At 62.6% G+C, this 57160-nt stretch carries 55 protein-coding genes and 1 tRNA gene (2 of these 56 running past the window's edge); 29 read left to right on the plus strand and 27 right to left on the minus strand.

What is annotated here, in order from left to right:
• Positions 1-340, minus strand: the 5' portion of a protein-coding gene (locus CJ178_RS27655) for a dolichyl-phosphate-mannose--protein mannosyltransferase (RefSeq protein ID WP_033234252.1). 1220 nt of this gene lie to the left of the window's left edge; the window shows 340 of its 1560 coding nt (coding positions 1-340); its start codon is at positions 338-340; the stop codon falls past the left edge of the window.
• 23 nt (positions 341-363) lie between these two features.
• On the opposite strand from CJ178_RS27655, the gene rsmI reads away from it, so the two are divergent.
• Positions 364-1194, plus strand: coding sequence for a 16S rRNA (cytidine(1402)-2'-O)-methyltransferase (gene rsmI, locus CJ178_RS27660; protein ID WP_033234253.1), 831 nt, complete (start codon positions 364-366; stop codon positions 1192-1194).
• Positions 1195-1201: 7 nt separating this feature from the next.
• Here rsmI and CJ178_RS27665 read toward each other — a convergent pair whose 3' ends face one another.
• Positions 1202-2440: a DUF2786 domain-containing protein gene (locus tag CJ178_RS27665; protein ID WP_095888447.1), complete on the minus strand. Its 1239-nt coding sequence runs from the start codon at positions 2438-2440 to the stop codon at positions 1202-1204.
• An 82-nt stretch (positions 2441-2522) separates the two neighbouring features.
• Complete coding sequence (gene metG / locus CJ178_RS27670; protein WP_095888448.1) at positions 2523-4121, minus strand: methionine--tRNA ligase; 1599 nt, start codon at positions 4119-4121, stop codon at positions 2523-2525.
• 21 nt (positions 4122-4142) lie between these two features.
• Between metG and CJ178_RS27675 the strand changes: the two genes are divergently transcribed.
• From CJ178_RS27675 to CJ178_RS27685, 3 genes are all read left to right on the plus strand, one after another.
• Entirely contained in the window at positions 4143-4970 is an 828-nt protein-coding gene (locus CJ178_RS27675; RefSeq protein WP_033234256.1) for a TatD family hydrolase, read from the plus strand.
• A gap of 77 nt (positions 4971-5047) precedes the next feature.
• Positions 5048-5347: a hypothetical protein gene (locus CJ178_RS27680; protein WP_257013475.1), complete on the plus strand. Its 300-nt coding sequence runs from the start codon at positions 5048-5050 to the stop codon at positions 5345-5347.
• Positions 5344-5769, plus strand: a complete 426-nt coding sequence (locus CJ178_RS27685; protein WP_095888449.1) for a DUF6578 domain-containing protein — start codon at positions 5344-5346, stop codon at positions 5767-5769. The genes CJ178_RS27680 and CJ178_RS27685 overlap by 4 nt, the downstream gene beginning before the upstream one ends.
• A gap of 36 nt (positions 5770-5805) precedes the next feature.
• Here CJ178_RS27685 and CJ178_RS27690 read toward each other — a convergent pair whose 3' ends face one another.
• On the minus strand, positions 5806-6573 hold the full coding sequence (locus tag CJ178_RS27690) for an amino acid ABC transporter ATP-binding protein (RefSeq protein WP_080711718.1): 768 nt from the start codon (positions 6571-6573) through the stop codon (positions 5806-5808).
• Positions 6570-8018, minus strand: a complete 1449-nt coding sequence (locus CJ178_RS27695; RefSeq protein WP_051730475.1) for an amino acid ABC transporter substrate-binding protein/permease — start codon at positions 8016-8018, stop codon at positions 6570-6572. The genes CJ178_RS27690 and CJ178_RS27695 overlap by 4 nt, the downstream gene beginning before the upstream one ends.
• Positions 8019-8254: 236 nt before the next feature.
• On the opposite strand from CJ178_RS27695, the gene CJ178_RS27700 reads away from it, so the two are divergent.
• From CJ178_RS27700 to rsmA, 3 genes are read left to right on the plus strand one after another with little or no spacing between them, the layout of a single operon-like run.
• A complete protein-coding gene (locus CJ178_RS27700) occupies positions 8255-9379 on the plus strand; it encodes a resuscitation-promoting factor (protein WP_095888450.1) in 1125 nt (374 codons plus the stop codon).
• Between the two features lie 35 nt (positions 9380-9414).
• Entirely contained in the window at positions 9415-10542 is a 1128-nt protein-coding gene (locus CJ178_RS27705) for a resuscitation-promoting factor (protein WP_033234260.1), read from the plus strand.
• A 10-nt stretch (positions 10543-10552) separates the two neighbouring features.
• Positions 10553-11449 (plus strand): 16S rRNA (adenine(1518)-N(6)/adenine(1519)-N(6))-dimethyltransferase RsmA, encoded by an 897-nt coding sequence (rsmA, locus tag CJ178_RS27710; protein WP_033234261.1) that lies wholly within the window; start codon positions 10553-10555, stop codon positions 11447-11449.
• Positions 11450-11509: 60 nt separating this feature from the next.
• Here the strand turns inward: rsmA and CJ178_RS27715 are convergent, their stop codons facing one another.
• Genes CJ178_RS27715 through CJ178_RS27725 form a run of 3 tightly spaced genes read right to left on the minus strand, consistent with a single transcriptional unit; the run spans position 11510 to position 14126 of the window.
• Positions 11510-13747, minus strand: a complete 2238-nt coding sequence (locus CJ178_RS27715) for a heavy metal translocating P-type ATPase (protein ID WP_095888451.1) — start codon at positions 13745-13747, stop codon at positions 11510-11512.
• Positions 13744-13911: a hypothetical protein gene (locus tag CJ178_RS32925; RefSeq protein WP_155276682.1), complete on the minus strand. Its 168-nt coding sequence runs from the start codon at positions 13909-13911 to the stop codon at positions 13744-13746. The genes CJ178_RS27715 and CJ178_RS32925 overlap by 4 nt, the downstream gene beginning before the upstream one ends.
• A gap of 5 nt (positions 13912-13916) precedes the next feature.
• Positions 13917-14126 (minus strand): heavy-metal-associated domain-containing protein, encoded by a 210-nt coding sequence (locus CJ178_RS27725; protein ID WP_033234263.1) that lies wholly within the window; start codon positions 14124-14126, stop codon positions 13917-13919.
• A gap of 313 nt (positions 14127-14439) precedes the next feature.
• Here CJ178_RS27725 and CJ178_RS27730 point away from each other — a divergent pair, with 313 nt between their 5' ends.
• The gene (locus CJ178_RS27730; RefSeq protein WP_033234264.1) at positions 14440-14643 is read left to right on the plus strand and encodes a cold-shock protein; all 204 of its coding nucleotides are present in this window, start codon (positions 14440-14442) and stop codon (positions 14641-14643) included.
• 98 nt (positions 14644-14741) lie between these two features.
• On the opposite strand, the gene CJ178_RS27735 is transcribed toward CJ178_RS27730, so the two are convergent.
• Complete coding sequence (locus CJ178_RS27735; RefSeq protein WP_095888452.1) at positions 14742-15710, minus strand: helix-turn-helix transcriptional regulator; 969 nt, start codon at positions 15708-15710, stop codon at positions 14742-14744.
• Between the two features lie 98 nt (positions 15711-15808).
• On the opposite strand from CJ178_RS27735, the gene CJ178_RS27740 reads away from it, so the two are divergent.
• The 4 genes from CJ178_RS27740 to CJ178_RS27755 are packed head-to-tail and all read left to right on the plus strand — an operon-like array spanning position 15809 to position 20400.
• Positions 15809-16795, plus strand: coding sequence for an ABC transporter ATP-binding protein (locus CJ178_RS27740; protein ID WP_233363407.1), 987 nt, complete (start codon positions 15809-15811; stop codon positions 16793-16795).
• Between the two features lie 26 nt (positions 16796-16821).
• Entirely contained in the window at positions 16822-17598 is a 777-nt protein-coding gene (locus tag CJ178_RS27745; protein WP_033234266.1) for an ABC transporter permease, read from the plus strand.
• Positions 17599-17656: 58 nt separating this feature from the next.
• Positions 17657-18592 (plus strand): 4-(cytidine 5'-diphospho)-2-C-methyl-D-erythritol kinase, encoded by a 936-nt coding sequence (locus tag CJ178_RS27750; protein ID WP_095888453.1) that lies wholly within the window; start codon positions 17657-17659, stop codon positions 18590-18592.
• A complete protein-coding gene (locus CJ178_RS27755; protein WP_033234268.1) occupies positions 18592-20400 on the plus strand; it encodes an ABC-F family ATP-binding cassette domain-containing protein in 1809 nt (602 codons plus the stop codon). The genes CJ178_RS27750 and CJ178_RS27755 overlap by 1 nt, the downstream gene beginning before the upstream one ends.
• Before the next feature lie 194 nt (positions 20401-20594).
• On the opposite strand, the gene CJ178_RS27760 is transcribed toward CJ178_RS27755, so the two are convergent.
• Entirely contained in the window at positions 20595-21965 is a 1371-nt protein-coding gene (locus tag CJ178_RS27760) for an HNH endonuclease signature motif containing protein (RefSeq protein ID WP_095888454.1), read from the minus strand.
• A gap of 196 nt (positions 21966-22161) precedes the next feature.
• Between CJ178_RS27760 and CJ178_RS27765 the strand changes: the two genes are divergently transcribed.
• Entirely contained in the window at positions 22162-22365 is a 204-nt protein-coding gene (locus CJ178_RS27765; protein WP_095888455.1) for a hypothetical protein, read from the plus strand.
• A gap of 47 nt (positions 22366-22412) precedes the next feature.
• On the opposite strand, the gene CJ178_RS27770 is transcribed toward CJ178_RS27765, so the two are convergent.
• Positions 22413-23900, minus strand: coding sequence for an acetyl-CoA acetyltransferase (locus tag CJ178_RS27770; protein WP_095888456.1), 1488 nt, complete (start codon positions 23898-23900; stop codon positions 22413-22415).
• 153 nt (positions 23901-24053) lie between these two features.
• On the opposite strand from CJ178_RS27770, the gene CJ178_RS27775 reads away from it, so the two are divergent.
• On the plus strand, positions 24054-24878 hold the full coding sequence (locus CJ178_RS27775; RefSeq protein ID WP_033234271.1) for an AraC family transcriptional regulator: 825 nt from the start codon (positions 24054-24056) through the stop codon (positions 24876-24878).
• 23 nt (positions 24879-24901) lie between these two features.
• On the opposite strand, the gene CJ178_RS27780 is transcribed toward CJ178_RS27775, so the two are convergent.
• Genes CJ178_RS27780 through CJ178_RS27790 form a run of 3 tightly spaced genes read right to left on the minus strand, consistent with a single transcriptional unit; the run spans position 24902 to position 28810 of the window.
• Positions 24902-25369, minus strand: a complete 468-nt coding sequence (locus CJ178_RS27780) for an SRPBCC family protein (RefSeq protein ID WP_033234272.1) — start codon at positions 25367-25369, stop codon at positions 24902-24904.
• Between the two features lie 25 nt (positions 25370-25394).
• Positions 25395-27152: an ABC transporter ATP-binding protein gene (locus CJ178_RS27785; RefSeq protein ID WP_095888457.1), complete on the minus strand. Its 1758-nt coding sequence runs from the start codon at positions 27150-27152 to the stop codon at positions 25395-25397.
• Entirely contained in the window at positions 27149-28810 is a 1662-nt protein-coding gene (locus CJ178_RS27790) for an ABC transporter transmembrane domain-containing protein (RefSeq protein ID WP_257013477.1), read from the minus strand. The genes CJ178_RS27785 and CJ178_RS27790 overlap by 4 nt, the downstream gene beginning before the upstream one ends.
• Before the next feature lie 224 nt (positions 28811-29034).
• Here CJ178_RS27790 and CJ178_RS27795 point away from each other — a divergent pair, with 224 nt between their 5' ends.
• Genes CJ178_RS27795 through CJ178_RS27815 form a run of 5 tightly spaced genes read left to right on the plus strand, consistent with a single transcriptional unit; the run spans position 29035 to position 33969 of the window.
• A complete protein-coding gene (locus CJ178_RS27795; RefSeq protein ID WP_257013478.1) occupies positions 29035-29922 on the plus strand; it encodes a siderophore-interacting protein in 888 nt (295 codons plus the stop codon).
• 2 nt (positions 29923-29924) lie between these two features.
• Positions 29925-31007, plus strand: a complete 1083-nt coding sequence (locus tag CJ178_RS27800) for a Fe(3+)-siderophore ABC transporter permease (protein WP_045069828.1) — start codon at positions 29925-29927, stop codon at positions 31005-31007.
• Complete coding sequence (gene fepG / locus CJ178_RS27805) at positions 31004-32053, plus strand: iron-enterobactin ABC transporter permease (protein ID WP_095888460.1); 1050 nt, start codon at positions 31004-31006, stop codon at positions 32051-32053. The genes CJ178_RS27800 and fepG overlap by 4 nt, the downstream gene beginning before the upstream one ends.
• Positions 32054-32095: 42 nt before the next feature.
• Positions 32096-32944, plus strand: coding sequence for an ABC transporter ATP-binding protein (locus CJ178_RS27810; RefSeq protein WP_179300852.1), 849 nt, complete (start codon positions 32096-32098; stop codon positions 32942-32944).
• Positions 32941-33969: an ABC transporter substrate-binding protein gene (locus CJ178_RS27815; RefSeq protein ID WP_095888461.1), complete on the plus strand. Its 1029-nt coding sequence runs from the start codon at positions 32941-32943 to the stop codon at positions 33967-33969. The genes CJ178_RS27810 and CJ178_RS27815 overlap by 4 nt, the downstream gene beginning before the upstream one ends.
• A 76-nt stretch (positions 33970-34045) precedes the next feature.
• On the opposite strand, the gene CJ178_RS32930 is transcribed toward CJ178_RS27815, so the two are convergent.
• On the minus strand, positions 34046-34213 hold the full coding sequence (locus CJ178_RS32930) for a hypothetical protein (RefSeq protein ID WP_179300853.1): 168 nt from the start codon (positions 34211-34213) through the stop codon (positions 34046-34048).
• A 313-nt stretch (positions 34214-34526) separates the two neighbouring features.
• On the opposite strand from CJ178_RS32930, the gene CJ178_RS27820 reads away from it, so the two are divergent.
• Both CJ178_RS27820 and CJ178_RS27825 read left to right on the plus strand, forming a co-directional pair.
• A complete protein-coding gene (locus CJ178_RS27820) occupies positions 34527-35030 on the plus strand; it encodes a nuclear transport factor 2 family protein (RefSeq protein ID WP_033234278.1) in 504 nt (167 codons plus the stop codon).
• Positions 35027-35686, plus strand: coding sequence for a pyridoxine/pyridoxamine 5'-phosphate oxidase (locus CJ178_RS27825; RefSeq protein WP_095888462.1), 660 nt, complete (start codon positions 35027-35029; stop codon positions 35684-35686). The genes CJ178_RS27820 and CJ178_RS27825 overlap by 4 nt, the downstream gene beginning before the upstream one ends.
• A 9-nt stretch (positions 35687-35695) precedes the next feature.
• On the opposite strand, the gene CJ178_RS27830 is transcribed toward CJ178_RS27825, so the two are convergent.
• The 3 genes from CJ178_RS27830 to CJ178_RS27840 all read right to left on the minus strand — a co-directional run bounded on the left by CJ178_RS27830 (position 35696) and on the right by CJ178_RS27840 (position 38784).
• On the minus strand, positions 35696-36286 hold the full coding sequence (locus CJ178_RS27830; RefSeq protein ID WP_045069288.1) for a hypothetical protein: 591 nt from the start codon (positions 36284-36286) through the stop codon (positions 35696-35698).
• A gap of 153 nt (positions 36287-36439) precedes the next feature.
• On the minus strand, positions 36440-37090 hold the full coding sequence (gene pnuC, locus CJ178_RS27835; RefSeq protein WP_095888463.1) for a nicotinamide riboside transporter PnuC: 651 nt from the start codon (positions 37088-37090) through the stop codon (positions 36440-36442).
• Complete coding sequence (locus tag CJ178_RS27840; RefSeq protein ID WP_033234282.1) at positions 37090-38784, minus strand: peptide chain release factor 3; 1695 nt, start codon at positions 38782-38784, stop codon at positions 37090-37092. The genes pnuC and CJ178_RS27840 overlap by 1 nt, the downstream gene beginning before the upstream one ends.
• A 191-nt stretch (positions 38785-38975) precedes the next feature.
• Here CJ178_RS27840 and CJ178_RS27845 point away from each other — a divergent pair, with 191 nt between their 5' ends.
• Entirely contained in the window at positions 38976-40610 is a 1635-nt protein-coding gene (locus tag CJ178_RS27845) for a fatty acyl-AMP ligase (protein ID WP_033234283.1), read from the plus strand.
• Between the two features lie 3 nt (positions 40611-40613).
• Here the strand turns inward: CJ178_RS27845 and pth are convergent, their stop codons facing one another.
• The 4 genes from pth to CJ178_RS27865 form a co-directional block, all read right to left on the minus strand.
• On the minus strand, positions 40614-41186 hold the full coding sequence (gene pth / locus CJ178_RS27850) for an aminoacyl-tRNA hydrolase (protein ID WP_033234284.1): 573 nt from the start codon (positions 41184-41186) through the stop codon (positions 40614-40616).
• Between the two features lie 108 nt (positions 41187-41294).
• A complete protein-coding gene (locus CJ178_RS27855; protein ID WP_033234285.1) occupies positions 41295-41891 on the minus strand; it encodes a 50S ribosomal protein L25/general stress protein Ctc in 597 nt (198 codons plus the stop codon).
• 286 nt (positions 41892-42177) lie between these two features.
• Positions 42178-43641, minus strand: a complete 1464-nt coding sequence (locus tag CJ178_RS27860) for an FAD-dependent oxidoreductase (protein ID WP_033234286.1) — start codon at positions 43639-43641, stop codon at positions 42178-42180.
• Between the two features lie 87 nt (positions 43642-43728).
• Complete coding sequence (locus CJ178_RS27865; RefSeq protein ID WP_095888464.1) at positions 43729-44910, minus strand: aminotransferase class V-fold PLP-dependent enzyme; 1182 nt, start codon at positions 44908-44910, stop codon at positions 43729-43731.
• 56 nt (positions 44911-44966) lie between these two features.
• Here CJ178_RS27865 and CJ178_RS27870 point away from each other — a divergent pair, with 56 nt between their 5' ends.
• The 6 genes from CJ178_RS27870 to CJ178_RS27895 all read left to right on the plus strand — a co-directional run bounded on the left by CJ178_RS27870 (position 44967) and on the right by CJ178_RS27895 (position 51726).
• Positions 44967-46199, plus strand: coding sequence for an APC family permease (locus CJ178_RS27870; protein ID WP_095888716.1), 1233 nt, complete (start codon positions 44967-44969; stop codon positions 46197-46199).
• A 94-nt stretch (positions 46200-46293) separates the two neighbouring features.
• Positions 46294-47499: an ergothioneine biosynthesis glutamate--cysteine ligase EgtA gene (gene egtA, locus CJ178_RS27875; RefSeq protein WP_033234288.1), complete on the plus strand. Its 1206-nt coding sequence runs from the start codon at positions 46294-46296 to the stop codon at positions 47497-47499.
• Positions 47499-48806, plus strand: a complete 1308-nt coding sequence (gene egtB, locus CJ178_RS27880; RefSeq protein ID WP_095888465.1) for an ergothioneine biosynthesis protein EgtB — start codon at positions 47499-47501, stop codon at positions 48804-48806. The genes egtA and egtB overlap by 1 nt, the downstream gene beginning before the upstream one ends.
• A 1-nt stretch (position 48807) precedes the next feature.
• Positions 48808-49572, plus strand: a complete 765-nt coding sequence (egtC, locus tag CJ178_RS27885; protein WP_095888466.1) for an ergothioneine biosynthesis protein EgtC — start codon at positions 48808-48810, stop codon at positions 49570-49572.
• Positions 49569-50534 (plus strand): L-histidine N(alpha)-methyltransferase, encoded by a 966-nt coding sequence (gene egtD / locus CJ178_RS27890; protein WP_033234291.1) that lies wholly within the window; start codon positions 49569-49571, stop codon positions 50532-50534. The genes egtC and egtD overlap by 4 nt, the downstream gene beginning before the upstream one ends.
• Positions 50535-50586: 52 nt before the next feature.
• Positions 50587-51726, plus strand: a complete 1140-nt coding sequence (locus CJ178_RS27895; RefSeq protein WP_095888717.1) for a PQQ-dependent sugar dehydrogenase — start codon at positions 50587-50589, stop codon at positions 51724-51726.
• Positions 51727-51750: 24 nt separating this feature from the next.
• Here the strand turns inward: CJ178_RS27895 and CJ178_RS27900 are convergent, their stop codons facing one another.
• The 5 genes from CJ178_RS27900 to CJ178_RS27920 all read right to left on the minus strand — a co-directional run bounded on the left by CJ178_RS27900 (position 51751) and on the right by CJ178_RS27920 (position 56908).
• Entirely contained in the window at positions 51751-53331 is a 1581-nt protein-coding gene (locus CJ178_RS27900; RefSeq protein ID WP_095888467.1) for an SLC13 family permease, read from the minus strand.
• Positions 53332-53432: 101 nt separating this feature from the next.
• Complete coding sequence (locus tag CJ178_RS27905) at positions 53433-54101, minus strand: hypothetical protein (RefSeq protein WP_072782650.1); 669 nt, start codon at positions 54099-54101, stop codon at positions 53433-53435.
• A 249-nt stretch (positions 54102-54350) separates the two neighbouring features.
• Positions 54351-55331: a ribose-phosphate diphosphokinase gene (locus tag CJ178_RS27910; RefSeq protein WP_033234295.1), complete on the minus strand. Its 981-nt coding sequence runs from the start codon at positions 55329-55331 to the stop codon at positions 54351-54353.
• Positions 55328-56827, minus strand: coding sequence for a bifunctional UDP-N-acetylglucosamine diphosphorylase/glucosamine-1-phosphate N-acetyltransferase GlmU (gene glmU / locus CJ178_RS27915; RefSeq protein WP_045069304.1), 1500 nt, complete (start codon positions 56825-56827; stop codon positions 55328-55330). The genes CJ178_RS27910 and glmU overlap by 4 nt, the downstream gene beginning before the upstream one ends.
• Before the next feature lie 10 nt (positions 56828-56837).
• A tRNA-Gln gene (locus CJ178_RS27920) sits at positions 56838-56908 on the minus strand.
• Between the two features lie 184 nt (positions 56909-57092).
• On the opposite strand from CJ178_RS27920, the gene CJ178_RS27925 reads away from it, so the two are divergent.
• A protein-coding gene (locus CJ178_RS27925) for a TetR/AcrR family transcriptional regulator (RefSeq protein ID WP_033234408.1) crosses the window boundary here: on the plus strand, positions 57093-57160 show its beginning. Its footprint extends 565 nt past the window's final position; 68 of the gene's 633 nt are visible here — the first part of the coding sequence; its start codon is at positions 57093-57095; its stop codon lies beyond the right edge, outside the window.

Below are 57160 nucleotides of genomic sequence, written 5' to 3' on the forward strand. Positions count from 1 at the left end.
AACCGAAGATCGCTTCACCGATTGCGATCATCTGCTTGCCGATCGGCGGGTGCACCACCAATCCGTAACCGGGGTTGTCTTCGATCCCGCCGCCTGTCAGCACCTGCCAGCCTTGCGGCGCATAGTGCTTCTCGTCGAATACGGGAGTGCCGGCGTCCGTGGGATAGGCGAGCATCGTGAACCGGGTGATTGCGGCGATCGTGGTGATCACGGCGGTGACGATCCAGCCACGCAACCGGTCCGTGGGGCCGAAGTCCGGGGCGGGTACGAGCGGCGCTGGACTACGCACTACCCGATCGCCACTGGCGGGCGTTGGCCGCTCGTCCGTCTGCACAGTCACTCGGCAATCGTAGGCTGTCAGGTATGACTGGTCGCTTGGTACTCGCCGCAACACCCATGGGAGACGTCGGTGACGCGTCTCCGCGTCTGCGCGACGCTCTCGCAACCGCCGACGTCGTGGCGGCCGAGGACACCCGACGCACCAAGTCGCTGGCCTCGGCACTTGATGTCACGATCACCGGAAAGGTGGTCAGTTTCTACGATCAGGTGGAGATTGCGCGACTTCCCGCGCTGGTCGCCGACGTTGCCGGCGGCAAAACCGTCCTCCTGGTGACCGACGCCGGTATGCCGTCGGTCAGTGATCCCGGATACCGCCTTGTTGCTGCATGTGTGGCTGAGAACTTGAAGGTCACCTGCCTGCCTGGCCCGTCCGCAGTGACTACTGCCCTCGCGCTGTCAGGGCTGCCCGTCGAGCGCTTCTGCTTCGACGGTTTCCCGCCGCGCAAGGGTGGACAACGCAAGACCTGGTTCGCGGGACTGCTCACCGAGCAGCGCGCGTGTGTGTTCTTCGAGGCGCCGCATCGCCTGGCCGATTGCCTGGCCGACGCCGTCGAGGTGCTCGGCCCGGACCGGCGCGCTGCCGTTTGCCGCGAGTTGACCAAGACCTACGAAGAGGTGAAGCGCGGAACTCTCGGCGAACTCGCCGCGTGGGCTGCCGAAGGTGTGCGCGGCGAAATCACAGTAGTGCTCGAAGGTGCTGTTCTGGTGGCCTCCGATCCGGCCGATCTGGTCGAGGAAGTGGAACGCCTGGTCGAGGGCGGAGCACGTCTGAAAGACGCGTGCGCCCTCGTCGCCACCCCCGGTGTGTCGAAGCGCGAACTGTACGAAACGGTGCTGGCTGCTCGTAAGGACTAGCGCTGGGCTAACGGCGCACTGCCGGTGCTCCCGGCCGGAGGTTGGCGTCGTCGGCAGCCGCTTGGCCGGCGTGCCACCCTTCGGCGTCGACGGACCTTCCCCGAGCCTTGCGGGTTCGGGGAAACAACCGATCGAATTCGGTGTCGACGGCAGCCGACGTGGTAGCGAGAATCGGCAGGAGATCGGCCACATCCATCGACGCGGCGTCGGCGGCTTCTGCGGTGGCTTTGGTGCCGGCGTCGCGGAGACGTTGACCGATTCGGTTGGCAAACCCGGTGAGGAAGCCCTTGCGGAACGACGTGGTTCTGGAGCCGCCGCGATTGCTGGTGTCGGCGAATTGCATTGCGCGGGTTGCCTGCACGAGTAGCGACGTGAAGAGCATGTCGACCTGCTGGAGATCGACGGGCGTGCCGATGACCGTGGCGATGGACACCTCGCTGAACCACACGGCGCGCACGCGGTTGGAATCACCGATTGCAGTGAGGAGATGGACTTTCTCTTTCACGTACGGGTTGTCGAGGTGGATGCGACGCCCGTTGACGGCGGTATCGGTGATGCCGGTGCGATTGTGCAGAAGTGCCGCATCGATGGCGTACCGCGTCATCAACTCCTGCGCCTTCTCGGTGAAGGATTCGGCCTCTTCGGCGAAGTTGGTGGCCTCGGCTTTGGCGAGTAATCCACGAATTCGCTTGAGTACCTTGGCGTCAACTTCAGCGCCAGTGCCCACGTAACTGGTGTCGGTGCGCTGCGGCGGCCAGGTGGACGGCGGCGCGAGCAACAGATTCCACGGCGCGAGTCGCGTCCAGTGCAACGACACCTCGGCAATTTGGGAGACGAGGAAATAGGGATCTTCGAACAGGAGTCCGGCCGCGAGGGATCGAAAAACGTCCTCGTCCAGAGTGATTCGTGACGCGATGCGATCGGCATTGGGGAACTGCTCACGAATGGACGCAAGTTGCCCGACCCATTCGAGGGGTGCGCGGTCGGCGGCCCTGGTTCGGGCGGCGTCGAGTAGGACGGCGGTGGCAACAAGATCGGCGTTCGAGGGATCTTTGCTGCGACGGGCAAGGTGAACAAGATCGGCAGGTTGCCACCCTCGTTCGTAGACGCCGGCAAGTTCGGTGATCAAGGCCTCGGCAGCTGCGACAGATTGAGGACTGACTTCGTGAGAGGACACGCGGGTTCCGTTCCATGGCAGCGTCTGCGAGGAGGCAGCGGCTCGAAAGTATGTTCTATCGGGTGTCATGGACGCAGTGTGCACGTGGGGTCCGACACAACTGGCTCAGGCCAGATGCGGCGGACCCCACGAAAGGCGTCACACGGCTACGTCACTCGTCGACGAAACGAGGGAAAACAGGTGCCGGAGCAGGCAGTTTACGGTTCGCGTCGATGCGTACCGCGATGTCGGTGAATTGACGGCTCTCTTCGCTCTGGCCAAGCAGATCGAGGATCCGCGACGCCGCGTCGGGCATGACCGGCTGAACGAGAATGCCGACGATACGGACCACTTCGATCGTCACGTAGAGGACGGTTGCCATACGCGCCGGATCGGTCTTGCGCAGGACCCACGGTTCCTGCTTGGAGAAGTACCGGTTGGTCTCGCCGAGCACGCCCCAGATGGCTTCCAGCGCGAGGTGCAGAGCCTGCACGTCGAACTCGCTGCGGCACTTGGCGAGCAAGGCGTCCGCCGACGCCAGCATCGCCAGGTCGTCCTCGGTGAACTCACCGGGGGTGGGTACCTGGGCGTCGCAGTTCTTCGCGACCATCGTCAGCGAACGTTGCGCGAGATTGCCGAGTTCGTTCGAGAGATCAGCATTCATGCGAGTCACGATCGCTTCGTGGCTGTAGCTGCCGTCCTGGCCGTACGAGATCTCACGGAGCAGGAAGAAGCGGACTGCGTCGAGGCCGTACTGATCGACCATGGCGATGGGGTCGACGACGTTGCCGACCGACTTCGACATCTTCTCGCCCTTGTTGTACAAGAAGCCGTGAACGAAGACCCGCTCCGGCAGCTCGATGCCCGCGGACATGAGGAACGCCGGCCAGTAGACGGTGTGGAACCGCGTGATGTCCTTGCCGATGATGTGCAGGCTTGCGGGCCAGAACTTCTTGAACTCCTCCGAGTCGGCGTTCGGGTATCCGACGCCCGTCAGGTAGTTGGTGAGGGCGTCTACCCAGACGTACATGACGTGGTCCGGATCGCCCGGAACCTTGACGCCCCAGTCGAACGTGGTGCGCGAGATCGAGATGTCCTTGAGGCCGCTCTTGACGAAGCTGACGATCTCGTTTCGGCGTGTCGTGGGGGCGATGAACTCGGGGTGCTCTTCGTACAGCGCGAGTAACCGCTCCTCGTACGCCGAGAGACGGAACGTGTAGTTGGACTCCTCGGTCCACTCCACCGGGGTGCCGGTCTCGGTGGACTGGCGGGTGCCGTCCTCCAGAAGCGTGGTCTCGGCTTCGGTGTAGAAGGCCTCGTCCCGAACCGAGTACCAACCCGAGTACGTGTCGAGGTAGATGTCGCCGGATGCGGCCATCTTCTCCCAGATCGCCTTGCTGGCGACCTGGTGATCAGCGTCCGTGGTGCGGATGAACCGGTCGTACGAGATGTTCAGGACCTTGTCGAGGTTCTGGAACACGTCGGAGTTCCGAGCCGCGAGTTCCCGAACGTCGATACCCTCTTTGATCGCTGTCTGCTGCATCTTCAGACCATGCTCGTCGGTACCGGTCATGAAGAACACTTCATGTCCGTCCAAACGCTTGAAGCGGGCGAGCGCGTCCGAGGAGATGTACTCGTACGCGTGGCCGATGTGCGGAGCGCCATTGGGATACGCGATCGCTGTCGTGATGTAGAACGGCGATCGTTCCGCGCCTTCCGGGGCAGCGGAGTCCGGGCGCGGGGTCTGGGAGGGTGAGGCAGGCACAGTCATGGTGGGCTTACTCTATCGGGCGTGAGCAAAGACCGTCCCGCCCCCGATGCCCCTGAGCCCTTGTCGCCTCTGATCGACGCCCATACGCACCTCGACGCGTGTGGCGCGCATGACGCTGCGAGCGTGGCCGAAATAGTCGACCGAGCCGAGGCCGTCGGCGTCGGGCGGGTCGTGACGGTGGCCGACGACCTCGACGCCGCCCGCTTTGCCGTCGACGCTGCGAACTGGGATTCGAGGGTTTACGCCGCCGTCGCAATCCACCCGACCAGGGCGAACGTTCTCGACGCCGATACTCGCGCCGAGATCGAGCGGTTGGCGTCGGATCCGCGGGTCGTCGCCGTGGGGGAGACGGGCCTCGACCTTTACTGGCCCGGCAAGCTCGATGGGTGCGCCACCATCGAGGAACAGGTCGACGGTTTCCGGTGGCACATCGATCTGGCGAAGCGGTTGGGCAAGACGCTGATGATTCACAACCGCGAAGCCGACCAGGACTTGCTGCGGGTGCTGAACGAGGAAGGCGCGCCGGAGACAGTGGTGTTCCACTGCTTCTCCTCGGATTCGGAGATGGCGCGGGCATGCATCGACGCCGGGTACGTGCTCAGTTTTTCGGGAACCGTGAGTTTCAAGAATGCGAAGGCTCTCCGCGAGGCTGCGCTATTGGTGCCGTCGGATCAGCTGATCGTCGAAACGGATGCGCCGTTCCTGACGCCCCATCCGTTCCGTGGCGCCCCCAACGAGTCGTACTGCCTCCCGTACACCGTGCGCGCATTGGCCGATATCCGCGGCGAGGATCCGGAGGCTCTGGCAGCGGCGTCGACGGCGACAGCGGAGCGGGTCTACAAACTCTGAGCGCTATTCTGAGCTGACAGGTAACTCCGCGCCCGGGACCGTCGTGTCCCGGCCCGTCTACTGCGCGGAGTATTCAGATGAATGACTACATCTATCCCGACGACATCTATCCCTACGACGTCGTCACAGTCCGCATCGAAACGTGGGAATTCGAGTGCTGGGCGCCGCTGCCGGTTGTCGGCGAAGGATCTTCGTGGGCTTTGCGCCCGATGCGTGACTCGTTGTGGTTCGACGGGGTGATGCCGGGGAGCCTCGATCACGTTCGCGTCGAAAAAGTCCCGAGCCACTTTCGGGGAATGCCGTCGCTGGTTAGTGGTAGTCGCGGATGGATGGAGACGGCCGTCGTCGTCGAGTTGGCTGTTCCTGCGAGGGCGTGAGGACGCACAGCTACACCGAGCCGACTCCGGTGGAATCCTCGGTCGAGATCCTCACCGTTCACATCGACATGGGTGAAATCGAATGTTGCGGGCCATATCCGGTTGTCGGAGACGAGTGTTCGTGGACGCTGACTCCGCGCGCCGACACCGGCAGGTTCGACGGTTGGGTTCACGGCGGGATGCCGGCGTCAGGAGTTAGGACCGCAGGCGTAGTCCTCGGGATTCTCGTGGTCACGACGACGTACGAGGAAGTCGGAAGCCCACGCGTGTGGTTGCCCGTCGCAGACAGTGAGACCTATCGACGGGTCGCTGCGAGTCCTCGGTGGTTCCGGAGGTTCGGTGATTTCGACGTCGGTCCGCAGAACCGGATCGAGACTGGCGTGGTCGTCGAGTTGGCCACCCCCTGTGCGCCTTTCCGGTAGTCGGCGCTACCAGAAAGGCGCACAGGGGCGGAGCCCCTAAAGCACCTTCCCCAGGAAATCCTGGGTGCGCTTCTGCTGCGGATTGCCGAACAGGTTTTCCGGCTTCCCTTCCTCGACGATGTAGCCGTCGGCCATGAAGATGACGCGATCGGATACCTCGCGCGCGAATCCCATTTCGTGGGTCACGACGACCATGGTCATGCCCTGCTTCGCGAGGTCGCGCAACACCTGCAGAACCTCGCCCACCATTTCGGGGTCGAGGGCGCTGGTGGCCTCGTCGAAGAGCATGATGTCCGGGCTCATGGCGAGTGCGCGGGCGATGGCAACACGCTGCTTCTGACCGCCGGACAGACTCGCGGGCTTGGCGTCGGCCTTCTCGGCGAGACCGACCTGACCTAGCAGTTTCGCCGCGATCTCACGTGCCTGTTCCTTGGTGGAACGGCCCGTCTGGATCGGAGCGAGCATCACGTTTTCGATGACGGTCATGTGGGGGAAGAGATTGAAGTGCTGGAACACCATGCCGATGTGTTGGCGCACTTTGTCGATATCGACGTTCTTGTCCGTCAGGTCGAACTGGTCGACGCGCACGGTGCCTGCGGTGATGTCCTCGAGGCGGTTGAGGCAGCGTAGGAAGGTGGACTTGCCCGATCCGGACGGCCCGATGACGCACACCACTTCGCCGTTCTTGATGTCGACGTCGAGGCCTTTGAGGACCTCGTTGTCGCCGAACGACTTTTTCAGTCCCTTGACTTCGATCTTGATTTCGGTGTCTGGCTTGCTCATGTTGACGGCTGTTTCGGTCACTTGTTGATCCTCTTTTCGAGGCGGTTCGAGAACTTGGTGAGCGCCATGATGATGATGAAGTACATGGCGCCGATGATCAGCCACATGTTGAAGGACTGGAAGTTGCGCGCGATGATGATGCGCCCGGTCTGAGTGAGCTCGGCCAGTCCGATGACCGACAGGATCGACGTGTCCTTGAGGGTGATGACGAACTGGTTGATGTACGACGGGATCATCGTGCGAATTGCCTGCGGCATGATGACTTTCCGCATTGTCTTCATGTAGCTGATGCCGAGGCTGCGTGATGCCTCCATCTGGCCCTTGTCGACGGCCAGGATTCCGCCGCGCACGATCTCGGCCATGTAGGCGCCGGCGTTGAGCGAGAGCGTGATGACACCGGCGGTGAATGCCGACATCTGGAAGTGCAGAGCGGCCGGGATGCCGAAGTAGATGAAGAACGCTTGCACCAGAAGCGGCGTGCCACGGAAGATATCGACGTAGGCGGTACCGATTCCGCGGACGACGATGTTTGTCGATACGCGGCAGAGTCCGAAGATCGCACCCAGGACAAGAGCGATCGCGATCGAGACGACCGACAGAACGATGGTCAGCCACAGACCTTTGAGCAGTTGTGGGTAGGTGCTCTTGATCAGCCCGATGATGGAGTTGTCGGACGAGGTGGCGTCCTGGCCGAGGAACTGAGAGAGGATCTCGTCGTACTCGCCGCTGTCCTGCAGGTTCGCAAGTCCGGCGTTGAACATCTCGAGCAGTTCGGCGTTCTGGCCCTTGTTGACGGCAAAGCCGTAGCTTGCGCCGGCTTCCTTCTCGGTCACGGTTTTGAGTCCGTTGCCCTGGGTGATGCCGTAGGCCAGCACGGGGTAGTCGTCGAACACGGCGACGGAGTTACCCGTGCGGACCTCGTCGTACATGCTGGCGGAATCGGCGAAGTAGACAGTCGTGAATCCGTATTGATCCTTGATGGATTCGGCGAACGTGGCGCCTTCGGTGCCGTTCTTGACGGCGACGCGTTTGCCCTTCAGGTCCTCGTAGGACTTGACGTCGTTGTTCGATTCGAGCACTGCCATCTGCACGCCCGACTCGAAGTACGGGTCGGAGAAGTCGAAGACCTGCTTGCGGGCGTCGGTGATCGACATGCCGGCGATGACGCCGTCTGCCTGGCCGGCCTGGACTGCTTGCAGAGCTGCGTCGAATCCCAATTGCTTGATCTCGACGTTGAATCCCTGATCCTCGGCGATGGCCCGGATCAGTTCCATGTCGATGCCGGTGAGATTGCCGTTTTCGTCCTCGAATTCGAACGGGGCGAACGTGACGTCGGTGGCGATGATGTACGTCCGGCCCGGCTGCGCCGACGCGATGCCTGGAGCGAACAGCGCTGCGATGAGCGCCAGAAGGATGGCCAGGATCGGCCACCTCGGGTTACGGGGTTTGTCGACTTTTCTTCGCACTCTCGCCCAGCTTTCGTATGTCACGCCCGGGATCGCCGGACTGCTTATGACCAGACGAGAACATACTGCGCGCCGCGCTGAATCGGTACACCGTTAACTGAGGTAAAAAGTTACCGACCTGCGACACGCCGTGTTTATTCCGTGACAAAAGTCGCAATTCGTGACCGTTTGGTTGCCGAAGCGGTGTGTGGCCGTTACCGTATTGTGATCGAACGTCGTCTGCCTTGGGATTTCCTGTGTCGCCTTTTGCCAAGATCAACTCCACGAAGTCACCACTTCTCTATTCGATGGTGGCGGCGCTGCTCCTGACGCTTGTTGTCGGTGGGCTGCTCGTGGTGGTTCAGCACAAGACGATCACGCTCGACGTCGACGGCGAGATGATCTCGCTGTCCACCATGTCGAGCAGCGTCGGTGGCGCTTTGGACAAGGCCGGATACGAGGTGGATCCGAAGGACACACTTGCGCCCAGTTCCGACGCCTCCCTGGCCGACGGAGACACTGTCGTTCTGCGACGCGCACGCGAGCTGGACTTGACCGTCGACGGCAAGCAGCAGACGGTGTGGACCACCGCGCTGACCGTGGACGAAGCGTTGAAGCAGTTCGACGTGGCCGACGACTTTGCCGTATCGGCGTCACGCTCGCATCGTTTGCCGCTCGAACGCACGGAACTCGACGTGATCAGCCCCAAGGTTGTCAACGTTGCGGACGGCGGTGCGCCCGCTACGGAAATCAAGCTTGCCGCCGCTACTGTCGGTGATCTTCTGGCCGCACGCAATGCTCCGCTCGAGCAGGCCGATACCGTTGTTCCGCCCGCCGAGACTCCTGTCACTGACGGGCTCACCGTCGAAATTACCCGGTCGCGCACCGACACCCGTGTCGAGAACCAGCCGATTCCCGCGCCGGAGAACAAGATCGACGATCCGTCGCTCGAGAAGGACTCGACCGTCGTCGAAAACCCGGGAGTTCCCGGTGAGCGCACGGCGACCATCGAGGTCAAGACCGTCAATGGTGTCGAGGCAGCGCGTACTGAGCTTTCTGCGACCGTGGTCAAGGAACCTGTTGCCGCGGTAGTGAAGGTCGGCACCAAAGAGCCTGCGGTACCGGCAATTTCCAATGCGGCGACCTGGGATGCGATTGCGCAGTGTGAGGCCACCGGCAACTGGGCGATCAACACTGGCAATGGTTTCTACGGCGGATTGCAATTCACCCAGAGCACCTGGCAGGCATTCGGCGGTGGCGAGTACGCATCGCGTGCCGACCTCGCAACCCGTGAGCAGCAGATCGCGATCGGCGAGAAGGTTCGCGCCGGTCAGGGCTGGGGCGCATGGCCTTCGTGCACAAGCAAATTGGGTCTGCGCTAACCGCGCACTGACCCCGGACCAGAAGTCAGGAACCTATGTCACCGCTTGCGAAGCTCAACTCGACGCGATCACCGCTGTTGTATTCGATGATCGCCGCGTTGCTTCTCACGCTGGTGGCCGGTGGAATTCTGGCTGTGGTCAACCACAAGACCATCACTCTCGATGTCGACGGTGAGCAGATTCGCCTGAGCACCATGGCGAGCAACGTCGACGGCATTCTCGAAGATGCGGGCTATTCGATCGGTGACAAGGACGCTGTTGCACCGGCATCGGACGCGTCCGTGTCCGACGGTGACACCGTCGTGCTGCGTCGTGCGCGCGAGATCACCTTGACGGTCGACGGTCAGCAGAAGTCCGTGTGGACAACAGCTCTCACAGTCGAAGATGCCTTGAAGCAACTCGATGTTGCTGCAGATGTTCATGTTTCGGCTTCACGTTCGCAGCGTCTTCCGTTGGACGGCGCAGCGCTCGATGTCCTCACGCCTGTTGTCGCAAAGCTGACTGACGGAGCACATGCGACGACGGATGTCCGGCTCGCAGCTCCCACTGTCGGTGAGTTCTTGACCGCCAACGGAACTCCGCTCGCAGCTGCGGACACCGTTGTTCCCGCAGCAGATGCGCCGCTCACCGAAGGCCTCGAGATCACGGTGACGCGCAATATCACCGAAAGCCGAGTGGAGACCTTGCCGCTCGATCCGCCGGATCAGCGCATCGAGGATCCGACCATGAATCAGAGCCGAACGATCGTCGAGAACCCGGGAGTGCCCGGCGTTCGTGACGTCACATTTGCGGTCAATCTGGTCAACGGTGTCGAAACCGGTCGCACGCCTGTTGCCGAGACGATCACCACACCCGCGCAACCCAAGGTTGTCCGCGTCGGTACCAAGCCGGGCACCGAGGTGCCGCCGGTCGAGAACGGCAGCACGTGGGATGCGCTCGCTCAGTGTGAGGCCACCGGCAACTGGGCTATCAACACCGGCAACGGTTTCTACGGCGGCGTGCAGTTCGACCAGAACACCTGGGAACGACAGGGCGGGCTCAAGTACGCTGCCCGCGCCGACCTCGCGACCCGCGAGGAGCAGATCGCCATTGCCACGCAAACCCAGCGTACCCAGGGCTGGGGCGCATGGCCGTCGTGCTCGGGTCGTCTCGGACTGGGTTAAGTTCTTACCTGTGTCAGACGCCGAATCGAACCAACCCATCGCCACCCCTCGCGGGCAGGCAGCGCTGCTCGGCCCGGCCGAGGTGCGCGCTCTTGCCGAGGAATTCGGTGTGCGCCCCACAAAGCAGTTGGGGCAGAACTTCGTTCACGACGCCAACACCGTGCGACGTATCGTCACTACCGCCGGCGTCACACGAGACGACGTGGTTCTCGAGGTCGGACCAGGTCTCGGCTCACTGACCATGGCCTTGATGGACGTCGTGGACCGTGTCATCGCGGTGGAGATCGATCCGAATCTGGCGGCTCGTCTGCCCAAGACGGTGTCCGAGCGCGCTCCTGAACTGGCAGATCGTCTGACGGTTGTGGAGGCCGACGCCATGCGCGTGTTGCCGTCGCAGATCCCGGGGGAGCCGACGGCTCTGGTCGCGAACCTTCCGTACAACGTGGCGGTGCCGGTGCTGCTGCACCTGTTCGCGTCGCTGCCGAGCCTGCGTACCGCGCTGGTGATGGTGCAAGCCGAGGTCGCTGATCGCCTGGCTGCTGATCCGGGAAGCAAGATCTACGGCGTCCCGAGCGTCAAGGCCAATTTCTTCGGTGAGGTCCGCCGTGCCGGCGCCGTGGGTCGCAATGTGTTCTGGCCGGCGCCCAAGGTGGAGTCCGGTCTGGTACGGATCGACCGTTACGCCGAGCCGCCGTGGCCGATGGACGAGCAGCACCGCAAGCGTGTTTTTGCCGCGATCGACGCAGCTTTTGCTCAGCGTCGCAAGACCTTGCGAGCAGCACTCAGTGGTTGGGCGGGTTCGCCGGCTGAAGCGGAGCGCAGGCTCCTTGCTGCCGGAATCGAGCCGCAGACGCGTGGCGAGATGCTCGACGCAGCGGCGTTTGTGCGTTTGGCAGGAGTCGAATAACCCTGTGCGCCTTTCTGATAGCCATCGCTACCAAAAAGGCGCACAGGGGCCGAAGGCCCCTTACTTGAACCGGCGCAGCCTCAGGCTGTTGCTCACCACGAACACGCTGCTGAATGCCATCGCGGCACCGGCCAGCATCGGGTTCAGCAGTCCCGCCGCCGCGAGGGGGATAGCTGCCGTGTTGTAGGCAAAGGCCCAGAACAGGTTGCCCTTGATTGTTTTCAGTGTCTTGCGAGACAACCTGATTGCATCCGCTGCCGAGCGAAGGTCACCGCGAACCAGTGTGATGTCGCTGGCTTCGATTGCGACATCGGTGCCGGTACCCATCGCCAGACCGAGATCGGCCTGAGCCAAAGCCGCCGCGTCGTTGACGCCGTCGCCGACCATGGCCACGACGCGTCCCTCCGCCTGCAGTTTCTTGACGGCGTCGACCTTGTCGGCTGGCATGACCTCGGCAAATACGGTGCTGATGCCCACCTGGTCTGCGACGGTCCGGGCGACGGTCTTGTTGTCGCCTGTCAGTAGGATCGGTTCGAGGCCGAGTGCCTTCAACTGCGCTATCGCCTCGGCGCTGGTGTCCTTGACGGCGTCGGCTATCACGAGGACGCCGCGTGCCGCTCCGTCCCAGCCGACTGCGATGGCGGTGCGGCCCGCCTTTTCTGCTTCGATCTTTGCAGCCCGCAGGTTCTCGGGCAACGTCATAGCCCAGTCTTCGAGCAATGCCTCACGGCCGGCTACTACAGCGTGGCCGTCGACCATTCCCTGAACGCCTCGTCCGGCGACGTTCACGAAGTCGGAGACCGCGGGAAGTTCGCCCACTGTTTCCTTGGCACCCTTGGCAATTGCCGCAGCAATCGGGTGCTCGGAGCGATGTTCGAGAGCGCCCGCCAAACGCAAGACGTCATCGATGCTCGTTCCGTCGGCTGCGATGGTGTCGAGCAGAGTCATCTGGCCGGTGGTGACGGTGCCGGTCTTGTCGAGGACGATGGTGTCCACTGCGCGAGTCGATTCCAGCACTTCGGGGCCCTTGATCAGGATTCCCATCTGGGCGCCTCGACCGGTGCCGACCAACAGTGCGGTGGGTGTTGCCAATCCGAGCGCACAGGGGCAGGCGATGATCAGGACGGCGACGGCCGCGGTGAACGCCATCTCGATTCCGTTGCCGCTACCGAGCCAGTAACCCAGTGTGGCAACGGCAATCGCGATGACAATCGGAACAAAGATGCCCGCAATGCGATCGGCGAGACGCTGAACGTCAGCCTTACCGTTCTGTGCGTCTTCGACAAGTGCTGCCATTTGGGCGAGTTGCGTGTCGCTGCCGACTCGGGTGGCCCGGACGGACAGGGTGCCGCCTACGTTAACGGTGGCTCCGACAACGCTGTCGCCGACGCCTACCTCCTCGGGCACCGATTCGCCGGTCAGCATGCTCAGGTCTACGGCGGAGCGGCCTTCGGTGATGACTCCGTCGGTGGCGATCTTCTCACCTGGGCGGACGATGAAGACGTCGCCGGTGACAAGATCTTCGGCCGGGATTCTGACCTCGGCACCGTCTCGCAGGACTGCAACGTCCTTTGCGCCGAGTTCCATGAGTGCACGCAGCGCCGCACCCGAGGTGCGCTTGGACTTGTGCTCGAAGTAGCGTCCGGCCAACACGAAGGTGATCACACCTGCGGCGACCTCGAGATAAATGTTGGCGGTGCCGTCCATTCGGTCGACGGTGAGCGAAAACGCGTGTTTCATCCCGGCTTCGCCGGCTGTGCCGAAGAACAGCGCGTACAGCGACCACAGGAACGCGGCAATGGTGCCGATGGAGATGAGGGTGTCCATCGTGGCTGCGCCGTGCCGGAGGTTGATCCAGGCGGCGCGATGGAAAGGCAGAGCCGCCCAGACGATGACAGGGGCCGCCAGTGTGAGCGAGAGCCATTGCCAGTTCGTGAACTGAAGTGCGGGGATCATCGCCATCGCGATGACGGGAACCGAGAGTAGGGTCGAGACGATCAGCCGGGTGCGCAGTTCGCGGAGGTCACGATCCTGTGGGGTCTCCACGTCTGCGTCGGCGGTGGTGGCAGGCGGCGTGGGGAGCGCTGCCGAGTAGCCCGCATTTTCTACGGTGGCGAGCAGTTCATCTACCCCGACGGTGTCGGGGTACGAGACCTTGGCCTTCTCCGTGGCGTAGTTGACCGTGGCACTGACGCCGTCGATCTTGTTGAGTTTCTTCTCGATTCGAGCGGCGCACGACGCGCAGGTCATTCCCGTGATGGCGAGTTCGACGCTACCGACGGTGGTGGGTGTACTCATCGGTGACCTTCCTCATGGGGTGCGGGCGTGTTCGATGTGCTGGACGCCGGCGCGTGGCTCGGGCTCTCGACAGGGTTTCCGACGGCCGCCCCCACGCCGAAGGCGGCGCCGAATACGACGACAAGGCCTCCGGCGTAGGCGGCAAGTGTTGCCGATGTGCGCATGGCCGTCAGCTGTCTACGACGGCGTAGCCGGCTTCGTCGACTGCCGCGGCGATGTCGGTTGCGGATACGGGTGCGTCACTCGTGACGCTGACGCGGCCGCTGGCCAGATCGACGTCGACGGCGGTCACTCCGGCGATGTTGCCGATCTCTTCCTTGACGGATCCGACGCAGTGTCCGCAGGTCATTCCGGAAACGGTGTATTCGGCGGTGGTCATGGGAGATCCCTTCGGTTGACTGGCTCTATTGTACGGATACCCCGTGTAGGTATCGCTTCGAGATTCAAGGTACCCCCAGGGGGTATGCCTGTCAATGGGCTGGACTGTGATCTGACACTCGAGCGAGACAAAGTCGAGGATCTATGATCTACTTGTGTTGGTCGTAAGTGTTTGTGTTTGTGTTTCCACGCTCGCAAATGGTTAAGTTGCGAGCGTTTGGACATCCTCCACGGATTTGTCTCAGAACGGTCGTAGTAAGTGACCCGGGCGGTCGCAGTGACAGCCTGTAGACACTGTGTTAGAGGAGATTTACATGGCAGAGGGCATCGTGAAGTGGTTCAACTCCGAGAAGGGGTTCGGCTTCATTGCTCCCGAAGACGGCAGCGCTGACGTCTTCGTTCACTACTCCGAGATCCAGAGCGGCGGCTTCCGCACGCTCGAGGAGAACCAGCGTGTTGCGTTCGAGATCGGTCAGGGCAACAAGGGCCCGCAGGCCACCGGCGTTACCGTCGTCTAAGACGTCCATGTGAGCCGGGCAACCGGCGCATGACGTACTCGACAAAACCTCAACTCTTTTTGGGTTGGGGTTTTGTTGTATCCGAATGAAAAGTGTTGTCAGGCCTTACGATAGCGGGCGGTGATCACAGCCTGCTCCTCGGCGATCATTCGACATTCCGCGCGTAGCTCGGGTGGATTCAGCACTGTGAAGTCCACCTCGAAGGCCCGCAGCCATTGTGCGACGGAGCGCAGTGAATTTCCGGAAAGTGCTATGACGCAGCGATTTTCGCCGTCGGATTCCACTGATCCCCACTGATCGCTGACCATCGGCGCGATCTGTTCGATGGGCGCATGGAGCAGAACTGTTGCGCGCGTGGACGAAAAGGCGCGGGCGACTCCTCGGGACACGAATTCCGCTGCCCCGCCCTGAGGTAGCTCTCGAGGCGAAAAACGTGGTCCGGTAGGAATTTTGGGTTCCATTCGGTCGACGCGAAATGACCGCCAGTCTTCCCGTGAGAGATCCCACGCCACCAGGTACCACCGCACGCCCGACCGCACGAGGCGGTACGGCTCCACTTCGCGGCGGCTCTGCGTGCCGTCATGGGTGGCGTAGTCGAACCGAAGTCGCTCGTGGTTGTGGCACACCGATGCGATGGCGGACAGGATGGACGCGTCCACTGCGCTTGTGGCCGGTTCACGCGGCACCACATCGATCTGCAGCGATTCCAGGCGGTAGCGCAGCCGGGGCGGCATGATCTGGCGGAGCTTGGCAAGAGCACGCATCGAGGCCTCGCCGATGCCGACTACCGAGCCGGTGGCGCCGGACTGTAATGACAACGCCACCGCAAGTACTTCTTCGTCGTCGAGTTGAAGGGGAGGCATCTCGGCCCCGGCGCCGAGACGGTATCCACCACCGACACCCACCGTCGCGTCCACCGGATATCCGAGGTCGCGTAGGCGGTCGACGTCGCGGCGAACGGTGCGCGGTGTGATTGCAAGCTTGTCTGCGAGTTCGGCGCCGGACCAGTCTCGACGGGTCTGGAGTAGCGACAGCAACCGCAGTAGACGAGCTGATGTCTCCTTCATGAAATTCAGTGTCGCAGAGATTGAGGACTGTAACGGTCCTCAATTGATTCTAGGTTTATCCGCATCCGGGAAATCGAGAAGAAATGTGGGGCTCAATCATGAATCACAGCAGTCCGATGATCGAGACGAAGTCGCTCACCAAGCACTTCTCGCAGGGGAAGAACCTTGTCGAAGCGGTCAAAGGCGTGACGCTCGATGTTGCGGAGGGGGAGTTGGTAGCCCTGTTGGGGCCGAACGGCGCCGGCAAGTCGACGACGTTGCGCATGTTGACTACTTTGCTCGAACCGACCTCAGGCAGTGCGCGCATCGCTGGCTTTGATGTGTCCGATGCGCGAAGCGAGGTGCGTTCGCGTCTCGGATACGTCGGACAGGGCAATGGCGCCGGCCACAACCAGCGGGTTCGCGACGAATTGGTGACGCAGGGACTGTGTTACGGAATGTCCAAGCCGGATTCACAGGGTCGGGCTGACGAACTTCTCACCGATCTGGAACTCGCGGATCTCGGAACTCGCAAGGTCAGCACGCTGTCAGGAGGTCAGCGCCGACGGCTCGATATTGCACTCGGCCTGGTACATCGGCCACCGCTACTGTTTCTCGACGAGCCCACGACGGGCATGGACCCGCAGAGTCGGGCCAATTTGTGGGATCACATACTCCGGTTGCGGCGCGAGATGGGCACGACAATCGTGTTGACGACGCACTATCTCGAAGAAGCGGATTCGATGGCGGAGCGAGTCATCGTCATCGACGAGGGGACCGTGATCGCCGACAACACGGCCGCCGCGCTGAAGGCGGACCTTGCGGGCGATCATCTGTCGCTGACGTTCGAGACCGAAGAGGCTGCCGCAGTTGCGGCGTCGGTGGCGCAGCAACTTGTCACGGTGCGGGAGACTGCCGTCGACGGACTCATGGTGAGTATTCGTGCGAGCGAGGGTGATTCGACGCTCCCGGTGCTTCTGCGCGAAGCGGATGCGCGGGGTGCCCGCGCTCTGGCCGCCGACATCACCCGCCCGACGCTCGACGACGTCTTCCTCACCCTGACCGGACGCAGCCTGCGCGAGAGCGCTGCCGCAGTCGCTTCCTAGAGCACTCGAGAAAGTAGGACTTTGCCATGACACTCACACTCGATACCCCACGCGCTGTGCGCGGCAACATCGTTCGCGACAGCGCGATAGTGATGGGGCGTGAACTGCGTCCGATGTTGCGTGACCCGGTCAGTGTTGTCTTCAGTCTCATTCAGCCACTGATTCTGCTCGCATTGTTCGGTCCGCTGCTCAAAGGCGTCCCGGGCACCGGTGACGGCGTGTGGAATTGGTTCATCCCCGGCGTGCTGGTGATGATCGCGATCTTCGGCACGACGATGACAGGCTCGAACCTCCTGATCGAAATGCAGCAGGGATCGCACGAGAGAATGTTGGTGACGCCGCTACGACGCTCGTCGTTGTTGATCGGTCGGGCATGCAAGGAGATGGTTCCACTTGCGGCGCAGGCGATTCTGATCATTCTCGTGGCGTTACCACTCGGATTGGACGTGAATGCTGCCGGCGCGGCAGTCGGGATTGTTCTGCTCGGAGTATTCGGCGTCGGGCTCGGGGCCCTGTCCTATGCTTTGGCTCTGGCTGTGCGGGAGCAGGATTGGATGTTCTGGGTGGTGCAGCAAACGCTGATGTTCCCGCTCCTGATTCTCTCGGGGACCATGCTTCCGCTCGACGATGCACCGGGTTGGATGAAGGTACTCGTGAATATCAACCCGCTGGGATATGTCGTGGATGCGGAGCGTGCACTATTTGCCGGGGACTTCGCGGCGGGCAGCGTTCTGGCCGGAATTGTCGCCGCCGTGAGTGTGGCAGTTGTCGGGCTTGGAGTAGGTGTCCGAGCCGTCAAATGAGGCGTCAGCCGGTTGCAGGTTTTCGCCCAGGTGTTCGCAGCGCCTATTGTTGTACCTTGTGCTCTCCGTCGTTCCACGCCCTGTAGTAGTCCGGGCCCCGTCCAAGGTGAATCTGCATCTGGCTGTAGGGGACCTGCGCGACGACGGCTATCACGATCTGACCACCGTATTCCAGGCATTGTCGCTGGCAGACACGGTGACGGTGTCGGCCGCCGACGGTTTGTCCGTCAGTGTTGTCGGCGATGACGCCGCCGCCGTGCCCACGGACCGGACCAACCTTGTCTGGAAGGCTGCAGAGCTGCTGTCGGCCGAAGCCGGAGTGGAGACGGACGTCGAGATTCTCATCGACAAGGGAATCCCCGTCGCCGGCGGTATGGCCGGTGGCAGCGCGGACGCAGCGGCGACGTTGGTTGCGCTCAATGCGTACTGGAAATTGGATCTCTCGCGGCGTGAACTGGACGGCTTTGCCGCGAAGCTGGGTAGCGATGTCCCGTTCTCGCTGCATGGCGGCACCGCGCTGGGAACCGGGCGCGGCGAGCAGCTTGTGCCCGTGCTGACTCGAAACACTTTTCACTGGGTGCTGGCGCTGGCCAAGGGCGGGCTGAGCACACCGGTCGTTTTCCGCGAACTCGACAAGCTGCGAGCCGAAGGCACCCCGAACCGACTCGGTGACGCGGACGATCTGATCCACGCCCTCACCACCGGCGATCCGCGACAACTGGCGCCACTACTCGGAAACGATCTGCAGGCGGCGGCGTTGTCTCTCAATCCGGCGCTGCGCCGGACACTGCGCGCAGGCGTCGACGCCGGCGCTCTGGCCGGCATCGTCTCCGGGTCAGGACCGACCTGCGCTTTCCTCTGCAGCGACGCACAGTCTGCCGTGGATTTCAGCGCTGAACTTGCGGGAGCGGGGGTGTGCCGCACCGTTCGCGTGGCGAGCGGACCCGTTCCCGGAGCACGAATACTCGACAAAGCGGCAAAGGGACAGCACTGATGGCTAACTTGATCAATCTGGAAAACGTGTCGAAGTCGTTCGGCGTCAAGCCGTTGCTCGACGGGGTGTCGATGGGCGTCGAGGAGGGCGAGCGTATCGGCGTCGTCGGCCTCAACGGTGGCGGCAAGACAACCATGCTCGAAGTCCTCGCGGGCGTCGAGGAACCTGATTCGGGTCGGGTCAGCCGCGTCGGTGGACTGCGGATGGCGGTCGTGACGCAGCGCGGTGTGCTGCCTCCCGGATCCACTGTCGGCGATATCGTTCTGGGTCCGCTGGGTGTCGCTCAGCATGAATGGGCAGGCAATGCCCGGATCCGCTCCGTTCTCTCCGGAATCGGAATCGACAACCTCGGCGCCGGCGGCGAGCGTTCCGCATTGGACGCGCAGGTCGACGGACTTTCCGGTGGTGAGCGTCGACGCGTCGCACTGGCCGCGGCCCTCGTTCAGGATCTGGACCTGCTGGTACTCGACGAGCCCACCAACCACCTCGACGTCGAGGGCGTGCAGTGGCTGGCCGAGCACCTCGTATCGCGTCGTAGCGCCCTGGTGGTCGTGACCCACGATCGTTGGTTCCTCGACACTGTCGCCACGCGAACCTGGGAAGTTGTCGGCGGCGGCGTCGAAAGCTACGAGGGTGGCTACAACGACTGGGTATTCGCCCGCGCCGAGCGCTCACGTCAGGCCGACGCTTCCGAGGAGCGTCGACGCAACCTCGCGCGCAAGGAATTGGCGTGGCTGCGCCGCGGTGCGCCGGCCCGAACGTCCAAGCCGAAGTACCGCATCGAGGCCGCCGAAGCGTTGATCGCCGATGTCCCGGCACCTCGTGACGCCGTCGCATTGGCGTCGTTCGCGCAGCGTCGACTCGGCAAGGTTGTCATCGAACTCGAAGACGCTCGCCTCGAGACTCCGGACGGCCGCGTTCTGGTCGAAGATCTGACGTGGCGTCTTGCTCCCGGAGAGCGCGTCGGCCTCGTCGGAGTCAACGGATCCGGCAAGACGACGTTGCTGCGCACGCTCGCCGGTGAGCTGGAACCTGCTGCGGGACGGCGTATTCAGGGCCAGACCGTGCATATCGGTTGGCTCAAGCAGGAACTCGACGATCTGCCCACCGATATGCGGGTGCTCGACGCGGTCAAGGATGTGGCTGAACGAATCACCTTGGGAGACAAGGAAGTTTCTGCCGGTCAGTTGGCGGAACGTCTGGGCTTCACGCCGGCACGTCAGCGGACACCGGTGGGGGATCTCTCCGGTGGTGAGCGTCGACGCTTGCAGTTGACGCGAGTTCTCATGGCAGAGCCCAACGTGCTGCTCCTCGACGAGCCCACTAACGACCTCGACATCGATACGCTCCAGCAACTCGAGGATCTGCTCGACGGCTGGGCCGGGACGATGGTCGTCATCTCGCACGACCGTTACCTGATCGAACGTATCTGCGACACCACCTGGGCGCTCTTCGGTGACGGCAAGCTCACCAACCTGCCCCTCGGTATCGAGGACTACCTGCGTCGACGGGCGGCGATGGGCGACGGTGACAACCCGTCTGTGGCGTCAACGGCCAGCGGCGCGACCAAGAGTAAGCAGGTTCGTGACGGGGCAGCGGATCGCGCTGCACGTAAGGAACTTTCGAAGCTCGAGCGTTCCATCGCCAAGCTGGACGATCGGGAGAAGAAGCTGCATGCGTCGCTGGCCGATGCGGCCACTGACCCCGACAAGTTGCAGAGCCTCGGCGCTGAACTCAAGACTGTTCTCGCGGACAAGGAAGCTGCTGAAGAGCAGTGGATGGAGTTGTTCGAGGAGCTTGACGGTTAGAGGGCATCTGCCACATCGGCGGTGATTCACCCGCGAACCCGGTGTCGTGAGTTTTCTTGCGATGCCGGGTTTTTGCGTGAATAGGCACTGATCCGGAACGCTGATCTTTGAACCCGCGCATGCGTGTGGGCTTCGCACCGGCTAGCTGGTGATGCGAAGCTCTCACACGGTATTCAGTTCTGGCAGCGCCGGTTTCAGTCTCGGTGCACTGGGCCTTGACGGGTGGTGGAGCGTCGGCGTCGTTGTTTCGGGTCGATCGCAGCTGGTGGGATGAACCACGGTTTGTGATCGGAACCCATCTTGATTTCCCAGATCCCGCGGAACCCGCTGGTGCTGTGGATCAATCGGTGGTGGCTACGGCAGAGGAGGGTGAGGTTGTCCATCACCGTCGGACCGCCCACTGACCAGGGTTTTATATGGTGGGCGTCGCACCAAGCGGGTACGGCATCGCAGTTGGGGAAGGCGCAGCCTTTGTCCCGAGCGATCAGCGCCGTTCGTTGTTCTGCTGTGACGAGACGCTTATGTGGAGTCGCATCCAACGGTGCGCCATTGCCGTCCATCAACACGGTCGAGAGCATGCAATCGCAGGCGAGCATCCGGGTGAGGCTAACGCTGAGTGGTCCCATCCAGGGCATGTATCCGACGTCAAGATCTTCGAAATCAGGCTCGTCGTCATCGAATGCACTGCCGTAGAACTCGCCATCATCCGACGCGGCATTGCTGCGCATGGTCGCGCATTCCCGATGCTCAGCAAGATCTTTCGCGGTGATGTGCACGTTCACATGCGGACGCTGACCGCCGTCCACCCCGGTCATGGCATTGTCGAGGTACCGGCGAATCAGTTCCGTGAACGCGTCGGCGGTGCGTTTGGCTGCCGACCGCTGATCCGGGGTTCCGTCCGCTGCTGGTTTCGGCATCGACAACCCCGAGAGAGCCGACAACAACATTTCACCAGTGAGCGCGTCGAAATCACCCTTGATCGCCACGCGCCCGTTGAGCGTCGGCGAAATCCGCAAGACGTTGAGGTCATCGTCCTCACCGGGTGGCGTGTCGTCGGACTCGAAAATCCGCTCCAGAACCGCAATCGCGTAGCGGAGTTTGATGGTGGTCGCTTCCACACCGGATGCGGCAGCGAGAAGGGTTGCCATGCAGGACGGTAGAGCGTTCTCCGGCATTCCTTTTGGTGGTGATTCGCAGAACGCGGCAACTATTGCCGCATGATCGAGCGAGAGGTCGCCGGCCTCGAATTGGGCAGTTATATCCGGGAATACCCGCAGTGCGGCACCGAGGGCGGCGATCTTGTTTCCGGCCGCGTTCTGCAGCATCGTGTTCGCCGCCAACCACCGACCCACACCGCGGTAGCAGAGCACCTGCTCGTCCGAATTGAGTGCCAACTCGTCGACGGCGGCAACCCGAATCGCCTCCAGCCGAAGGATTTCCGCAGACGCACTCACGGCAACGTCTCGAACCTCGGCCGGTCGTAGCCGCCACAACCTGCCACGCACACCCGCAGCCGAACCGGCTACAACATCCTCCACCGAAACAAAATCGCTCACCGTAGTCATCAAGGCCTCCCCACCCTTGACTCAGTATACTCGAACACATTTTCGATTCAAGGGATATTTCGGACACATTTCGACCAAAGTTGAAGAGGTCGTCGCGATCATGATTCCACCGAATGATGTTACTGGACAGAAAGATTGATAACCCGGTCTCGGAACTGATCGTGGCGATCAGCGAAGCAGTCGAGGTTGCCGTGCGATGGCGGTGGGAGATGAAGTTGTCGAGAGAGCAGGCATCGCCGTGGCAGCGGAAAGCAAACGCATTCCTACAATGTCAGGCGAAAGTGGCGAGATCGCGGGCGAACAAGCTGGGGCTACGTATATGGCGGCGCTCAACAACCCGGACTCACTGTGGAATGTTGGAGGCATGGTGGCGTGGCTGGTTGCCGATCCTCTTCCGTGAGGTTCTTCGACTAGGGTGGCGCGAACGCGAAGGCAACCCGACTGCGGCTAGAACTTCAGGGTGAGTCGACCGTTCTCGTCGCTGATGTGAACGTGACGATCCACCGCTGGGGGATTGGTGCCGCTGAGTTGAGTCAACTCGGCGGCGTTCTCGGGGCCGGTGTGGCCGGCGAGACGTCGGCCGTCCGGCGTCGTAGCGATGACGAACCCGGTTTCCGGTTCGCCCATTCTGTTGTATTCGACTGTGGCGGTGACGATCTTGGCACTTCCGACATAGCCGGTGACCAGGTCGGGTGCATGGGGTGTGAGGGTGCGGGCCTGGGGATCTCCGACATATCCGCGTTCATGTGCGGACGCGGAGAGCAGTACGGCATGTTGGTAAGTGAGAAATCCGCCGTTGCCGTGAACCAAGGCGAGTTGGTCGCCTGATCGGAGTCGGCGCGTCACCTCGGTCAAGGAATGGAGGGTGTAACTGTTGAGCGGTCCGCCGAAGAACGAGTGGCCACCGGTGACGCTGGGGACCGTGTCACCCGGCAGTCCGAGTTCGTGAATCAACAGCTTCGGCACGATCGGAAAACAACTGTAGGCGTCCACGATATCGAGGGCTTCGGCGCTTACTCCGGCGTTGCCGAGTGTGCGGTCCACGGTATCCTGCAAGGCTTCGGATCTGTGAAAGTTATTTCTGTGCAATATGTCCAGCGGATCAACGGCCCCGGCTCCGCCCCACAGATAGACGAGCCTGTCTTGGTCGATGCCGAATTCGAGGGCCCTCGCCAGGGAGCAGATCACCACGGCAGCAGCCTGATTCACGAAGGGCATGGCGTTGAGCATCAAAGGATAGGGTTCGGACACCATCCGGTTTCCCGGCCCGACGGTCCTGATCTCTTCTGCGGTACGTACTTCCGATGTCCACGACGCCGAGTTCTTCGCGGCGATAGTTGAGAACTCGGCATACATCTGCGCTGACCAGTCCAGGGATGCTTGGGCGTCGTGGCCGATCGATGCGCTGAAACTGTTCTCGAACAGTGGGTAGACGCGGGTGGGCACGATGAATCCCGCGCGCTGCATCTCGGCGCCGCCCAGATCGGCGGGATCGAAGCCGGGAGGTCCGCCGGGTTCGGTGGCCCACCCGAGAGAATCGGGAGCGACGCCCGATTTTCGCAGTGCGGTTGTGGTGGCGTGTGATTCACCGCCCACGAGCAGCGCGACGGAGGATGTGCCGTCTGCAATGGCAGCGCCGATTCGATCGAGAAGTGCTGCAGGCCAGTGCCCACCGATCGGTGAGGTGGTGGTGATCGCGGGGGTGGCGCCAAGTCTGGTGGCCAGAAGTTCGGGGAGGTTGTCGTATGCCCAACTGACGGTCTTGATCGCGTAGATCGTGTCGATGTGGCTACTGAACGAGGGCTCTCCACTGTCTGTGAGGGCGGCAATTGTCGCTTTGTAGATCAAGTCGAGCGGTTCGAGGTGCCCGTCATCCGGATTCCATCGCAGATCCCCTACGCCGACGATGACGGGAATCCGTGATGCGTCAACCATCGTGTTCCTCTTTCAGCCAGTTCTCGTGTGTGCCCGACGTCGGGAGTTCCGCCACGATAGCGCTGCGATAAGTACGTGTAACCAGGGGGTCACATTCAGAAACTTTCGGATTACTATTTAGGTATGCCTAACGAAAGTCCTATACTCGTTTGCATGACAGCTGTTGCGGAGAGAATGTTGGTGCCCGTGGGGCCTCGGGTCATCGACGATCCGTATTCGATGACCACCGTGACATTGAAGTTGTCGCATCAGCGCCAGTGGGCGGCGCACCGACACCCGGAACATGAGCTGATCTGGGGTAACTCTGGCGGAATGCTCACCGTTGTTGCCGATGGCATCACGTGGGAGGTGCCGCCGTCGGCGGGCCTGTGGCTGCCGGCCGGAGTGCTGCATTCGGTCAAGGCAGGTCCGGGTACCGAGTTTTTCTGCACCTACTTCCGCCCTGAGGCGCACGCTGCGCCCGCCACAGTGCCCGGGCTCTTCGGGGTGAGTGCCTTGTTGCGGGAGGTTCTGCTGCACATGCATCGTCGCAACATGCCGGACGAGGCTCGCAGTCGTGCCGAGCGTGTGGCGTTCGACATGCTGCAACCGCTCGAGGTTGCCGCTGTCGAGGTTCCGATGCCGACGGATCCGCGAGCGTTGTTCGTCGCCCAAGCACTGGTCGCTAATCCAGCGGATCAGCGGTCACTGTCCGAATGGGCACTGACTGCCGGCGGGAGCGTCCGAACGTTGACCCGCGTCTTCACCCAGGGAACGGGAATGACCTTTGCCCAGTGGAGAATTCAGGTGCGCGTACGAGCGGCACTGACCTATCTCGCAGCCGGGGTTCCGGTTTCAGTGGTCAGTCGACGCGTGGGATACGAAACCCCGAGCGCGTTTGTCGCGGTCTTCCGCAGGGTCACCGGCCGGACCCCGGGCGCCATGATGAAGCACCCGAATCGTGGCTCTCATGCACCGCAGGAGCTTCTGCGCGCCTGATCTGCGGTCGCCGCTGATCTGAATCAGCCGCGCCCTTCGACGTACGATGCCAGGTTAGCCAACGAGGAGGCGATCCCCGTCTCGTGTACCGCTTGATCGATGCCGGGTGGCACATCCGTGGCTGTGACGGTCACCTCGGTCCCGCTAACAGCGGCAGCGAGGTGCCAGGTCATCGTCATGGTTCCGGCATACGACGGGTCGTCGGACTCGAACACCGCCCGCTGCACCACACGCTCCGGCGGCACCAGTTCGGCGAATCCGACATCGACGACATCCGTCGCGGCTGACGTCTTGCCAGGGCTGTCGGTGGAGTCCAGATAGGTGAGAACCATTCGAAACCCGCCACCTGGCCGCGGATCCCACAGCTCGATCCGCCCGCGCATACCGTCCGGTGGCAACCAAGCCTCGAGAGACTCTCGGTCGAGGAGGGCGTCGTAGACGACCGTCGGTGGTGCCTCGATCACCAGGCTGGCGCGGTCGATCCTGTCCATAGTCCGATTCTAGAGCCACAGGCTCTCAACGCCGCGATGTCGACCATGCCTCCCACAGTTGCGCGTACCGGCCGCCGAGGTTGACCAACTCGTCGTGGGAACCCTGTTCCACGACGCGTCCGCCATCCATGACAAGAATGTTGTCGGCGTCGACAGCCTGTGAGAGCCGGTGGGCCACAGTGATCGAGGTGCGCCCACGGGTCAGCGCGAGAGCGGCGTCGTCGAGTATGCGGGCGCCGGCGCTGCCGGCTTCTGCCGTTGCCTCGTCCAGAATCAGCAGGGGTGGATTCAGGAGTTCGATCCGTGCGAGTGCAAGCTGTTGCGCCTGGGTCGCAGTGAGGCGATGCCCGCCGTCACCGACTACTGTCTCGATGCCTTCGGGCAGTGCTCCGGCCCAGTCCGAGGCGCCGACGGTATCGAGGGCGGAGGCGATGTCGGCGTCGGTTGCTGCCGGGGCGGCCAGACGCAGATCCTCGGCCAACGTGCCTGCAAAGACGTGCACTTCCTGGGTAACCAACGCAACGGCGCTCCGAGCGGTGCTCCGCGAGAGTTGATCTCGGGGAACGGTGCCGATTCGCACGGAGCCCTCGGTGGGCCCGTAGGTGCCGGCGAGAAGTTTTGCCACCGTGGACTTTCCGGCGCCGGTGGCTCCCACGAGCGCGGTGACGGTACCGGCCGGAATGGTGATGTCGATATCGCGCAACACGGGGGCGTCGCCCGGGCGGTAGGAGAAGGTCACGTCCTCGAGCGACGCGGAGCTGTCGACGGGTTCACGGGGATCGGCCGGAAGCGGAGGTACCGGTGCCAGGGTGACGCCGACAAGGCGAGCCAGAGCGATTGTGCCCTCTTGTAGTTCGTCGAAGACACTGAGAACGGCTCCGACGGGGTCGAACAACCGATGGAAGAACAGGGCCGCTGCGGTGGCGGCTCCGATGGTGGCATGCCCGTTCTTCACGAGCCAGAATCCCGTGATCAGAACTGCTGAGAGCCCGATGAACTCGGCGATGTTGAGACGACCGAAAAACCTGGTCCGTAGTCGTGTTGTCTTCAGGCTGAGCTGTACCGCGGTCAGTGAACGGGATTCGATCTGCTCCAGATGTGGCTTCGCCAACCGTAGGGATCCGACGGTGTCGGAATTACTCAGTGAGTCGAGGAGCTGTTGTGCGCGGGCGCCTTCCGCCTCACGTTCTTGTCGGTAGACGGGGGCTGACTGTGTGAGGTACCAGCGCAGGGCGCGTACCTGGATCGGTGCGGCAATCACTGCAGCAACCGCAAATCGCCAATCGAGTGCGCCCAACCCGACAAGAGTCAACGCAATGGTGAGCGCAGCGGTGGCAAACACCGGCAACGCCTGTGACACGGCTTGCGTTACCAGGCGGACGTCACCGGTGATGCGGGAGACGAGGTCGCCCCGCCCGGCGCGCTCGACATCGCTCTGGGGGAGGTCGAGCACTCGGACGACTACTTCTTCGCGAAGGTCCGCTACGACGCGTTCCCCGACCCCGGCCAGAAGATATTCGCTGGCACCGACCAGCAGCGAGGACAGAACGGCAACGGCAACCAAGGCCCCGGTCAATGTTCCGATGCGGGAGACGATGTCGGCTCCACCAGACGTGACGGTGTCTACCATCTCGCCCAGAATCAGCGGGGTGAGAAGGCCGATTGCCGTGGCTGCGGTCAAGGTGACCACCGCACCGCTCGCGGCGAGGCGGTGCGGACGCAGCAACCGAAGTGCCTCGGTACGAGCCTGTTTGGGAGTTGCGGTGGGGAGTAGGTCGTTCACAGTTCGATCACCCGATCGCAGATATCGAGCAGCGCGGGGCTGCTGGTGAGAAGAATTGTCGCGTGAGCACTGCGAACCTCGGATATCCCGCGGGCAATGCGCGCTTCAGTGACGGAGTCGACGGCAGTGGTCGGATCGTGCAGTACCAGTACCGGCACTTCGCTCGCCAACGCGCGCGCGAGCGCAACTCGTTGACGTTGGCCGCCGGACAGTGAGTTGCCCTGCTCGGTGACGGCGGTGGCAAGGCCCTTCGGGAGAGCATCGATCACTTGATCTGCGGCGGCGGCGGAGATGGCGAAGTCGGTTCGGTGGCCGACCGGAGCCAGGGCATGGATGTTCTCACCGACAGTGCCGATGAAAAGCGCGGAGTCATGCGGCGCAGCAAGGATGTGTGTGCGAAGTTCGTCGATATCCAGTTCGTGGATAGCGTTGTCACCCAGATGAATTGATCCTTCGATGGGATCTTTCCGGCGCGCCAGCACGTCCATGAAAGCATCGACCCAGGCCGTGTTGTCGCAGGTGATACCGACGATCTCGCCGCGCTTGACATCCAGATCGACCGGCGCCGAACCGGCCAGGACAACGTCACGAAGTGTCAGAGACTCCGAATGATTCAGTGCTACCGGATCGCTTGCGGGGGCGACGGCGCGGCTCGTCCCGATAAGCGCCGCAACACGATTCGCGGACGCTCGGGCACGGGCCAGTCCGGCGCCGAAATAGATGATGTCGATCAGCGGTCCGCGAAGGAACTGCGCCAACCCCACCACCGCAATGAACTCGCCGATCGAAATGCTGCCGGACGCTGCCATTCTGCCGCCGACGTATGCGATGACGGCAAGGTAAGCGCCCGCGATGGCGACGTTGGCTGCCGAGTACATCGCTTGGTAACGCTGGGCGCGCAAGGTGGCATCAAGCGATGTCCGGCTGGCACCTCGATAGCGCTGCGCCGCAGCGTCTCCGGCACCGATGCCGGAAAGAATGCGTAGACCCGCCAGCAAGTCGGCAGCGAGTGCCCCGGCGCGCGCGCCCTGCCACTGATCCGTTTCGGCTCGACGTTCGAGTGGGCGGCTCACGACCTGCATCAGTGCTAGCACCGGGGGAGTGCTGAGGATGACAAGAAGTCCGAGCGGCACTGAGATGACCAGTAACGAGATTGCTGCGGTCAGCACTCCGCAGGCAGCGCCGAGTTTGGTGCTGAGAGTGTGGGTGAATCCGGCCACGGAACCGGCGTCGGAGGTGGCGATCGAATAGACCTCACCGGGCATCCTGCGCGGATTCATGCCGTGTGGATCGAGGCCGCGTCTGGCGATGTCCATCCGAAGTCGGTGAGCGCCGTACTCGGCGACCGAGTCTGCGATACGAGCGGCAATTCTCCAGCTGAGCAGCAGGCCTGTGAACAGGATGCCGAGAACCAGAATCCACTTGCCGAGCGCCGCAGCGTCGCTGGTTGCCACAGCGCGGTCGATGACCGCACCGATCACGACCGGGACCAGAGCTTCGGCCACCTGGTGCCCGGTGAAGCCTACTGACGCGGCGGCCAGCTTCGGCCCGCGCCCTTCGGCTGCGATGGCACGCGTGATCACCTGACGTGGCGTGATCGCCTGAGGCAGCAGCGGACCGTCGGTATCGTTACTCGGATGAAGCGGCGTTGATGACACTCGGTCCACGCTAGGGATCGACAGCGCTTGTTATGAAGTCACGCCGATGCCAAAACTTGTCGTGAACAGGCCATATAGGGCGCACTGGCCGAATTGCGATACTAGTTGACCCCGTTGTGACGGAGAATTTGTCGACGTGGCCTCGGCTCTGCAATAAATTAAGGTCTGCCTTACCTTTGTGCGGTTGTTGTGCGTTTCGTGTTTCACCGATGTTGGAGATTGTCGTGAGTCTTGTGTTCGGCGAGGTGCTCTTCAAGGAGTACGTGACCCCGGGAATGGTCCGGATCGTGTTCGGTGGGGAGGGCTTGACCACGTTCCGATCAACAGGTGTCGGTGACGAGTATCTCCGCCTCCATTTCCCGGTTCCCGCAACGGGTAAGTTCGTTCTGCCGGAAGAAGATCCGCACGCGCCACGCGGATGGCGATACCCGGAAGGGGAGGAAGCTTCGCCGTGCCAGCCTTACACGGTGCGACGGTTCGATTCCGAAACCAGCCGTATGACTGTCGATTTCGTGGTTCACGACGGTGGGATAGCCAGCGATTGGGCGCAGAACGCCGCGATTGGTGACGCGCTGGCGATCGGCGAGTCCCGCGGTCTGTACGAGCCACCGGTCGGTGCGTCCTGGCAGGTGTTTGTTGCCGACGCAACCGGACTCCCGGCATTGGGCGGCCTGATCGAAGAGTTGCCTGCGGGCATGTCGGCCAAGGCGATAGTCGAGGTGGTGGACGAGTCGCACAAGCAGCAGATCGAGTCGGCCGTGGATGTCGAATTCATCTGGTTAGTGGGCAGTGGCAATGGCATTGCGCCGTCGAAACTACCGGACGCGGTGCGTGCACTGAATCTGCCCACCGACCCCGGATACGTCTGGGTGGCAGGGGAAAGCACGATGCTGCGTGACATCCGCAAGTATCTCCGACATGAACTGAAGTTGCCGGCAGAGCAGTACAAGGTGATCGGCTACTGGACGTACAAGGCCGAAGTATGGAATGCGAAATACGAAGCGCTCGACGAGAGGATTCGGGCGCAGTTGGATGCGGCGTGGCAATCCGATCGTGACGAAGAGGAAATTCGTGACGAAGTCGAGAAGACGCTCGAGAGCGCGGGCTTGTGACTATCGCAGTCAACGAGAGCGAGAAGACTGCGGAACTGATCGACGAATCGCTGGCGGAGAAACAGAAGCAACCGGCCGGACTTGTCGAAACGAATTCGCGTCGAACCTTGGGGCTTGTTGTCTGCCTGGCAGTTCTCGGATGTGTTGTGCTCGTGAGTATCGCTGTCGGATCGAAGACCATTCCGTTCGGGACCGTCGTCGACGCGTTGATCAACTATGACGATTCCAACGATCACGTGATCATTCGTGATCTGCGATTGCCTCGCACACTGCTGGGCCTGCTGGTGGGCATGGCGTTAGGCGTAGCCGGTGCACTGATTCAGGCGATGACTCGAAACCCATTGGCGGACCCTGGAATTCTGGGTGTCAATGCCGGTGCGGGATTTGCGATGGTGGTTGCGGTCGCGGTGTTCGGGCTGACCAGCATCTGGTCGTACATCTGGTTCGCGTTCATCGGCGCGGTGATCGCGACCGTCATCGTGTACACATTGGGCTCGATCGGACGAGGCGGCGCCACTCCGATCCGGCTCACCCTTGCCGGCGTGGCAATCGGATCGGTGCTCGGCGGCATCTCGTCCGGAATCACCTTGCTCAACCCGACGGCATTCGACCAGATGCGTCAGTGGAACGCAGGTTCTCTCAGCGGTCGATCCTTGGACATCGTGCTGGCTGTGACACCGTTCATCCTGATCGGGCTCGTACTGGCGCTGGCTCTCGCGCGGCAACTCAACGCCGTCGCTCTCGGTGACGATCTGGCGCGTTCCCTCGGTGCCAACATCACCCGTACCCGTGTGATCGGGGTTGTTGCCGTGACCCTGTTGTGCGGCGCGGCCACTGCAGCTGCTGGTCCCATCGGGTTTGTCGGACTGATGGTTCCACACGTTGCCCGCTGGTTCGTCGGACCGGATCAACGCTGGATTCTTCCGTACACGATGGTATGCGCGCCGATCCTGCTCCTTGCCTCCGATGTGGTCGGACGAATCGTGCTGCGCCCCGGTGAACTTCAAGTTGGCATCGTCACGGCCTTCATCGGTGCTCCGGTACTGATCCTGCTGGTGCGCCGAAGCAAGGTGAGCGGCCTGTGAGTATCGACTTCGGGCGCCCCACAACGGTGGTGCGCTCACCCAAGGATGGCTGGTCGGCTCGGGTCGACGTCCGCAACGTCACCGTGTGCGTCGTACTTGTTGTCATCGGGTTGGGGATCGGCGTTATCGCCCTGGGCAGTGGCGACTATCAGGTGCCGATCACCGATGTCCTTGGCGCATTGTTCGGTGAGGCACCGGCGCGCATCCACATGGTTGTCGTGGAATGGCGTCTGCCACGGGTGTTGTTGGCATTGATGCTCGGTGCGGCGTTGGGTATGAGCGGTGCGATCTTTCAGTCGCTCACGCGAAATCCGTTGGGCAGCCCCGACATCATCGGCTTCAATTCCGGTGCATACACCGGCGCGCTTGTTGTCATTCTGCTGGTAGGCGGAACGTACTACGAGATCGCGGTGGGCGCGCTGGTCGGCGGAATCGCCACCGCGGCAGTTGTATACCTGCTCGCGTACAAACGCGGTGTGCAAGGTTTCCGTTTGATCATCGTGGGAATCGCGATCAGCGCGATGCTGGGATCGGTCAACACCTGGTTGATTCTCAAGGCCGAACTCGACGACGCGATGGCTGCCGCCGTGTGGGGAGCCGGTTCGTTGAACGGACTGGGATGGACCCAGGTGTGGCCGGTTGTCGTAGTCCTGGTTGTGCTGGTTCCGCTGATCTTGGTACTGGGCAGGCGGATGCAGATGCTCGAGATGGGTGACGACGCGGCCAAGGCACTCGGGGTTCGAGCTGAACCCACAAGGCTGTCGTTGGTGGTTCTCGGTGTTGCGCTCACTGCGATGGTGACGGCGGCGGCCGGTCCCATCGGGTTTGTCTCCCTTGCCGCACCACAATTGGTGCGGCGACTGACCGGCAGTGCGGGTGTGACGCTCTTGCCTTCTGCCGCAATGGGTGGGGCGCTGCTGATGATCAGTGACTGGGTCGCACAGCGAGCTTTTGCCCCGACACAGTTGCCTGTCGGAGTTGTGACAGTGTCCATCGGCGGTATCTATTTCGTCTGGCTCCTCGCACGTGAGGCCCGCAAGCAGTGAGCCCCGCCCATGCGATCCCCGCAAGCAGTGACCGGCGTAGGAATGAGGAAGAGCGTGAACGAAACCAGCGGGCAGAAGACAAATCGGCTGCGCGCCGAGGGCGTCACGATCGGGTACGACAAGCGGGTCATCTCGCAGAACCTCAACGTCGACATCCCCGACGGCGGCTTCACCGTCATCGTCGGGCCGAATGCCTGCGGCAAATCGACGCTTCTGCGGGCGCTCTCGCGCTTGCTCAAGCCCAGCACCGGCACTGTCCTGCTCGACGGCAAGGCGATCACGTCGTATCCAGCCAAGGAAGTTGCTCGTCGGCTCGGGCTGCTACCGCAGACGTCGATCGCACCCGACGGCATCAAGGTCGCCGATCTTGTTGCGCGCGGCCGGTATCCGCATCAGAAACTGATTCGGCAGTGGTCGCGCGAGGATGAGGCAGCAGTCATCACTGCTATGGAGGCCACGAAGGTAACGGACTTGTCCGCCCGACTCGTCGACGAACTGTCAGGCGGGCAGCGTCAACGAGTGTGGGTTGCCATGGTTCTCGCGCAGCAGACGCCACTGGTGTTGCTGGACGAGCCGACTACTTTCCTCGATATCGCGCATCAGATCGAATTGTTGGAGCTGTGCCGAGACCTGAACGAGAACGACGGTCACACATTGGTAGCAGTGCTTCACGATCTGAATCACGCGTGTCGCTACGGAACTCACATCATCGCCATGAAAGACGGCGCGGTTGTAGCCGAAGGCCCACCGGCCGAGATCATCACGGAAGAACTGGTGCAGGAGGTGTTCGGCATGGCGTGCCGCATCATCGACGATCCGGTTTCCCATACGCCACTGGTCATCCCGCTGGGACGGGAGCGGCAACGACGCATCGAAGGAGTGAAGGTATGACACTCCTTTTGGACACGCAGGTCACCGATTTCGAGTGGGCGCAGATAGTCGACCGCATCTCGCGACGTCAATTCTTCGGTGGCGCAGCAGGTGTGGCAGCGGGACTCGCACTGAGCGCCTGCGGAACCTCGGATGCGGAATCCGAGGCGGTCGGGGACACTGTTCCGTACACGTGGGCGGAGTTCAGCGGCGACGTTCCGCGCAGCCCCAAGCGTGTAGTGGTTCTCGACGGCCGGGTCGATCTCGAGTTCGCGATGATGATGGACTACCCGATCGTGGGGTCGGGCAATTTCTGGTTCCCCGATGAAAGCGCCGGGTTTCAATTCCCCGGACGCGCTATCGAGGACGCGAGCTTCGTCAACGTTGCCGGCGATTTCTCGACGAACTTCGAGGCGGTACTCGGCCTCGATCCCGATCTGATCGTGATGACTCATATCGGATACTCGAGCGACTGGTACGGCAGCGAACGCTTGGCGTCCATTGCACCGCTCTTGGTGGTCGGAGACGATATCGAACCGATTGCGGGACATCCGGTTGATTGGCGAGGTGCATTGCTGGCGCAAGCGCGTCAACTCGATCGCGTTGCCATCGCCGAGGCATCTATCGCCGAGTACGAGCGCAAGCTCGCCGAGTTGCGTCCGTTGTTGCAGGACAAGCTCGGCGGGAAGAAGCTGGTCTTCGGCGTCCAGACGCCGACGGGTTTTGTTGTACACCAGCGAAATCTGCGGATCAGCGTGGCACTGGACGCCGGACTCGATGTTCTCTTCCGTGACGACAACAATTCCGAGAACTCGTTCGAGGTGTCGTTCGAGCAACTCGATGTTCTGGCGCCGGCCGACGTGATCATCGCCCAGGCCAGAAACCAGGAAGCGCTTGACGTCATCAAGACGCAGCCGACGTGGCAGCGGTTACCCGTCGTGCAAGCGGGCAATGTGATCACGACGGACGCACGATACAACCAGGGATTCGCGCTCACATCGGCGATCTTCCTCGACGTTCTGGCGGATGCTGCCGGACGCTTCTGACCCCGGCGCCCGAGATATGCACAACCACGATCGATCCGTCAGTCGACAACCAGACTCGCTGCCACTAGTTCCGGCCTTATTGCCTCGAGACCGTGAATGACGCCCTGCTCGTGATCGCGCCATGCCGCAGGTGGTGAACGCTGATCAGATCGTTGTATCGACGACCGTTGGATCGGTCGTAGAAGTGGGTATCCAACGTCTCACCCGCGGCCCGGTGGTAAGTGCGCGGATGAATCAACGCCATCGAAACAGGATGGCGGCAGTCGGAATGGTTGTGCGGATCGTATTGTGCGCCTGATGGTGTGGGCGTTTGGCGCTGCAGGCGCGCCAGGACGGTAGGAATGCATCCGATACATCGGCTTGGAGAGAGTTGGCGGCGAATCGACGTGTCGCGGGAAGGCTTGGCTTTACGACAAGATCACGATCATGCTCGACGGCCTCGAAAGGCGTGTGGTCCGGTGACTTATCTACTAACTTAGAAGGTAATGCCCGATTCATTCCGTTGCGGGTTATGGTTCAGATTGATTCGGGTGGTTGCTCCACGAGAGGCGAGGATCATGGATCTCGAAGCGATTGTGCACATCCAACGGCTCAAGTACCGATATGCGCGTTCGTTGGATACTAAATCCTGGGTCGAATTCGCAGACACCTTGACGGTTGACGCCACCGCAATCTACGGTGAGCAACTCAGTTTCGACTCCCGTGATTCTTTTGTGTCTTTCCTCGAGAACACTCTCGGCTCCCATGTCATCACCGAGCATCAGTGTGGCCAACCGGAGATCGACGTCGACGGTGACACAGCGACCGGGGTGTGGTGCCTCGCCGATACCGTCGTGGTGCCGGAGGACGGCATGCTGATGCGCGGTTCGGCTTTTTATCACGACAGGTATGCCCTGTGCAGCGACGGTAAGTGGAGGATCTCGCATACCAGTTACGAGCGGACCTGGGAGTCGGTGATGTCGCTCTCGGACATGCCGAGCTTTCGGCTGACGTCGAACAAGTGGGCCATGTTGCAGCCGAACTCGTACGGTAACTCGATTCCGGCTGTGTCCGCAGGGTGACGGGCGAAGATATCCGGTCCTGGATTCGAGGACTGCCCGCGCTGACCGGGACACCCCCGCAGGCACCGTCGACCTTTCCCGACCGTCCGAACGACCTGTTCGTGGACTGGCTGCGTGAAGCCGTAGCCGCCGGTGTTCGCGAACCACACGTGTGCGCGCTGTCCACCGTCGACGAAAGCGGTGTCCCCGATACCCGCTACTTGATCCTCAAAGATGTGACGGACGCTGGATTTTGGTTTTCCGGCAGCTCGGTTTCCATGAAGGGGATTGAGCTGCAAGCGAATCCGCATGCGTCATTGGCGTTCTACTGGCGCGAGCAAGGGCGTCAGATCCGAATCAGGGGATCAGTGGAAACCGAAACCGGGCCGGTCAGGGACGCTGACTTTGTCGAGCGCTCCGTCACAGCGAGAGCCGTGGCGGCAGCGAGCCGGACAAGTCAGGTACTGACCGACCCGGACGAGTACAACCGAGTTGTCGAAGAAGCCGTGGCGCGCATCGACAAAGATCCAGGCTATGTCTGCGAGAACTGGCGTGCATGGTGCCTGGTTCCCGATACGGTCGAGTTCTGGCAAGCGGACCAAGGCCGTCGGCACCAGCGGTGGCAGTATCGCCGCACCGAAAACGGCGATTATCTCCGTGAGGTCCTGTGGCCCTGACCGGTCGTGCTACGTCGCGCTGATCTCCGGCGACACGAGGTTGACGACGATGGACTGCCCGCCGAGCTTTGCGTGAATCTCGGGATGCTCGAACCCCGACGAGAGCAGGTAGCTGCCGAGCATGGTCAGTAGCTCGTCCAGATCAATCGTCGGATCCGACGAATGCGAACTGGACGGCGATGCCTGGTTGGCAAGAAGTTCGGTGTGGGTGAGGCGTCCGGCAACACGAACTGCGGCTACGCCCATGGCGTCGCGTCGGACAACGGTGCGGCTACGAGTCTCGAGGTTGCGCGACGATTCACGGGAAGGTGTGGGTGTTGCGGCAGGCATGGACGGGTCCTCTCCGCTGCTGTGTGCTGCGGTGCTGTAGGTGGGGAGTGCAGTGTCGTGAGTCGGAAGTGCAGTGCTGTCAGTCGGAAGTGCAAAGCTGAAGGCGTCGGTCGGCTTACTTGGCGCAGGGTTGGCTGTTGCTGTGGAACTGGCGGAGCCGTTGGTGAGCCCACCATGTGATCCATTGGCGGGTCGATGTGCGGAACCGTTGGTGGCCCCGTTTGTCGACCCGGTGGGGTTACTTGCTCCATGCGAAGTCGTGTCTTCCATCGTGCGCTCCTGATGCTGTGTGCTCCTGGTGCCCGTAGTCGGACAGGCCCGTAAACAGACCATAGGTTTGCACAATTTCAGTAAACATACCAGGAGTCGGTTTTGCCTAACGCGCCTTCGGCAGTGATCGCTACGCGGGTACCGCAGTGATCACTACGCGGGTACCGCAGTGCGCCGTTGAATCTTCAGCCACGCCAGGAATCCCCACACGACAAAGAAGGCGTAAACGAGATAGAGGATCGCCGAAGGGTAGTAGCCGGCGCGGAAGAGTAAGGGAACGCCCACCGCGTCGACGCCGATCCAGATGAGCCAGAACTCGGTCCAGCCGCGGGCCATGCCGTAGGTGGCGAGGATCGACCCGGTGAAGATCCAGGCTTCTGCCCACGCGCCGTACGAGCCGAGGACCGTGAAGACCCAGGCGAAAATCACTGTGCCACTTGCCATGACGGTGACCATCGCCAGACGTTCGCGTGCGCTCGCCCAGTGCGGCAAGACGGCGTCGCCGGAACTGCGTGCACCGCGCCGCCACTGCATCCACCCGTAGATGCTGACGGTGATGAACAGCAACTGGCGGCCGGCTTGGCCGTAGAGATTGAGTTCCTGCGGCGTATGGAACAGCGCACCCATGAACACGGTGAACAGCAAGGCATTTCCGGCGATACCGACAGGCCATGCCCATACTGAACGCCGGGCCCCGGCAATTGCCGAGCCGATGCCGAAGGTGTTCCCGATGATCTCCCGCCACAAGATCGTGGCGCTGCCGATGTGAAGTTCGGCGTCGAACAGCGCCTCGATCAGGCTCATCAGTCTGCAGCGGCGACGAGTGGTTCGAGCGTCAGGTCGGGGAGTTCCTTCTGGATGTACTGCAGGCGCCACTTGTCGCTGACCAAGGCGAGCAGGACACCGTCCGAGCGCGTGAAGACCTCTACGCCGCGCTGACGGTTCAGCTCGACCTCGGATGCGGCGTCGGTGCGTCGTGCCAGTGCGTAGCCGAGCGGTTCCATCTTGGCTTCGACGTTGAATTCCGCCTTCATCCGAGCAGCGACGACCTCGAACTGCATGGGGCCGACAGCCGCCATGACGGGCGACGCGTCGCCACGGATGTCGTTGCGGAGAATCTGCACGACGCCCTCGGAATCGAGTTGGTCGACGGCACGGCGGAACTGCTTGTACTTTCCGGCGCTCTCGGCACGCAGGATCGAGAAGTGTTCCGGCGCGAAGGACGGGATCGGCGGGAACTCGGTCTTCTTTTCGGTGTACAGCGTGTGGCCGGGTGCGAGTGCGGTGGCGTTGACCAGGCCGACGACGTCGCCGGGGAACGCGGACTCGACGGTGGAACGTTCACGGCCGAATACCGTCTGCGCGTACTTGGTCGTGAAGGGCTTGCCGGTTTGGGCGTGCGTGACAACCATTCCGCGCTCGAAGACGCCCGAGACGATGCGCATGAACGCCAAGCGGTCACGGTGCGCGGTGTCCATGCCGGCCTGAACCTTGAAGATCACTGCACTGAACGGATCGGTGACCTCGCGCGGCTTGCCGTTGATGTCGTCGCGGGCACGCGGCGGCGGCGCCAACTCGACCAGGGTGTCGAGGATCTGGCGGACACCGAAGTTGAGCATGGCGGACGCGAAGATCACCGGGGACGTCTGCCCGGCAAGGAACATTTCCTGATCGTGGTCCTGGCCGGTAGCCGAGAGCAGTTCACTCTCCTCAGCCGCGGTTTCCCACTCGGAGCCTTCCTTGGCGAGGGCGGCGTCGGCGTCCATGATTTCTTCGGGAGCGATTTTTGCGCCACCGGCGGTGCGGGTGAACCGGACGTATTCGCGAGCTTCGCCGTCCTCGCCGCGTCGCAGCAGGCCGCGGAAGTCTCCGGCGATGCCGACGGGCCAGTACAGGGGAGTAGGTGTGAGGCCGATGCGCTCACTGATCTCGTCCAGCAATTCGAGCGGGGTCTGGCCGGGACGGTCCCATTTGTTGATGACCGTGATGACGGGGATGCCGCGGTGACGACACACCTGGAACAGCTTGAGCGTCTGCGGTTCGAGGCCCTTGGCGGCGTCGATGAGCATGACAGCCGCGTCGACGGCAGTCAGGACGCGGTACGTGTCCTCGGAGAAGTCGGAGTGGCCGGGGGTGTCGACGAGATTGATGACGTTGATCTGATCGTCGGGGGTCTCGGACGAGTGGTAGTTGAACTGCAGCGCGGTGGAACTGACGGAGATGCCGCGGGCTTTCTCCATTTCCATCCAGTCCGAGACCGTCGACTTGCGTCCGGCCTTGCCGTGGACCGCGCCGGCTTCGGAGATCTTTTTTGCGTGCAGGGCCAGCGCTTCGGTGAGCGTCGACTTACCGGCGTCGGGGTGTGAGATGACGGCAAAGGTGCGACGACGTGCAGCTTCGGCCGCGAGGCCCTTCGTGCTGACCGGAGCGGATGTGGCACCGGTGTCGGACTGGACAGTCGAGTCGGTGGGGACAGTCGAGTCGGACGGGGTAGTCAACGAAGAACCTCTCGCAGTGGGAGTAGTGGGCGTAGCGCGATGAAGCACGGGTGCGGACGCACAACAGAGAAAGGATACTCGCCCACGAATTTGCAGTAACACTCGGCGAACTTTGTCTGATTATCCAGATAGGTGTGCGCTGGATCACATGACGGGTTCGGCACTGTATTCAGGCGTTCTGAGGAGCAGCATTGAGCAAATTCACCGACGAGATGTACAAGAGTGCCGCTGTCAGCGATCACGGCATGGTGACGGGCGAACCGGATAGCCCGTTGCGGCAGACCTGGAGCGACATTCATCGGCAAGCGCGCCGGATGGCGGGTGGATTGGCCGACGCCGGGATCGATCACGGGGTCGCGGTCGGAATCCTGGCCGGTCAACCGGTGGACATCGCGCCGGCCTGTCAGGCGAGTTGGATGCGCGGCGCTTCCGTGACCATGCTGCACCAGCCGACACCGCGAACCGATCTGGCGGTGTGGGCGCAGGACACCCAGAAGGTGATCGACATGATCGCCGCGCGGGCGGTCATTGTCGGGAGCCCGTTCGACGCGGCAAAACCACTCCTCGAAGCCAGCGGCATCACGGTGGTCACGATCGACGAACTGCGAACGGGTCGGGCGATCGATCCGGTCGACACCGCGGAATCGGATATCGCTCTGCAGCAGTTGACGTCAGGCTCGACCGGTTCGCCGAAAGCTGTGCAGATCACGCACGAGAACTTTCACGTCAACGCGTACGCGATGGTCAATCGCATCAAGTTCTCGATCGACGAGGACGTCATGGTGAGTTGGCTCCCGCTCTTCCACGACATGGGAATGGTCGGATTCCTCAGTGTTCCCATGCAATTGGGGGCCGAGGTCGTCAGCATCACGCCGTTGGACTTTCTCCGCAGCCCGATCCTGTGGGCGGAGCTGATGGGAAAGTACGGTGGAACGGTCACGGCCGCACCGAATTTCGCGTACTCGCTTCTTGCTCGACGGCTGGCGCAAGCGGAGGACGGCGCTGTGGATCTCTCCACGGTCCGCTACATGTGGAACGGGGCAGAACCCGTCGACCCCGACACCTTGGACGCCCTCACCAAGGCCGGGGCACGGTTCGGATTGAACCCGACGGCGCTCGCACCGGCCTACGGCATGGCCGAGACAACTCTGGCGGTGTCCATCCCAGACCCGGGTCAAGGGGCGATCGTCGACTACGTGGATCCCGATTTTCTCGATGCGATGTCGCGGGCGGTTCCTTCGAACCGGCCCAACGCGCGGGCTCTCGCGACTCTGGGGAGACTTGTTCCGGACTTGGAGGGCCGCGTCGTCGACGGAGATGGGGAGGTGCTGCCGGCCCGAGGCGTCGGAATCATCGAGGTTCGAGGCAAGGCCGTCACACACGGGTACATCACCACCGAAGGTCGCCGATCCGCGCATGGCGCCGACGGCTGGTTCAACACCGGCGACGTCGGCTACCTCACCGAAGAGGGCCTCGTCGTGGTGTGTGGGAGGGTCAAGGACGTCATTATCATGGGCGGCCGCAATGTCTATCCCACCGATATCGAGCGGGCAGCCGCGACGGTGGTCGGGGTGCGACCCGGAAATGCGGTGGCTGTTCGGCTCGACGCCGGACGGAAGCGAGAGAGCTTTGCAGTTGCCGTCGAGACCAACGCGTTCGAGGACCCCGAGGAAGTTTCCCGTATCGAGCACGATGTGATCCGGGCGGTGTTCTCCGAAGTGGGTCTGCGGCCACGCGCCGTCGCGGTTCTGGGGCCCGGCAGTATCCCGAAAACGTCGTCGGGAAAACTGCGACGGTCCAACTCCGCCGCCCTGATCGGAAAGTGAAGGTCAGTGCAGGCGATTCTGCGCTGCTTCGAGTCCAAGTTCGAGGAGTAACTCCACTGCGTCTGCGGCTTCTTCGCAGACCAGATCGAGTTCTTTGCGCTCGGCTGCGGAGAACGGCTTGAGTACGTAGTCGGCCGGGTCCATCCGGCCGGGCGGGCGGCCGATGCCGACGCGCGTACGCAGGTAGTCCTTGGTGGAGAGTGAACTCGAGATGGAGCGCAAGCCGTTGTGGCCGCCCTCGCCGCCGCCCAGCTTGAGGCGGATGGTTCCGAAGTCGAGATCCAGCTCGTCGTGAACGACGATGATGTTCGACGGGTCAACCGAGAAGAACCGGGCCAGGCCGGCCACGGCACCACCGGAGAGGTTCATGTACGAGCGCGGCTTGCCGAGGATCACGCGTCGGCCGGCCAAGCGGCCTTCGACGATCTCGGCCCCACTCTTCTTGTGCGCGTTGAACTTTCCGCCCATCCGGCCCGCCAGGGTGCCGGCAACCATGAACCCGATGTTGTGCCGGGTCTTTTCGTACTGCGGGCCGGGGTTACCGAGTCCGATCACCAGGGCTGTATCTGTGCTCATCGGAGATTTCCTTTACCGACAGGGGAGTGGACGCGCAAACGGCGCGTCACTCCGAAACTCGGAATGACGCGCCGCGCACAAGCTGTGTTCTCGAGGAGAACGCGAGGATCAGGCCTCTTCGGTTGCTGCCGCTGCCGCTGCTGCTTCTTCCGAAGCTTCGGTAGCTGCTGCGGTGACGTTGACGATCAGCACGTCTGCATCTGCCTGCAGGGTCGAGCCCTTGGGGAGTTCGAGCTGGCTTGCCAGGATCTGGGTGCCGGCCTCGAGGCCCTCGACGGAAACCTCGATCTGCTCGGGGATGTGCAGCGCGTCAGCCTCGAGGGAGATGGTGGCGGCATCCTGAGCGACCATGGTGCCTGCAGCTGCGTCACCGGTGACGACGACGGGAACGTCGATCGTGACCTTCTCGCCCTTCTTGATGACGAGGAGGTCAGCGTGCTCGATGTAGTTGCGGATGGGGTGCACGACGACCGACTTGGTCAGTGCAACCTGCTCCGTGCCGTCGATGTCGAGCGTCAGCACAGCGTTGGTGCCGTGTGCGCGGAGGATGGAAGCGAAGTCGCGAGCGACGACGTTGAGGTGCTTGGGGTCTTCACCGTGGCCGTACAGAACCGTGGGGACCAGGCCGTCGCGGCGTGCGCGGCGAGCTGCGCCCTTGCCGAATTCGGTGCGGACGACAGCGACGAGGTTGTTCTCTTCAGACATGATGAAACGGCTCCTACAACTCACGGGGTTCGTGCTCGGTTTACTGACGTGTGGTTCTGTCGGCGACAGATTCTGCCTTCGGAAAGTGGACAGGCGCGCACACGGCCAGGAGCGAAACGCTCGAGCTGAGCCGTAGCCGCGTCGATCACGGAAAACCTGCAGTTAGTGGAGCAGCTGCGATTCACCCTCGCCGAGACAACGTTCCATACAGTACCGGAACTCGCGCGTCGCCGCGAATCGCCGCACGAGTTCCGGTACTTCCCGCTGTGTTCAGTTCACTGCTGCATCAGGAGCGGGCCGCGCTGATTCCGGCGCGACGCCCGAAGAAGCTGCCGTCGCCGAGGCTGGTTCCGCTGGCGTAGCCGCCCGCGCAGACACCGGACGTGCAGCGGCCCGCAGCGAACAGTCCGGGGATCGGCTCGCCGGAGACGTGCAGAACCTCGGAATCGACGGTTGTCTTCAACCCGCCGAGTGTGAAGCCGCCGGTGCGACCGCGCAGGTCGATCGCGGCGAACGGGCCGACGATCGGCTTGACCCACTCGGGCTTCTTGCCAAGCACCGGGTCGGAGTTCGACTCGGCGTGACGGTTGTAGAGATCGACAGTGGATTGCAGCGAGCCGACGGGAAGCCCCATTTCGGCTTCGAGTTCCTCGACCGTTTCCGCTACCCACGTCGGTTGCGCGCGCAACTGCGCACTGGACGATTCGGCGGCGATGCCTTCCTCGTATGCGGCTTCGTCGATGATGAGGAAAGCCTGATTGTCCTGCTGGAACAGCGTTGCCTGGCCGATGCGGCCCGGGTAGGTGTCCTCGGGGATGTATCGCTGACCACGGCCGTTGACGAGAATGCCGCGCACCATCAACTGCGGGTCGCAGAAGAACGCAACCTCGGTGGCGTCCATATGCGCGGTGTCGGCGCCGAGTGCCTGGCCGATCTGGATCGCGCGACCGTCGTGCGCCTCGATGGAAGCGGCCGGATGGCCGAAGATACGCGGCGCGTTGGAGCGCACCATCTCGTTGTTGTAGGCAAAGCTGCCCATCGCCAGCACAACACCCTTGTTGGCGCGGATCGCGACATCCTTGCCGTAACGCTTGGCGACAACGCCGACCACGCGGGGGCCGTCGACCACCAGAGTCTGGACGCGCAAATCGTATTCTGCTCGGACGCCGAGCTTTTCGGCCGTCTCGACGAGCGGCTTCATCAGCATGTAGCCGCCGCCCTGCTCGCCGGTCTTCTTCTCGGACATCTGCGGAACGTGTCCACGGGGCGCGGGATCGACCAGCGTGTTGAACGGCGCGGCGTTCTCACCGCCGGAGTACATGAGGCCGTCGTCGAAGGGCGGTTCCCAGCCGGGCTGACCCCAGAACGACTCCTTGAACGGAACGCCGGCGTCGACGAGCCAGTTGTAGTGATCGACGCTGCCTTCGCAGTAGGCATCGATCTTGGCGTCGTCGGTTCCCGGGCCGAGTGCGGCTTTCATGAATGTCTTCATGTTGTCGACGGTGTCGTCGAATCCGCATGCCTTCTGCAGCGCAGTGCCGCCGCCCAGGTAGATGAAGCCGCCGGCCAGTGACGCGGCACCGCCCCAACCGCCGGTTCGCTCGAGCACGAGCACGTCGGCGCCCGCGCGGGCAGCCTCGATTGCCGCGGTGACTCCGGCGATTCCGTAGCCGGCGACAACCACGTCGGCTTCGAAGTCCCAGCTAGAGATGTCGGAAACGGAAATCGGGGAAATTGTGGCGTCGGCCATGGGCGGCGTCCTCTCGCAAAAAATGAACTGATCAGGTGAGAGTCAAGATTTGCAGCTCCGCTCGTCTCCCGCCCGCTGTGATCCCGGTCATCGGGAGACGCTCAAATCCCGTACCGCGCCGAGAAAACTGTCTAGATCATTCTCGTCGACAAAACAGTGCGGGGACGCTCTGACGACGGCGTCGAGCCCGCGCGCTGTCATGTCGAGGAGTGTCGATCCGCGGCTGCTCACCGTCACAGTGATGCTCTGCATCGCAAGTCGACTGCGGACTTCGGCGGCCGGAACCGCGTCCAAGGTGAACGAGACGATGCCGCTGAGGATGGGTCCACGATCCTGGACTGTGACACCGGACAGCGCGCCCAGGCCCGCCCGAAGATAGTTCGCCCTCGATTCGATCTGCTGCGCAACGGTTTCCGTCCCCAGCAACAAGAGGTAGTCCGCCGCGGCGCCGAGTCCGAGGCGAGCCGCGACACTGGTTTCCCACAGTTCGAATCGTGTGGCATCCGGCGCGGGCACATAGGAATCGGGGTGGGTCCAGTCCGCTCCGTGCAGGTCCATCGCGGCAGGTTCGAGCGCGGTTGCCAGTCCGGGACGCACGTACAGAAACCCCGTTCCCCGTGGGCCCCGAAGCCACTTGCGACCCGTGGCGCTCAACGCGTCGACGCCGAGGGCAGCCACGTCGATGGGCAGTTGGCCGACCGATTGGCACGCGTCGAGAAGCACCAGTGCGCCGTGTCGCGCGGCCAGTTCGACAACCTCACGGACCGGGTTGACCAGGCCGCTGTTCGTGGGGGCGTGGACAACCGAGATGACGCGGACACGGTCGTCGAGCATCGCTTCGAGTGCGTCGAGGTCGATCCGGCCGTCGGAATCGCTCGGAATCACCTCGACCTTCGCGCCGGTCGACCGCGCCCGCCCCAGCGCGGCGATGGCGTTGCTGGCGTACTCGACACCGCAGATCAGGACGCGGTCGCCCGGGCTCAAGGGCACGGCTGCAAAAAAGTCGTTCCAGGCGCGGGTTGCGCTGTCGGTCAAGGCGATATCCGAAGGCTGGGCGCCGATCACCCGGGCCAGTGAGTGTGGAACCGCAGCCAGGGCATCGCTGCGGCGATCTGCGGCGACGTAGCCGCCGACGTCGGCTTCCAGACGCAGATGCTCGATCATCGCCGTCAATACCGGTTCGGGCGGTAGCGAGGATCCGGCGCTGTCGAGGAACGCTTTGTCGAGGCACCCAGGGGTGTCGCGGCGGATCGAGGTGAGGTCGAACATGGCACCATCCGTTCACTTCGGTGTGGTTCAAAGGCTCTGTGAACGAAGCTATACCGATGGACCGCACCCTGTGGACGTTCGACGCCGTGGTGATCGGCCTTGCCGCGATGATCGGTGCCGGAGTGTTCGTGGTGTTCGCGCCGGCAGCGGCAGCGGCCGGCACGGGATTGATGTTCGGTCTGGCGATCGCGGCATTCGTGGCGTACTGCAACGCCACGTCGTCGGCGCAACTGGCCGCGCGTTATCCGACCTCAGGCGGGACGTACGTCTACGGACGTGAGCAACTCGGGCCGTGGTGGGGGTTCATTGCGGGGTGGTCGTTTGTGATCGGGAAGATCGCGAGCTGCGGGGCGATGGCGTTGACCTTCGCGACTTACGTTGTACCCGAACCGTATCGGAAGCCCGTCGCCGTGGCGCTGGTGGTGCTGCTGGTCGCGGTGAACTATCGCGGTGTCACCAGGACCGCGCAGATGGCGCGAGGGATCGTCGCGATGTCCGTGACGGCAATCGGCGTGGGTTTGTGCGTATCGCTGTGGGGGCCGGGCGCTCATCGTGCGATGCCTGACGTTGTCTTCGGCTCCTGGTACGGGGTTCTGCAATCGGCGGGGTTACTGTTCTTCGCCTTTGCCGGGTACGCCCGCATCGCGACTCTGGGGGAGGAAGTCCGGGATCCTCGGCGCACAATTCCACGCGCAATCCTGATAGCACTGGGAGCTGCGGTAGTCATCTATGCACTGGTAGCGGTGGTTCTTCTGGTTACTCTGGGGCAGGAGAGACTTGCGGAGTCGACCCGTCCGCTCGCGGATGCCGTCGCGCTTTCCGGGTGGGGGTGGGCTGAACCGATTGTGGTCGTCGGCGCCGCCGCCGCATCCGCTGGTGCGCTGTTGGCGCTGATCGCGGGAGTGAGCAGAACCGCGATGGCGATGGGCCGGGAACGGGATCTGCCCCCGACTTTCGCAGCGGTTCACCCCAAATTTTCTGTGCCACATCACGCTGAACTGACTGTCGGAGCGATCGTGATCGCACTGGTCTCGATGGTCGATCTGCGTGGTGTGATCGGGTTTTCGTCGTTCGGGGTGCTGGTGTACTACCTAGTGGCAAATGTCAGTGCGTATACCCAAGGCGGCGCGGATCGGATGTTCCCGCGCTGGCTTCAGGTTGTCGGAGCGCTGGGATGTGCGGTCCTGGCGTTCACGCTGCCTACTTCGGCAGTTGCGGCGGGGACAGGTGTTGTTCTTCTGGGTTGTGGGTACCGGTGGATACGACTGAAAAAATTTGGCGACACGTAACACGGCAAAGGGTGCAATCGGTGTGTGCGGGCTCTATCGTCGGTACAACCGCTAGAGCCCGCGAACCGCTAGACATACCCAAAGGGGAAGTCGAATGGCAACCGCAGTACTGGAAACGACGCTGGACTCACGTCCCGCCGCCGAGGCATACATCGGTGGGGTGTGCTTCAAACAGGGCCCGCCGCGACTCATCGGGACCGAGGTCGAATGGCTGACCAGGGATGCCGGTGGTGGTCGTCCGTCGCTCGAAGCGCTGGCCCACGCGCTGGGTAAACATACGCCCACCAGCATCGACCCGGAATCTCCTGGCGCCCCACTTCCGGGTGGAAGTTATGTGACCGTCGAACCGGGCGGTCAGATCGAACTTTCCTCGGCGCCGCGCACGTCAGCCCGCGAAGTATGCGACTACCTGGGTGAAGACCACCGCGTGTTGAGTGCACTTCTGCACGATCAGTCCATCGAGATGTACGACGGTTCGGCGGATGAGCTGCGTGAACCACACCGCTTGCTGCGACTGCCCCGATACTGCGCCATGGAACATCAGTTTGCCTCTATCGGGCCGTACGGAACCCTCATGATGTGCAACACCGCCGCCGTGCAGGTGAGCGTCGATGCGGGTGGAAGCCAAGAAGCTATAGCGCGGCGGTGGCGACTCCTCGGCGACATCGGACCGGCTCTGATCGCCGCATTTGCGTGTTCGCCACAGCTGGAAGGGATTCCGCGAGGTGAGTGGGCGTCGCAACGGATGCGGACGTGGCTCGAACTTGATGCCAGGCGCACTATGCCCGTCGTCGATGCCGCCGATTATGCGCAGTGGGCCTTGAACGTCCCGCTGATGTGTGTCCGGAACAGTTCCGAAGACTGGACTGCGCCGCGGGGCGCCACGTTTGGCGACTGGATCGACGGGGCACTCGAATCCGACATAGGTCGTGCGCCCACGTCCGAGGATCTGGATTACCACCTGTCCACGATGTTTCCGCCGGTCCGTGCGGCAGGACATCTGGAGGTGAGGTACATCGACGCTCAACCCGGCGATCTGTGGCGCGTGCCGATAGCCGCGATCGATGCGCTGCTGTCCGGGCCTGCAGTGATGCAGGAAGCAAGCGATGCCGCGGCATCGACGGCGGGCCGCTGGCGTGATGCCGCGGAATACGGGCTGGTGGACGTCGAATTACGTTCGGCAGCAACATCTCTGATGTCGCTCGCAGCGTCGTATGCGCCTGATCCCGAGTTTGTTCGTCTCCTCGATCGTGCGGCCGAGCGGTGTTGTCGGGGCCTGGCACCGGTCGAGGGAACCTGATGTCGGCAGAGGTCACCAAGGAGGCGGTCGAGACCGTCCTGGATCGGGCACGAGCGCGTTCGCTGCTGCTCACCGATTGTGTCGACGACACCGAGTTGATCGCCCAGCACTCGCCGCTCATGAGTCCGCTGGTGTGGGATCTTGCCCATATCGGCAACCAGGAGGAACTGTGGCTGGTACGCGATGTGGGCGGGCGAGAACCGGTCAGGCGCGATATCGACGACATGTACGACGCGTTCAAACACTCGCGGCCCACGCGGCCTGAGCTTCCACTTTTGGACCCGGCCGAATCGCGTCAATACATACGTACGGTTCGAGGCAAGGTGTTGGACGTTCTGGCTGACAGCAACTTCGACGGAAAACCACTCGAACGCAGCGGGTTTGCGTTCGGCATGATCGCCCAGCACGAACAGCAACACGCCGAAAGTATGCTCGCGACACACCAATTACGTTCCGGCCCTGCGGCACTCGTGGCCACACCAGCTCCCGCTGTGCGGCGCAAGCCCCTTCATGACGAGGTGGTCGTTCCCGCCGGGCCGTTTGTGATGGGTACCGATGACGAACCGTGGGCTCTCGACAACGAGAGAACCGCTCACCAGGTGTATCTGGGCCCCTATGCCATCGGCCGATTCCCGGTTACCAACGGTGAGTTCATCGAATTCATCGACGACGGCGGGTATTCCCGGCCCGAACTGTGGTCGCGGGTCGGGTGGCGTCATCGCATCGATGCCAAGCTCACTGCGCCCTTGTTCTGGGAACGCGACGGATCAACGTGGTGGCAGCGGTCTTTCGGCACCGACAAACCGGTAGCGACTCGCCGCCCGGTGGTGCATGTCAGCTACTTCGAAGCCGAAGCCTATGCAACCTGGGCCGGCAAGCGACTTCCCACCGAAGCCGAATGGGAGAAAGCGGCGCGGTGGGATCCCGAATCCGGGCGGTCCCGCCGATTCCCGTGGGGCGATGACGCACCGGACGAGACTCGCGCCAATCTCGGCCAACGGCATCTGTCTCCGGCTGATGCGGGGGCATATCCCGACGGTGCGTCGGCGTACGGCGTGCAGCAGTTGATCGGGGACGTGTGGGAATGGACGTCTTCCGGTTTCCATCCGTACCCGGGGTTTCACGCGTTTCCATACCGTGAGTACTCCGAGGTGTTCTTCGGCGGTGATTACAAGATGCTGCGCGGTGGTTCGTTCGGAACCGACAGCGTTGCGTGCCGTGGCACCTTCCGCAATTGGGATCATCCGATCCGGCGTCAGATATTCTCCGGATTTCGCTGCGCCAGAACACTGTCCGGGCACGTCTGACATGTGCCGACATCTCGGCTACCTCGGACCGCCGCGCTTTGTCCGAGATCTCCTGCAGGGCGGAACCCATTCGCTGGTGAAGCAGTCGTGGGCGCCCCGTGAGATGCGCAAGGGTGGAGTCATCAACGCCGATGGCTTCGGCGTAAGTTGGTGGACGGCCGGGCAGTTGGGGCGGTATCGAAGTAGTACCCCGATCTGGTCGGATCCCACTGTCGAGGAAACGCTTTCACATATCCGCAGCGGATCGGTTCTGGCCGCGGTGCGGTCCGCGACCGAGGGAATGGCCGTCGAAGTCGGCGCATGCGCACCCTTTGTCGACACTACCTACGCATTCAGTCACAACGGAGTCCTCACCGGGTGGCCGAGTTCGGTTGCCGCTCTTGCACAGGAGGTTCCGACTGCCGCGCTGCTGACCATGTCGGCGCCAACAGATTCGGCACTGCTGTGGGCCCTGTTGCGTCATCGCTTGCAGGACGCATCTTCGTTGACGGGCACGTCGGTGGAAGCCGCATTGACCACCGTCATTCACGACGTCGAAGCAGCGGCGCCAGGTTCGCGTCTGAATTTCCTGCTCGGCGACGGGAACGAACTGTGGGCCAGCACCTGGGGCCATACGTTGTACGTTCTCGTCGACGAGTTGCAAGCACTGGTCGCGTCCGAACCCTTCGATGATTCACCCCAGTGGGAACAAGTTCCTGACAGGCACCTCGTCTGCGCCCGCCCCGGGCATTTGATCATCACCCCGATCCCGATGGGAGAACGATGAGCACCCCGATTCTCGAGATCTTTCTGACTCCGGACGACCTTGTCGAGCAACTACGGTCCGACGCTCGATCCGGCCTGACCGCGCAGGCGAAGTGGCTTGCGCCGGTGTGGTTCTATGACGCCCGAGGCAGTGAACTCTTCGAGCAGATCACCGAGCTGCCCGAGTATTACCCCACCCGCACGGAACGCGCTTTGCTGGCCGAGTGCGCCGGCGAGATCGCATCGTTGACTACACCGAAGATGCTGATCGAGTTGGGTTCCGGTTCCTCGGAGAAGACGCGCCTCCTGCTGGAAGCGATGTCTGATTCACTGCATACCTATGTACCGCAAGATGTTTCGGTGACTGCGTTGGAAGGTGCGGCAAAGGCGATCAGCGCGGAGTTTCCGGGTATCGACGTCATCGGAGTGGTCAGCGACTTCACCGGTTCGCTGCATCATCTTCCCAGCGGCGGCAGGCGAGCGGTCGCGTTTTTGGGCGGCACGCTGGGGAATCTGATTCCGGGCGAGCGCGCAGAGTTCCTCGCCGGTGTCGCCGAGGTCCTCGGCCAGAGTGAGAGCTTGATCCTCGGCGTGGGGTTGGTGACCGATCCGGCCGTGCTGGTTCCCGCATACGACGACAGCGCGGGAGTAACGGCGCAGTTCAACCTCAACGTGCTCAGCGTGTTGAACAAGCAACTCGGTGCCAACTTCCCGCTGGAAGCGTTCAGGCACGTCGCACTCTGGGATGCCGAGAACCAGTGGATCGAGATGCGGTTGGAAGCACTCCGCGATCTTTCGGTGCGGATCGAAGACCTGGATCTGGATATCACCTTCGCTGCGGGCGAGCAATTGCGTACGGAAATCTCCGCGAAATTCACCGTCGACGGAATCACTGCCGAGTTGGAGGCTGCGGGTTTTCGGTTACAGAAAGTGTGGACCGACGCCGATCAGCGGTTCGCGTTGTTGTGTGCGGAGCGAGCCTGACTTGGGTGCACTCGGATCCGGGCGCGCTGTCCTGATTGCAGCGACAATCGTGATGCTCACGATCCCGTTGGCACAATGCTCCGCTCAGACGGTTCCGCCACCCGGGGATCTCGAATCTGTTGGCAGCAGTTCGGAAGTCCCCACCGAGGACACGTTGCCGGAACTCGAGGTCACCACCCTCCTCGACGGACTGGACCATCCCTGGGATGTTGTGCAGGCGCCCGACGGAACCGTTCTCACCGGGCAACGGTCCGGAGGTTTTGTCGTTCGCCGCAGTGACAACACGACCGGCCCCGTCACTGCAGACCTTTCGGATCTCTACGCTCGGTCCGAGACCGGACTCATGGGAATCGCGCTTGCCCGCGACTTCGCTCAGTCCCGCACCCTGTACACCTGCCAGGGATTCAGCGCTGGGGGAGTAACGGATATTCGAGTGATCTCGTGGACGGTCGACGCCGGATGGACTGAACTCACGCGAACCGGAACCGTGGTGTCCGGCCTCCCGGTCTCGACGGGGCGACACGGAGGTTGCCGAATACTTGCATCCGAAGACGGAACGCTGTTGATCGGCACGGGTGACAGCGCGACGCCCAGTGTTCCGCAGGATCCGAACTCGCTGGGCGGCAAGGTCTTGCACGTCAACGCGGACGGCACGCCGGCGGCGGGCAACCCCAACCCGTCGAGTCCCGTGTACACACTCGGCCACCGGAACGTTCAGGGATTGGCCGTTCAACCCGGAACCGGCAGGCTCTATTCGGTGGAGCAGGGCACCAGCGTCGACGACGAGCTGAATCTACTCACCCCCGGCGGAAACTACGGCTACCGACCGGACCGGTTGCCCGGAACATACGACGAGTCGGTGCCGATGACCGATCCGTCCCGCGTGCCGGGCGCGATCGAAGCGGTATGGAGTTCGGGTAACTCGACGCTGGCAACTGCGAGCGCGGCATTTGCCTCGGGCCCGCAATGGGGTTCGTGGGACGGCAGCGTCGTCATCGGTGGACTCAAGAGCAAGAAACTGATCTTCGTGCGACTGAGCGACGACGGCCGCAGCGTCGACGCCCAGACGTACGGGTTGGAAGATCAGTACGGACGCCTGCGTTCGGTCACGCCAACGGCCAACGGATCTCTTCTTGTCACCACGGACAACGGCGAGAACGACCGGGTGCTGCTCGTGACGCCGTCTCCGTAGCCGAATTACCAGCCGTAGTAGGTGTCAGAAGCTCCAGATCAGCGGAATCAGAACCGTCGCAACCACGAGGAACCACACGAGCATCGGGAGTCCGAGCTTCCAGTAGTCGCCGAACTTGTAGCCGCCAGGGCCCATCACCATCATGTTGGCGGGGGTTGCGACGGGAGTCAGGAACGACGCGGCGGCCGCGACGGTCACGGTCATCAGGAGCGGCACCACCGAGATGTTCAGCTCGGAGGCGACGGAAATTGCGATCGGCGTGATGATCAATGCCGTCGCGGTGTTGCTGATGAGCTGGCCGAGCGTTGCGGTGACGAGGAACAGTCCGGCAACAACGACGTACGGGCTGGCGCCGCCGATGACGTCGACAAAACCGTGGGCGAGTTTCTCGGCAGCGCCGGTCTGTTGAATTGCCGTGGAAAGCGGGATCATTCCACCGACCAGGATGAGGGTGGTCCACGAGATCGAGCGGTGGGCCTGTTCGACGCTGATCACGCGCAGCAGGACCATCGCGCAGGCGGCAAGAAGACCCGCGACGGCGGACGGGACCAATCCGAACGTCAGCATGATCACCATGGCGGCGACAACGACCAGCGACATGATCGCGCGGGTTCCGAGCGGCGCGGCCTGCTTACGGATCAAGGCAGGCGGGTCGACAACAAGGACGTTCGGGTCCACGGACGTGTGAGTGTCCAGGTCGTCCCAACTGCCCTGCAGCAATAGTGTGTCGCCGGCAGCGAGCCTGATACCGCCAGGCCCACAGGGCTCGCCGGCTCGCGCTGCGGCCAGAACCACCAGATCGCCACTGTCGGTAAGCATGCCGGGGAAAACCTTGTCGCCGATGATCTCCGAACGAGGCGGAACGATCACCTCGACAACACCGTCGTCCTTGGTGATCAGCGGCGCGTCGGATTGATCGCAACCGCCCGCGACGGCGTATTGCTGTGCGAGTGTTTTGGCGTGCCGGCTCAGGTCCGGTGACATCGACGTCCCGGCGCGGTGGGGCAACACGCGAGGACCGAGAAAGACTGCGATCGCAATGGTTCCGAGAACCAGTGGCGCGCCGATCAAGGTGAAGTCGAAGAAGCCGAATGCGCCGACACCGGCGTCGGCGGCGGCGTCGGAGACGATGATGTTGACCGGTGTGCCGGTGAGCGTGAGCATCGAACCGGCATGCGCGGCAAAGGCGAGCGGGAGCAGCAGTTGCGATGTGGACCGGCCGAGTCGGACCGCGAGGACGACCACCATCGGGATCAATGCGGCTACCGCACCGTTCACACTGATCAATGCTGTCAGTGCGGCGACCAGCAACATGATTGCGCTCACCAACCGAACGCGTGAATCGCCTACCTTCGTCAGAAGTTTCTCGCCCGCCCACGTCGTGACTCCTGTGGCGTCGAGCGCTTCGCTGACGACAAAGAGTGCGGCGATGAATATGACTGTGGGATCACCGAATCCGGCCAGTGCCTGTTCCACCGAGATCACCCCGGTTGCGGCCAGCGCCAGTGCGGTTCCGATCGCGATGATGCCGACCGGAATTCTGCCTAGGACAAACAGAGCCACAACCACGGCAAGCACGACAAAGGTGATGGTGATGTCATTCACGATTCGTAAAGCTACCTCCCACCACGGCTACCGCCCTGCATCGCATACAGAACGACCCCGTCTCGGAAGGAGGCGGGGTCGAAGGGACGGACGCGGTGGAATTAGTTGGAGGCGGCGATGCGCGCCTTCTCGAGAGCAGCGAGTGTGCGGAGCACGGTTGCCTTCTGCTTGTTGAGATCGCTCAGGCGAGCACGAGCAGGCAGACCCTGGGCAAGTTCGGCGACCTTGATCTGCTCGTCGATGGAACCGAGCTGATCGAGAAGCCCCAGAACGCGCGTCTGCAGCGTGTTGATGTCGACGGTGTCCGTCTTCACCGGAGCGGCAACGCGAGTCGCAGTGCCCGTGCTGGAGGGGCGAGAAGCGCGTGCCGGTGACGTGTCGGCAACAACGGTGGCCGCGCGCGGGCGGATGGCCTTGCGGACAGCGGCAGCGTCGGGGAGAACGTCCATGCGGATTTCGTTGAGGACGCGGCGAGCTTCGCGTGCCGTGACGCGGTATTCACGCTCTTCGTCGTCGTCGGACTGCAGCGTTCCGCCGAGCGGACGCAGGCCGTACATGCCGAGGAATCGCTTGGCGTCGTCGATGATGCCTTCGTTTTCGCGGCACCGTTCGCAGCGCGGTTCGTTGCGGAACATTTCTACGGAGTTGTCGTCACCACACCAGACACAGGATCCTGGGCGCCACCGCCGGACCGTCGGAGCTGAAGAATTCGGTGAATGAGATTCGGGCCGGGATGCCGAACGAGATTCCAGGGTTTGCGCGTCGATCACGACGAGCCACATTAGGCGAAGATTGCGGGCAGGTGAACACCAGCTCGGCGTCGACCTGGGATTCTCTCCGGAGGCGTGACCAAGATCATGCCGATTGTCCGATTCTCGGGTATTTGTGTGTCGCACAAATGGTTTCGTGAAGACCTCTCGGTCTGGTTCAACAGATGAGCGTCCCCGTGAAACACGAAGGGCGCGTACCCGTGACCGTCTGGTCACAGATACGCGCCCGCCCCGCGGTAACGCGAAAGACTATGCGCTGCCGTTGAACAGTGAAGTCACAGAACCGTTCTCGAAAACTTCCTTGATGGTCCGTGCGAGCAGAGGTGCAATCGACAGAATCGTCAGCGTCGGGAACTGCTTCGACTCGGGGATCGGCAGCGTGTTGGTCGTGATGACCTCCTTGGCGCCGCAGGCAGCCAGGCGCTCGGCTGCCGGATCCGAGAAGATGCCGTGGGTGGTGGCAATGATGACGTCGACAGCGCCGGCGTCCTTGAGTACCTTGACGGCGCCGGCGATGGTGCCGCCGGTGTCGATCATGTCGTCGATCAGCACGCAGGTGAGGCCGTTGACGTCACCGACGACGCGGTTGGACTTGACCTGGTTCGGGACCAGCGGATCACGCGTCTTGTGCACGAACGCCAGCGGCGCGCCGTCGAGGGCATCTGCCCACTTCTCGGCAACCTTGACGCGGCCGGCATCAGGGGAGACGACGCAGATGTTGTCGGTGCCGTAGTTGTCGCGCACGTACTCGGCGAGCTGGCCCTGAGCGTGCATGTGGTCGACCGGACCGTCGAAGAAACCCTGAATCTGATCGGTGTGGAGGTCGACCGTGATGATCCGGTCGGCGCCTGCGGTCTTGAGCAGGTCCGCGATCAAGCGAGCGGAGATCGGCTCGCGTCCGCGGTGCTTCTTGTCCTGGCGGGCGTACGGGTAGAACGGCAGCACCGCGGTGATGCGCTTTGCAGATCCACGCTTGAGGGCGTCGATCATGATGAGCTGTTCCATCACCCACGTGTTCAGCGGCGCCGGATGGCTCTGCAGCACAAACGCATCCGATCCACGAACGGACTCTTCGAAGCGAACGAAGATCTCACCGTTCGCGAAATCGCGGGCAGTCTGCGGGGTGACTCGGATGTCGAGTTCCTTCGCAACCTGCTCAGCCAACTCGGGATGCGCACGACCCGAGAACAACATCAAGTTCTTCTGGTTGTCGATCCAATTCGCAGTCACTGGTTCATGCCATCCTTTTGTACTTGCTGATCTGTGCGCTCTGATTCCGAAGCCGTTGCTGCATCGGCCGCAGGAGTACCGGGTCGATTTTTCTCGACCCAACCCTCGATGTTGCGTTGCTTACCGCCCGAGACCGCAAGAGCCCCAGCCGGAACGTCGAATCGCAAGACGGTGCCGGCGCCGGTGTACGCGCCGTCCCCGACGTGAACCGGAGCGACGAACATGGTGTCCGAGCCGGTTCGCACGTGCGACCCCACCACAGTACGGCGCTTGGTCACCCCGTCGTAATTGACGAAGACGCTCGACGCTCCGATGTTGCTGTGATGGCCGATGGTGGCGTCGCCGACGTAGGTAAGATGCGGAACCTTCGAGTGTTCGCCGATCTCGGCGTTCTTGGTCTCCACGTACGCACCGAGTTTGCCGTGAGCGCCCAGGGAAGTGGCCGGACGTAGGTACGCGAAGGGGCCGACAGTGGCGTCGTCGCCGATTGTCGACTCGCTTGCGTGCGAGCGGACGACAACGGCCCTTGCACCGACAGTGACATCGGTCAGAGTGGTATCCGGGCCGATCACAGCGTCTTCGCCCACTGACGTGGTGCCGGCCAACTGCACGCCGGGAAGCAGCGTCACATCTTGCTCGAGAGTGACGTCGCAATCGATCCACGTACTTGACGGATCGACAACGGTGACGCCCGCCCGCATCCACTTCTCGAGGATTCGACGATTCTTCTCACGTGCCAACGTCGACAGCTGCACGCGATCGTTTGCACCGGCGACCAGAACCGAATCAGCGATGTGCTGAGCGCGGACTCGCTTTCCGGCGCGACGGGCGATCATGATCACATCGGTGAGATAGAACTCGTGCTGAGCATTGTTGGAGTCGAGGGACGACAACGCATCGCGAAGCGTCTCGACATCGAATGCGTAGACGCCGGAATTGACCTCGGTGATCGAACGCTGCGAGTCCGTCGCTTCTTTTTCCTCGACGATCGCGTTGACTTCACCGTCGGTGGTGCGCAGGATCCGGCCGTACCCGGTGGGGTCGGACGCCGTGGATGTCAGGACTGTCACCGCGGCTGCCGGCGCGCTGATGTGGCGCTCGAGTAGGTCCGCGATGGTGGTGCCGTCCAGGAGCGGGACGTCGGCGGCAGTCACGAGTACCGTGCCGCGGAAATCTGCGGGCAGCCCTTCGAGTCCACAACTGACCGCGTGGCCCGTGCCCTTCTGCTCGTCCTGAACGGCGATGGTGATCGCGCGATCCAAGTCGGTGGCGACGGATGCCACAGCTTCGGATACCCGTTCGCGATCGTGGCCGACGACGGTCACCAAATGCGTCGGATTCAACGACGCGGCAGCGTGGAGGGAGTGCGCGAGCATGGTGCGGCCGGCAAGAGTGTGGAGCACCTTGGGGGTCTTGGACTTCATCCGAGTGCCTGCACCCGCTGCGAGAACGATCACGGCGGTTTGCACTTGTTTGAGCTCCCTCTTGTCGATCATCAACTACCGGCTCCGCCGCCAGGACTCGAACCTGAACTATCTGAACCAAAATCAGAGGTGCTGCCATTACACCACGGCGGATTGCCACGCTCTCCGAACCTTGCGGCGGATTACGCGCAAGAATAATCGCATGCCGACCCGGTCTAGGTCGAACCGCTCCTCCGTTTTCGGGTCGAGCAGTGCCGATAGGCTTGCTGAGAGCGGTGCGGTGACAACCGTCCGCCGTGTGGGGAGAGAGGCAATGATGGCGACGGTTCCCAATCCGATGGGCAGTGATCGCGCACCTGAACGGGCAGCTCGGGTGCGGATGACGGGAACACAGCGTCGTCAGCA

Source organism: Rhodococcus sp. ACPA4 (genome assembly GCF_002300185.1).
Lineage (GTDB): Bacteria > Actinomycetota > Actinomycetes > Mycobacteriales > Mycobacteriaceae > Rhodococcus_F > Rhodococcus_F globerula.

What these genes read in the sequence shown, in the direction of transcription:
- egtB (WP_095888465.1), top strand. Translation starts at nt 47,499, where the DNA reads ATGTCGGCAGAGGTCACCAAGGAGGCGGTCGAGACCGTCCTGGATCGG.
- CJ178_RS27820 (WP_033234278.1), top strand. Translation starts at nt 34,527, where the DNA reads ATGGATCTCGAAGCGATTGTGCACATCCAACGGCTCAAGTACCGATAT.
- CJ178_RS27775 (WP_033234271.1), top strand. Translation starts at nt 24,054, where the DNA reads ATGACAGCTGTTGCGGAGAGAATGTTGGTGCCCGTGGGGCCTCGGGTC.
- CJ178_RS32930 (WP_179300853.1), bottom strand. Translation starts at nt 34,213, where the DNA reads ATGGCGTTGATTCATCCGCGCACTTACCACCGGGCCGCGGGTGAGACG.
- CJ178_RS27735 (WP_095888452.1), bottom strand. Translation starts at nt 15,710, where the DNA reads ATGAAGGAGACATCAGCTCGTCTACTGCGGTTGCTGTCGCTACTCCAG.
- CJ178_RS32925 (WP_155276682.1), bottom strand. Translation starts at nt 13,911, where the DNA reads ATGCGCACATCGGCAACACTTGCCGCCTACGCCGGAGGCCTTGTCGTC.
- CJ178_RS27855 (WP_033234285.1), bottom strand. Translation starts at nt 41,891, where the DNA reads ATGTCTGAAGAGAACAACCTCGTCGCTGTCGTCCGCACCGAATTCGGC.
- egtD (WP_033234291.1), top strand. Translation starts at nt 49,569, where the DNA reads ATGAGCACCCCGATTCTCGAGATCTTTCTGACTCCGGACGACCTTGTC.
- CJ178_RS27780 (WP_033234272.1), bottom strand. Translation starts at nt 25,369, where the DNA reads ATGGACAGGATCGACCGCGCCAGCCTGGTGATCGAGGCACCACCGACG.
- CJ178_RS27830 (WP_045069288.1), bottom strand. Translation starts at nt 36,286, where the DNA reads ATGGAAGACACGACTTCGCATGGAGCAAGTAACCCCACCGGGTCGACA.
- CJ178_RS27810 (WP_179300852.1), top strand. Translation starts at nt 32,096, where the DNA reads ATGAGGAAGAGCGTGAACGAAACCAGCGGGCAGAAGACAAATCGGCTG.
- CJ178_RS27765 (WP_095888455.1), top strand. Translation starts at nt 22,162, where the DNA reads ATGGCGGTGGGAGATGAAGTTGTCGAGAGAGCAGGCATCGCCGTGGCA.
- pth (WP_033234284.1), bottom strand. Translation starts at nt 41,186, where the DNA reads ATGAGCACAGATACAGCCCTGGTGATCGGACTCGGTAACCCCGGCCCG.
- CJ178_RS27665 (WP_095888447.1), bottom strand. Translation starts at nt 2,440, where the DNA reads ATGACACCCGATAGAACATACTTTCGAGCCGCTGCCTCCTCGCAGACG.
- pnuC (WP_095888463.1), bottom strand. Translation starts at nt 37,090, where the DNA reads ATGAGCCTGATCGAGGCGCTGTTCGACGCCGAACTTCACATCGGCAGC.
- CJ178_RS27705 (WP_033234260.1), top strand. Translation starts at nt 9,415, where the DNA reads ATGTCACCGCTTGCGAAGCTCAACTCGACGCGATCACCGCTGTTGTAT.
- CJ178_RS27680 (WP_257013475.1), top strand. Translation starts at nt 5,048, where the DNA reads ATGAATGACTACATCTATCCCGACGACATCTATCCCTACGACGTCGTC.
- egtA (WP_033234288.1), top strand. Translation starts at nt 46,294, where the DNA reads ATGGCAACCGCAGTACTGGAAACGACGCTGGACTCACGTCCCGCCGCC.
- rsmI (WP_033234253.1), top strand. Translation starts at nt 364, where the DNA reads ATGACTGGTCGCTTGGTACTCGCCGCAACACCCATGGGAGACGTCGGT.
- CJ178_RS27740 (WP_233363407.1), top strand. Translation starts at nt 15,809, where the DNA reads ATGAATCACAGCAGTCCGATGATCGAGACGAAGTCGCTCACCAAGCAC.
- CJ178_RS27895 (WP_095888717.1), top strand. Translation starts at nt 50,587, where the DNA reads ATGCTCACGATCCCGTTGGCACAATGCTCCGCTCAGACGGTTCCGCCA.
- CJ178_RS27870 (WP_095888716.1), top strand. Translation starts at nt 44,967, where the DNA reads ATGGACCGCACCCTGTGGACGTTCGACGCCGTGGTGATCGGCCTTGCC.
- CJ178_RS27755 (WP_033234268.1), top strand. Translation starts at nt 18,592, where the DNA reads ATGGCTAACTTGATCAATCTGGAAAACGTGTCGAAGTCGTTCGGCGTC.
- CJ178_RS27770 (WP_095888456.1), bottom strand. Translation starts at nt 23,900, where the DNA reads ATGGTTGACGCATCACGGATTCCCGTCATCGTCGGCGTAGGGGATCTG.
- CJ178_RS27815 (WP_095888461.1), top strand. Translation starts at nt 32,941, where the DNA reads ATGACACTCCTTTTGGACACGCAGGTCACCGATTTCGAGTGGGCGCAG.
- CJ178_RS27725 (WP_033234263.1), bottom strand. Translation starts at nt 14,126, where the DNA reads ATGACCACCGCCGAATACACCGTTTCCGGAATGACCTGCGGACACTGC.
- CJ178_RS27730 (WP_033234264.1), top strand. Translation starts at nt 14,440, where the DNA reads ATGGCAGAGGGCATCGTGAAGTGGTTCAACTCCGAGAAGGGGTTCGGC.
- egtC (WP_095888466.1), top strand. Translation starts at nt 48,808, where the DNA reads ATGTGCCGACATCTCGGCTACCTCGGACCGCCGCGCTTTGTCCGAGAT.
- CJ178_RS27760 (WP_095888454.1), bottom strand. Translation starts at nt 21,965, where the DNA reads ATGACTACGGTGAGCGATTTTGTTTCGGTGGAGGATGTTGTAGCCGGT.
- CJ178_RS27715 (WP_095888451.1), bottom strand. Translation starts at nt 13,747, where the DNA reads ATGAGTACACCCACCACCGTCGGTAGCGTCGAACTCGCCATCACGGGA.
- CJ178_RS27745 (WP_033234266.1), top strand. Translation starts at nt 16,822, where the DNA reads ATGACACTCACACTCGATACCCCACGCGCTGTGCGCGGCAACATCGTT.
- glmU (WP_045069304.1), bottom strand. Translation starts at nt 56,827, where the DNA reads ATGATCGACAAGAGGGAGCTCAAACAAGTGCAAACCGCCGTGATCGTT.
- CJ178_RS27860 (WP_033234286.1), bottom strand. Translation starts at nt 43,641, where the DNA reads ATGGCCGACGCCACAATTTCCCCGATTTCCGTTTCCGACATCTCTAGC.
- CJ178_RS27865 (WP_095888464.1), bottom strand. Translation starts at nt 44,910, where the DNA reads ATGTTCGACCTCACCTCGATCCGCCGCGACACCCCTGGGTGCCTCGAC.
- metG (WP_095888448.1), bottom strand. Translation starts at nt 4,121, where the DNA reads ATGACTGTGCCTGCCTCACCCTCCCAGACCCCGCGCCCGGACTCCGCT.